General features: G+C 65.6%; 51 protein-coding genes, 1 tRNA gene and 3 pseudogenes (1 of these 55 running past the window's edge). 18 read left to right on the forward strand and 37 right to left on the reverse strand.

Annotated elements, in window-relative coordinates; translation table 11 throughout:
* Positions 1-78: 78 nt before the first annotated feature.
* Positions 79-729, forward strand: a pseudogene (locus AWC07_RS17825) (MFS transporter); the annotation flags it as partial.
* Here the strand turns inward: AWC07_RS17825 and AWC07_RS17830 are convergent.
* Complete coding sequence (locus AWC07_RS17830) at positions 698-1,933, reverse strand: acyl-CoA dehydrogenase family protein (RefSeq protein ID WP_036416562.1); 1,236 nt, start codon at positions 1,931-1,933, stop codon at positions 698-700. The pseudogene AWC07_RS17825 and the gene AWC07_RS17830 overlap by 32 nt on opposite strands.
* The gene (locus AWC07_RS17835; protein ID WP_036416576.1) at positions 1,930-3,072 is read right to left on the reverse strand and encodes an acyl-CoA dehydrogenase family protein; all 1,143 of its coding nucleotides are present in this window, start codon (positions 3,070-3,072) and stop codon (positions 1,930-1,932) included. The genes AWC07_RS17830 and AWC07_RS17835 overlap by 4 nt, the downstream gene beginning before the upstream one ends.
* Before the next feature lie 195 nt (positions 3,073-3,267).
* On the opposite strand from AWC07_RS17835, the gene AWC07_RS17840 reads away from it, so the two are divergent.
* Positions 3,268-4,008: a hypothetical protein gene (locus tag AWC07_RS17840; protein WP_036416564.1), complete on the forward strand. Its 741-nt coding sequence runs from the start codon at positions 3,268-3,270 to the stop codon at positions 4,006-4,008.
* A gap of 17 nt (positions 4,009-4,025) precedes the next feature.
* Positions 4,026-4,649: a hypothetical protein gene (locus AWC07_RS17845; RefSeq protein ID WP_425271259.1), complete on the forward strand. Its 624-nt coding sequence runs from the start codon at positions 4,026-4,028 to the stop codon at positions 4,647-4,649.
* Positions 4,650-4,685: 36 nt separating this feature from the next.
* Here AWC07_RS17845 and AWC07_RS17850 read toward each other — a convergent pair.
* The 3 genes and pseudogenes from AWC07_RS17850 to AWC07_RS28875 all read right to left on the reverse strand — a co-directional run.
* Positions 4,686-4,862, reverse strand: a pseudogene (locus AWC07_RS17850) (alpha/beta hydrolase); the annotation flags it as partial.
* Positions 4,859-5,050 (reverse strand): hypothetical protein, encoded by a 192-nt coding sequence (locus tag AWC07_RS28870; RefSeq protein WP_036416571.1) that lies wholly within the window; start codon positions 5,048-5,050, stop codon positions 4,859-4,861. The pseudogene AWC07_RS17850 and the gene AWC07_RS28870, both read right to left, overlap by 4 nt.
* Before the next feature lie 8 nt (positions 5,051-5,058).
* The gene (locus tag AWC07_RS28875) at positions 5,059-5,223 is read right to left on the reverse strand and encodes a hypothetical protein (RefSeq protein ID WP_244187629.1); all 165 of its coding nucleotides are present in this window, start codon (positions 5,221-5,223) and stop codon (positions 5,059-5,061) included.
* 282 nt (positions 5,224-5,505) lie between these two features.
* Between AWC07_RS28875 and AWC07_RS17865 the strand changes: the two genes are divergently transcribed.
* The gene (locus tag AWC07_RS17865) at positions 5,506-6,708 is read left to right on the forward strand and encodes a cytochrome P450 (protein WP_085105174.1); all 1,203 of its coding nucleotides are present in this window, start codon (positions 5,506-5,508) and stop codon (positions 6,706-6,708) included.
* Between the two features lie 125 nt (positions 6,709-6,833).
* On the opposite strand, the gene AWC07_RS17870 is transcribed toward AWC07_RS17865, so the two are convergent.
* The 3 genes from AWC07_RS17870 to AWC07_RS17880 all read right to left on the reverse strand — a co-directional run bounded on the left by AWC07_RS17870 (position 6,834) and on the right by AWC07_RS17880 (position 8,963).
* A complete protein-coding gene (locus tag AWC07_RS17870) occupies positions 6,834-7,616 on the reverse strand; it encodes an SDR family NAD(P)-dependent oxidoreductase (protein ID WP_036418045.1) in 783 nt (260 codons plus the stop codon).
* The gene (locus AWC07_RS17875; RefSeq protein ID WP_036418047.1) at positions 7,613-8,053 is read right to left on the reverse strand and encodes a VOC family protein; all 441 of its coding nucleotides are present in this window, start codon (positions 8,051-8,053) and stop codon (positions 7,613-7,615) included. Before AWC07_RS17875 ends, AWC07_RS17870 begins: the two co-directional genes overlap by 4 nt.
* Positions 8,054-8,135: 82 nt before the next feature.
* A complete protein-coding gene (locus AWC07_RS17880) occupies positions 8,136-8,963 on the reverse strand; it encodes an SDR family NAD(P)-dependent oxidoreductase (RefSeq protein ID WP_036418048.1) in 828 nt (275 codons plus the stop codon).
* 111 nt (positions 8,964-9,074) lie between these two features.
* Between AWC07_RS17880 and AWC07_RS17885 the strand changes: the two genes are divergently transcribed.
* Entirely contained in the window at positions 9,075-10,331 is a 1,257-nt protein-coding gene (locus tag AWC07_RS17885; protein WP_036418049.1) for a serine hydrolase domain-containing protein, read from the forward strand.
* A gap of 540 nt (positions 10,332-10,871) precedes the next feature.
* On the opposite strand, the gene AWC07_RS17890 is transcribed toward AWC07_RS17885, so the two are convergent.
* Both AWC07_RS17890 and AWC07_RS17895 read right to left on the reverse strand, forming a co-directional pair.
* Positions 10,872-12,107 (reverse strand): cytochrome P450, encoded by a 1,236-nt coding sequence (locus AWC07_RS17890; RefSeq protein WP_036418751.1) that lies wholly within the window; start codon positions 12,105-12,107, stop codon positions 10,872-10,874.
* Entirely contained in the window at positions 12,104-13,126 is a 1,023-nt protein-coding gene (locus AWC07_RS17895) for an LLM class F420-dependent oxidoreductase (protein ID WP_036418749.1), read from the reverse strand. The genes AWC07_RS17890 and AWC07_RS17895 overlap by 4 nt, the downstream gene beginning before the upstream one ends.
* Positions 13,127-13,170: 44 nt before the next feature.
* Here AWC07_RS17895 and AWC07_RS17900 point away from each other — a divergent pair, with 44 nt between their 5' ends.
* Positions 13,171-14,667, forward strand: a complete 1,497-nt coding sequence (locus tag AWC07_RS17900) for an acyl-CoA carboxylase subunit beta (RefSeq protein ID WP_036418746.1) — start codon at positions 13,171-13,173, stop codon at positions 14,665-14,667.
* A 75-nt stretch (positions 14,668-14,742) separates the two neighbouring features.
* Here AWC07_RS17900 and AWC07_RS17905 read toward each other — a convergent pair whose 3' ends face one another.
* From AWC07_RS17905 to AWC07_RS17935, 7 genes are read right to left on the reverse strand one after another with little or no spacing between them, the layout of a single operon-like run.
* On the reverse strand, positions 14,743-15,948 hold the full coding sequence (locus AWC07_RS17905; RefSeq protein ID WP_036418744.1) for an acyl-CoA dehydrogenase family protein: 1,206 nt from the start codon (positions 15,946-15,948) through the stop codon (positions 14,743-14,745).
* Positions 15,949-15,964: 16 nt separating this feature from the next.
* A complete protein-coding gene (locus tag AWC07_RS17910; protein ID WP_036418742.1) occupies positions 15,965-17,029 on the reverse strand; it encodes an acyl-CoA dehydrogenase family protein in 1,065 nt (354 codons plus the stop codon).
* A 2-nt stretch (positions 17,030-17,031) separates the two neighbouring features.
* Positions 17,032-17,862: an amidohydrolase family protein gene (locus tag AWC07_RS17915; protein WP_036418739.1), complete on the reverse strand. Its 831-nt coding sequence runs from the start codon at positions 17,860-17,862 to the stop codon at positions 17,032-17,034.
* Complete coding sequence (locus tag AWC07_RS17920; protein ID WP_085105175.1) at positions 17,859-19,478, reverse strand: acyl-CoA synthetase; 1,620 nt, start codon at positions 19,476-19,478, stop codon at positions 17,859-17,861. Before AWC07_RS17920 ends, AWC07_RS17915 begins: the two co-directional genes overlap by 4 nt.
* A gap of 7 nt (positions 19,479-19,485) precedes the next feature.
* Positions 19,486-20,703: an amidohydrolase family protein gene (locus AWC07_RS17925; protein WP_036416667.1), complete on the reverse strand. Its 1,218-nt coding sequence runs from the start codon at positions 20,701-20,703 to the stop codon at positions 19,486-19,488.
* 8 nt (positions 20,704-20,711) lie between these two features.
* On the reverse strand, positions 20,712-21,539 hold the full coding sequence (locus AWC07_RS17930; protein ID WP_036416632.1) for an enoyl-CoA hydratase: 828 nt from the start codon (positions 21,537-21,539) through the stop codon (positions 20,712-20,714).
* Between the two features lie 33 nt (positions 21,540-21,572).
* Entirely contained in the window at positions 21,573-22,580 is a 1,008-nt protein-coding gene (locus tag AWC07_RS17935; protein WP_036416635.1) for a dihydrodipicolinate synthase family protein, read from the reverse strand.
* Between the two features lie 171 nt (positions 22,581-22,751).
* Between AWC07_RS17935 and AWC07_RS17940 the strand changes: the two genes are divergently transcribed.
* Complete coding sequence (locus AWC07_RS17940; RefSeq protein ID WP_036416637.1) at positions 22,752-23,549, forward strand: TetR/AcrR family transcriptional regulator; 798 nt, start codon at positions 22,752-22,754, stop codon at positions 23,547-23,549.
* On the opposite strand, the gene AWC07_RS17945 is transcribed toward AWC07_RS17940, so the two are convergent.
* The 6 genes from AWC07_RS17945 to fabG all read right to left on the reverse strand — a co-directional run bounded on the left by AWC07_RS17945 (position 23,546) and on the right by fabG (position 29,090).
* Positions 23,546-23,905: an Rv1352/Rv1906c domain-containing protein gene (locus tag AWC07_RS17945; protein WP_084293648.1), complete on the reverse strand. Its 360-nt coding sequence runs from the start codon at positions 23,903-23,905 to the stop codon at positions 23,546-23,548. The two genes, AWC07_RS17940 and AWC07_RS17945, sit on opposite strands and share 4 nt — an antisense overlap.
* Positions 23,906-24,026: 121 nt before the next feature.
* Complete coding sequence (locus AWC07_RS17950) at positions 24,027-24,734, reverse strand: GntR family transcriptional regulator (protein WP_036416641.1); 708 nt, start codon at positions 24,732-24,734, stop codon at positions 24,027-24,029.
* A 4-nt stretch (positions 24,735-24,738) separates the two neighbouring features.
* Positions 24,739-25,932, reverse strand: a complete 1,194-nt coding sequence (locus AWC07_RS17955; protein ID WP_036416644.1) for an acyl-CoA dehydrogenase family protein — start codon at positions 25,930-25,932, stop codon at positions 24,739-24,741.
* On the reverse strand, positions 25,925-27,136 hold the full coding sequence (locus AWC07_RS17960) for a CoA transferase (protein WP_036416647.1): 1,212 nt from the start codon (positions 27,134-27,136) through the stop codon (positions 25,925-25,927). Before AWC07_RS17960 ends, AWC07_RS17955 begins: the two co-directional genes overlap by 8 nt.
* A gap of 2 nt (positions 27,137-27,138) precedes the next feature.
* Positions 27,139-28,350: an acetyl-CoA C-acetyltransferase gene (locus AWC07_RS17965; protein WP_036416649.1), complete on the reverse strand. Its 1,212-nt coding sequence runs from the start codon at positions 28,348-28,350 to the stop codon at positions 27,139-27,141.
* Positions 28,347-29,090: a 3-oxoacyl-ACP reductase FabG gene (fabG, locus tag AWC07_RS17970; RefSeq protein WP_139829762.1), complete on the reverse strand. Its 744-nt coding sequence runs from the start codon at positions 29,088-29,090 to the stop codon at positions 28,347-28,349. The genes AWC07_RS17965 and fabG overlap by 4 nt, the downstream gene beginning before the upstream one ends.
* A gap of 79 nt (positions 29,091-29,169) precedes the next feature.
* Between fabG and AWC07_RS28885 the strand changes: the two genes are divergently transcribed.
* Together AWC07_RS28885 and AWC07_RS28890 are read left to right on the forward strand one after the other, a co-directional pair.
* Entirely contained in the window at positions 29,170-29,550 is a 381-nt protein-coding gene (locus AWC07_RS28885; protein ID WP_244187623.1) for an acyl-CoA dehydrogenase family protein, read from the forward strand.
* A gap of 35 nt (positions 29,551-29,585) precedes the next feature.
* Positions 29,586-30,044 (forward strand): annotated as a pseudogene (locus AWC07_RS28890) (acyl-CoA dehydrogenase family protein).
* Between the two features lie 150 nt (positions 30,045-30,194).
* Here AWC07_RS28890 and AWC07_RS17980 read toward each other — a convergent pair.
* Positions 30,195-30,278 (reverse strand) — tRNA-Leu (locus tag AWC07_RS17980).
* A 203-nt stretch (positions 30,279-30,481) separates the two neighbouring features.
* Between AWC07_RS17980 and AWC07_RS17985 the strand changes: the two genes are divergently transcribed.
* A complete protein-coding gene (locus tag AWC07_RS17985) occupies positions 30,482-30,859 on the forward strand; it encodes a hypothetical protein (protein ID WP_036416653.1) in 378 nt (125 codons plus the stop codon).
* The gene (locus tag AWC07_RS17990; protein WP_036416656.1) at positions 30,856-31,209 is read left to right on the forward strand and encodes a DUF3817 domain-containing protein; all 354 of its coding nucleotides are present in this window, start codon (positions 30,856-30,858) and stop codon (positions 31,207-31,209) included. The genes AWC07_RS17985 and AWC07_RS17990 overlap by 4 nt, the downstream gene beginning before the upstream one ends.
* On the opposite strand, the gene rdgB is transcribed toward AWC07_RS17990, so the two are convergent.
* The 12 genes from rdgB to clpS form a co-directional block, all read right to left on the reverse strand.
* Entirely contained in the window at positions 31,210-31,812 is a 603-nt protein-coding gene (rdgB, locus tag AWC07_RS17995) for an RdgB/HAM1 family non-canonical purine NTP pyrophosphatase (RefSeq protein ID WP_139829763.1), read from the reverse strand.
* Between the two features lie 33 nt (positions 31,813-31,845).
* On the reverse strand, positions 31,846-32,445 hold the full coding sequence (locus AWC07_RS18000) for a DUF4395 domain-containing protein (RefSeq protein ID WP_244187624.1): 600 nt from the start codon (positions 32,443-32,445) through the stop codon (positions 31,846-31,848).
* 268 nt (positions 32,446-32,713) lie between these two features.
* Positions 32,714-33,493 (reverse strand): ribonuclease PH, encoded by a 780-nt coding sequence (gene rph / locus AWC07_RS18005; protein ID WP_036416660.1) that lies wholly within the window; start codon positions 33,491-33,493, stop codon positions 32,714-32,716.
* Positions 33,494-34,096: 603 nt separating this feature from the next.
* Positions 34,097-34,870: a cyclic nucleotide-degrading phosphodiesterase gene (locus AWC07_RS18010; RefSeq protein ID WP_036416662.1), complete on the reverse strand. Its 774-nt coding sequence runs from the start codon at positions 34,868-34,870 to the stop codon at positions 34,097-34,099.
* Between the two features lie 70 nt (positions 34,871-34,940).
* Entirely contained in the window at positions 34,941-35,756 is an 816-nt protein-coding gene (murI, locus tag AWC07_RS18015) for a glutamate racemase (protein WP_036413147.1), read from the reverse strand.
* Positions 35,753-36,421: a rhomboid family intramembrane serine protease gene (locus AWC07_RS18020; protein WP_036413149.1), complete on the reverse strand. Its 669-nt coding sequence runs from the start codon at positions 36,419-36,421 to the stop codon at positions 35,753-35,755. Before AWC07_RS18020 ends, murI begins: the two co-directional genes overlap by 4 nt.
* 102 nt (positions 36,422-36,523) lie before the next feature.
* The gene (locus AWC07_RS18030; RefSeq protein WP_085105180.1) at positions 36,524-37,495 is read right to left on the reverse strand and encodes a PLP-dependent cysteine synthase family protein; all 972 of its coding nucleotides are present in this window, start codon (positions 37,493-37,495) and stop codon (positions 36,524-36,526) included.
* 9 nt (positions 37,496-37,504) lie between these two features.
* On the reverse strand, positions 37,505-37,777 hold the full coding sequence (locus AWC07_RS18035) for a MoaD/ThiS family protein (protein WP_036419927.1): 273 nt from the start codon (positions 37,775-37,777) through the stop codon (positions 37,505-37,507).
* Positions 37,778-37,861: 84 nt separating this feature from the next.
* On the reverse strand, positions 37,862-38,296 hold the full coding sequence (locus tag AWC07_RS18040) for a M67 family metallopeptidase (RefSeq protein ID WP_279628892.1): 435 nt from the start codon (positions 38,294-38,296) through the stop codon (positions 37,862-37,864).
* Positions 38,277-39,317, reverse strand: a complete 1,041-nt coding sequence (locus AWC07_RS18045) for a P1 family peptidase (RefSeq protein ID WP_036416810.1) — start codon at positions 39,315-39,317, stop codon at positions 38,277-38,279. The genes AWC07_RS18040 and AWC07_RS18045 overlap by 20 nt, the downstream gene beginning before the upstream one ends.
* A gap of 16 nt (positions 39,318-39,333) precedes the next feature.
* Entirely contained in the window at positions 39,334-39,921 is a 588-nt protein-coding gene (aosR, locus tag AWC07_RS18050) for an oxidative stress transcriptional regulator AosR (protein WP_036416808.1), read from the reverse strand.
* 24 nt (positions 39,922-39,945) lie between these two features.
* Complete coding sequence (clpS, locus tag AWC07_RS18055; protein ID WP_036400296.1) at positions 39,946-40,251, reverse strand: ATP-dependent Clp protease adapter ClpS; 306 nt, start codon at positions 40,249-40,251, stop codon at positions 39,946-39,948.
* Between the two features lie 66 nt (positions 40,252-40,317).
* Here clpS and AWC07_RS18060 point away from each other — a divergent pair, with 66 nt between their 5' ends.
* The 6 genes from AWC07_RS18060 (at position 40,318) to AWC07_RS18085 (ending at position 53,273) form a co-directional block, all read left to right on the forward strand.
* The gene (locus AWC07_RS18060; RefSeq protein ID WP_036416806.1) at positions 40,318-41,625 is read left to right on the forward strand and encodes a nicotinate phosphoribosyltransferase; all 1,308 of its coding nucleotides are present in this window, start codon (positions 40,318-40,320) and stop codon (positions 41,623-41,625) included.
* A gap of 34 nt (positions 41,626-41,659) precedes the next feature.
* Positions 41,660-43,648, forward strand: coding sequence for an ATP-dependent DNA helicase (locus AWC07_RS18065; RefSeq protein WP_139829765.1), 1,989 nt, complete (start codon positions 41,660-41,662; stop codon positions 43,646-43,648).
* A 271-nt stretch (positions 43,649-43,919) separates the two neighbouring features.
* A complete protein-coding gene (locus AWC07_RS18070) occupies positions 43,920-47,192 on the forward strand; it encodes an MFS transporter (RefSeq protein ID WP_085105177.1) in 3,273 nt (1,090 codons plus the stop codon).
* Positions 47,193-47,339: 147 nt separating this feature from the next.
* Positions 47,340-48,221: a DegV family protein gene (locus AWC07_RS18075; RefSeq protein WP_036409873.1), complete on the forward strand. Its 882-nt coding sequence runs from the start codon at positions 47,340-47,342 to the stop codon at positions 48,219-48,221.
* 106 nt (positions 48,222-48,327) lie between these two features.
* A complete protein-coding gene (locus tag AWC07_RS18080; protein WP_036409874.1) occupies positions 48,328-52,764 on the forward strand; it encodes a protein kinase domain-containing protein in 4,437 nt (1,478 codons plus the stop codon).
* A 167-nt stretch (positions 52,765-52,931) separates the two neighbouring features.
* Entirely contained in the window at positions 52,932-53,273 is a 342-nt protein-coding gene (locus AWC07_RS18085; RefSeq protein ID WP_051507796.1) for a PE family protein, read from the forward strand.
* A gap of 192 nt (positions 53,274-53,465) precedes the next feature.
* On the opposite strand, the gene glgP is transcribed toward AWC07_RS18085, so the two are convergent.
* Positions 53,466-56,066: an alpha-glucan family phosphorylase gene (gene glgP, locus AWC07_RS18090; RefSeq protein WP_036409875.1), complete on the reverse strand. Its 2,601-nt coding sequence runs from the start codon at positions 56,064-56,066 to the stop codon at positions 53,466-53,468.
* 190 nt (positions 56,067-56,256) lie between these two features.
* Here glgP and AWC07_RS18095 point away from each other — a divergent pair, with 190 nt between their 5' ends.
* Positions 56,257-57,671: the 5' portion of an alpha-1,4-glucan--maltose-1-phosphate maltosyltransferase gene (locus AWC07_RS18095; RefSeq protein WP_036409877.1), read on the forward strand. Its footprint extends 673 nt past the window's final position; the window shows 1,415 of its 2,088 coding nt (coding positions 1-1,415); its start codon is at positions 56,257-56,259; its stop codon lies beyond the right edge, outside the window.

Below are 57,671 nucleotides of genomic sequence, written 5' to 3' on the forward strand. Positions count from 1 at the left end.
ACATCATGCTCGCTGAGCCAAACAGGTGGTCCCTAGCTGGTGGCAAACCAGTGGTCCCTTCCCGGTGGCAAATGACAGTCGATCATCTCGGACTGGCGGGCGGTTGCGGGCAATAGGTCGTTCTTACGGTTCGCCGCCACGATGACCGGCTCCTATCTGCTGTCCTCCCAGATTTATCTCATGCTTCCCGCGCAGGCCTCAGTGGTGGCGCCACACTCCCAAGCACAATTGGTGGCAGCACTTTTCGGCACGTCAGGCCTGGTTGCGGTGGTCGGCCAGCTGCGCATCACCCGATGGTTCTCGGCACGATGGCGGCCGGGGCGCAGTGTGTACATCGGGGTGGCACTGATGGCAGCATCGTTTGCGCCGCTCGCCGCCATCCCCAACTCGCAGCGGTTAGGCACTCCGGCGGCCGTCGCGGCGTTACTCGCTGCGGCGGCCCTGCTGGCCGTCGCCTCCGCAGCAGTGTTTCCCTTCGAGATGCACATCGTGGTGTCGCTGTCCAGCGAGCGATTGGTGGCGACCCACTATGGCTTCTACAACACCATCATCGGAGTCGGGATCCTGGCCGGCAATTTCGCGATCGGGGCGCTGCTGGGCACCGAACACCGTCTCGACACCGACGAACTCGTATGGGCCGCACTGATTCTCGTCGGACTAATCGCCGCGACGGGGCTATACCGGCACGACGCGAAGATCAACGTGCCTGGCCGTGCCGTACCTGTCTGAACGGCACCCCGCGGTCGGCGGCGTATTCCCGCGGGAAGTTCAGCACCCGCTCACCGATGACGTTGCGCGCCATCTCGGTTGTTCCGCCGCCGATGGCGACCGACTGCCGCGCAAGGTAGCGCAGTCCGGCCTGCAGGCCCTCGCCGGGTTGCCCCACCACACCGGCGGCTCCGGCGATCGCCAGCGCGGTGTCCATCTCACACATCACCGTCTCGGCGTGGAAGAGCCTGATCAGCGTTCCACCGGCAGGCGGCAGCGTGCCATCGCTGACGCTTCGGTATACGTGCTCGATCAGCTGCTCGGCGACCGCGCGGTGCACCAACGCCCGGCCGGCCGTCTCCCGTACCCAATCACTGTCGGCCCGGCCGGCCTGCCGAGCGAGTTCGGCGTAGTCGACCGGGGTCGTGTGACCGCCCTCGCTGCCACCGCCGCTGGCGAACTCCGAGCCCATCCCGACCGCCCGGCGCTCGTGATAGAGCTGTCGTGATGCCACGGCCCAGCCGTTGTTCACCTCGCCGACCACCGCATCCTCACCGATGTCCACCCCGTCGAGAAATTCCTCGCAGAACTCCGACGAGCCGTTCACCTGGGTGATCCGGCGCAACGTGATTCCGGGGTGATCGATGGGCACCAGGAACATCGTCAGCCCCTCGTGTTTGGGCACCTCCCAGTCGGTGCGGGCCAGACACAGTCCGTAGTCGGCGGCGAACGCGCTGGTGCTCCAGGTCTTGGCGCCGTCGATCACCCATCGGTCACCGTGTCGCTCGGCGCGGGTCAGGACGCCCGCCAGATCCGATCCGCCGCTGGGCTCCGAGAGCAGTTGCACCAGCACCTCGTCGCCGCGCAACGCCGCCCCGATGTGAGTCTTCTTCTGCTCCTCACTGCCGGTATCGAGCAGCGTGGCACAGCAGATGGTGAACGTAGGGGTGTTGAGGATCAACGGCATCTCGTAGCACCGGGATTCCTCGTCGAACGCCCGTTGGTATTCGTACGGTAGACCCTGGCCACCGTACTCGCGGGGGAAGCAGATCCCGGCGAATCCTCCTTTGTAGAGCCGCTTTTGCAGTTCTCGGGCCCGCTGCCAGGAGCGTTCGTCGTCGCGCGGCGCCGCAGGCGGTGACATCGGGTCGACGGGTGGCATGTTGTCGGCCAGCCATGCTCGGGCCCGGGCGGCGAATTCAGCAACGGACTGGGTCGGCGTCATCGAGTCGCCTTCGCTTCGGCTTCCATCGCGTACACCCGGCGATTGTGTTCCTCCGGCGTGCCGAACATGGCGCGGTACAACGTCACTCGCCTCAGGTACAGGTGCAGATCATGCTCCCAGGTGATGCCGATGCCGCCGTGCATCTGCACGCAACCCTGAACGATCTGTCCCGCCATCTCGCCGACATAGGACTTCGCGACACTGGCCGCCCGGCCCGCCGACGGCGAGCGCGCGCCAACCGCTTTCACCGCGGCGGCCGTGGTGGCGCGGCAGGCCTCCAGCCACAGCTTCATGTCGGCGAACTTGTGTTTGAGCGCTTGGTAGGACGCCAGCGGACGTCCGAACGTGTGGCGATCCAGCGCCCACTGCACAGTGAAGTCGAAGACCGTTTGCAGGATGCCGACCACCTCGGCGCACTGCAGTACTTGAGCGATCTGACTTTGCCGATCGATCAGCCCGGCTGTCTCGGCGGCGGTGCCGACCGTCGCCGACTCGGCCACCACGACGCCGTCGAAATCCACCCTCGCGTACTGCTTGACCAGGTCCAGCGACTGCTGCGGCGCAATCCGCACTCCGGGAGCATCCGCCGGCACCAGGAACTGGCGGACCTCATCACCGCACCGCGCGACCACCAGCAGCAGCGTGCTCTGGGCACCGGCTTCCACCTGGTCTTTGGCGCCCTCGATGCGGTATCCGGAGTCGACGGGTGTGGCCGTGACCGCCGGATCCAGCGGTGACCAGCCCCGGCCCGGTTCCGAGACCGCCCATGAGGCCACCGCTTCGCCAGACATCACCGACGCGATCACCTCGGCGTGCGCGTGCCGGTCGGCGCAGTCGACCAACCCCGCCAGCACGGTGCTGACCGGATACAACGGGCCGGGCGCCACCGTCTTGCCCAGCTGCTCGGCGACCATGGCCAGATCCTCGACACCATTGCCCGAGACGCTGCCGCCGCCCAATTCCTCGGGAACGAGCAGCGCCGTCCAGCCCAGCTCAGCGGCCCGCTGCCACCACTGCGGGTGAAACGACACACCCGCGGCATGCAACTCCCGGACATGGCGCAACGAGGCTTCTTTTTGTAGAAATGCGTGGGTAGTGGAGGTAAAGAGTATGTTTTCGGGAGAGTCGACAGCGGTCATCATGCCGCCCGTACTCTCCTGGGCCGTCCTTCGCCGCCGCAAAGGACGTCGGTGGGAAAGCTCGGGTGGCTGATCATCCGCCTAATCGGTCCTCGCTGGAGCGGAGTTCGGTGGCGACTCTGATGTTAGCAATGGGCGATACCGTAAGAGATACCGGAGTTCAGTCGATAATGATGGCCACGGGCTGTAACCGCAATGGCTGACGCAACCGAACCGCACTCGGGCTCGGCGAATTCGCAACCCGAGGTGAGGGCGTGGGCCGCACAAGCCGATGCCCCCGAAGAAGACGATGCCGAGTACAGCGACGCCGAGTACGAGTACGTCGACTATGACGAGTTTGTCGCAGCCGGCGGCGATGAGACAGACGACGAGACAGGCGACGAGACAGACGAGGTCGCAGACCAGGACGTCGAGGCGGCCGCTCCACGAAGCCGGTCCTGGCGGTGGTTGCGCGTCGCGCTGGCCGGACTCGCCAAGGCCGCCGCGGTGGTCATCATCTGCGCCTTCGCCGCGCTCAGCGGAATCATGGTGTGGCAGCACCACCAGACCACGCAGCGCCACGAACGCTCCGAGGCGTTCGCCAACGGGGCCAAAAAGGGCATCGTCAATATGATTTCCCTGGATTTCCGGAAAGCCAAGGAAGACGTCCAGCGGGTGATCGACAGTTCCACGGGCGAGTTCAAGGACGAATTCCAGCAGCGGGCAGCCGATTTCACCAAGGTTGTCGAGCAGTCCAAAGTCGTGACGGAAGGAACGGTCACCGCCACAGCCGTCGAATCCATGGATGGGAACACCGCTTTAGTGCTCGTCTCGGCGACATCGCGGGTCACCAACGGCGGAAACGGCAAAGAGGAACCACGTGAGTGGAGGCTGAAGGTGACCGTGACCGAGGAGGACGGGCAGTACAAGATGTCGAAGGTTGAGTTTGTACCGTGACCGATCATGTGCGTGACATCGGCGGCGCCGAGAGCGAATTCGACGATTCGGCGACCTCCGTGATTCCGGCGAGTGACGAGTGGGACGACGAAGCACCGGATGACGACTCCCCCGCACCGGCGCGTGGCTGGGCGCAGGACTTATGGCGCAGAAAGATCAATCTGAAACCGGTCCCGGTGATTCTGATCGTGCTCATTCTGGTCTCCGGCGGCGTCACCGCCTGGCTGTACGCCAAGCTGTACCGGCCCGATCAACAGATCGGCCCCGGCGTCGCGCGAGCTGCGGTCAGCGCGGCCTCCGACGGCACTGTCGCACTGCTGTCGTATTCGTCCGACACGCTCGACAAGGACATCGCCGCCGCCAGGACACACCTCGGCGGGGATTTCCTGGACTACTACAACCAATTCACGCAGCAGTTCGTGGTTATGGGGGCCAAGCAGAAAGCGCTGAAGACCACCGCCAAGGTGATGCGCGCTGCGGTGTCGGAGCTGCATCCCGGTTCGGCCGTCGTGCTGGTTTTCATCGACCAGAGCACCACCACCAAGGACAACCCCGAACCGACGATCAAGCCCAGCAGCGTGCTGGTGAGCGTGACCCAGGTCGGCGGCAAGTGGCTGATCACCAAGTTCAACCCCGTCTAGGTCGCGTCTAGGTCACGTCTAGATGCTCACCCCGCCGAGGCCCGCGGCCTCGGCCGCCGCGGCTCGCTCGGCGGCGACCCGGTCGGCTTGCTGCCGCTCGGCGCTCAACGTCTCGGCGCTGAATTCGACGACCCCCAGCGCCGCGGCGGTGTCTCGCAGTGCCGGGTCGATACGGCTAAGGCCTTGTGGCCGTGCGAGATTCGTTTGAGTCATGATGACTCGACTCCTGGCTCAGCGTCGACGACACCGTCGCGGAGTGGTTCTCCGGGCAGTGCCTTGACGGTCGCGGGCAGCCCGTAGAGTGCGGTCGCGTTGCCGCGCATGATCCGCTCCCGCTGGTCGGGGAGGAACCGGTTGATCGCATACGCCGGGGAGTCGTAGCTCCAGTGCGGGTAGTCCATAGAGAACATCAGATTGTCGGCCCCAGGTCCATCATGTCCAGATACTGGCGAAACTCTACGGTGTCGGCGTCTTCGAGCGGCTGGGTGGTGAGCCGGACGTGTTCGCGCACATACTCCGACGGGCGCCGGCGCACATGCGGAAGGTCGCCGTGGCGGGGCCACATCCGCTCCATCCGCTCGACCTCGCGGGCGCCTGCTCCGGTGTCTGGGCGCTGACGCCCTCGTGCGGACAGTAATTGACGATGGCATACAGCGCACCGCCGACGTCGTAGACGCCCACCCCGAACTTCCGGCGTACTCATGGTGCCCGGCGGCAGTTCGTCGACGGCGCACACGAGTCGCCGTTGCAGCACTGGTGTACCCCGCCTTCTGCCTGGTACGGCACCCGCCACCACCGCCTGGCTTCATTGCTATCTATACTATAATAGCGATATTCCGTACCAGGAGGGTCGCTGATGACGCTGCCTACACTCGACACCACCGGCCAAACCAGCCCCTACCCGTTCTTCGAATACATGAGGCGCACCGACCCGGTGTGGCATGGCGCCCTGATGGACCACGAGCAGATGCCCGAAGAACTGCGGCCCAACGACGAATGGGTGTTGTTCGGCTACGACGGCGTGTTTCAAGCCTTTCGCAACGACCGCATCTTCACGTCGGCCAACTACGACAAGACCATCGGATTAGTCATGGGCCACACCATCTTGGCGATGGGCGGCAAAGAGCACCACGACCACCGTAGCCTGGTGGCCAAGGCCTTTCGGGCCACCGCACTGGAACGCTGGGAACCGTCGGTGATCGGGCCGGTCTGCGACCAGCTGATCGACGAAATCAAGCACGACGGTCATGCCGATCTGGTGAAGGCGCTGACGTTCGAGTTTCCGACCCGGATCATCGCGACACTGCTGGGGCTGCCCCGGGAGGACCTCGACCTGTTCCGGCGGCTGTCACTTGACCTGATCTCGATCCCCACCGACATCATGGCCGGGTTGACCGCGGCGGCCGAGCTGCACGCGTATTTTCTCGACCAGGTCGAGCAGCGGCGGCGCAAACTCACCAATGACATCATCGGCGACCTGGTCACCGCCGAGATTGACGGCGAAAAGCTCACCGACGAGGCCATTATCGCGTTCTTGCGCCTGCTGCTGCCGGCCGGGCTGGAGACCACGTACCGGTCCTCGGGAAACCTGTTGTACCTGCTGCTGACTCATCCCGAGCAGTTGGCGATGGTCCGCCAAGACCGCTCGTTGATACCCACCGCCATCGAAGAGGGCCTACGCGTGGAAACCCCGTTGACCATGGTCATGCGGACCACCACCGAAGATGTCGACATCGGCGGCAAGACCATTCCGGCCGATGCGCAGATCGACCTGTGTATGGGTTCGGCTAACCGCGACGAAACCCGCTGGACCGACCCCGACACATTCGACATCCGGCGTCCACGGCATGCACACATCGCCTTCGCGGGCGGCATCCACATGTGCCTGGGCATGCATCTGGCCCGGCTGGAGACGCGGGTGATGCTCAACAGCCTGTTCGACCGGATCACGGACCTGACTTTCGTCCCCGACGACGGCACCGGTGAGGAATCCAGGATCGTCGGGCTGACGTTCCGGTCGCCTAACAAGCTTCCGGTCACGTTCACCCCGGCCGCGTGAGGAGCCGGGCCGCGATCCCGCATGACGTCGGGGGGCCTTGGGCTGCCCACCATGTTCGCGACCATCGGCGGTCAGGCATCGTACAATGGTGAAATCATCTGCAGCATCATAGATTTCGGTGTCCGCTACGCTTTCTTGGCGTTCTCCCGCTGGTCTCTGAGTTCTCTCAGCCGCTTGAGACGCATCAGCCGCTCGACTTGGCCATAGGCGTCGATCGGGCTGTGCAGGGCCAGGCCGCCGTCGGCGTGTACCACCTGCCCGGTCACCCACGGTAATTCGAGGACGCCGACGATGGCCGCGGCCACGTCGCTGACCTCGCCCAGGCGGCCCAGGGCCGTCCGCCTGGACAAGCCGTCCACCCAGCCGGGCCAGGCTTCCGGGTTGGGCAGCATCGGGGTTCGTGTGACTCCCGGTCCGACGGCGTTGACCCGGATGTCGTGGGTGCCCCACTCCACCGCGGCGACCTTCACCAGCATGTCCACCCCGGCCTTGGACACGCAGTAGGCGCCCATATCGCGGCCGGCGACGGTCCCGCTGATGCTGGAGACCGCGACGATCGAACCTCCCACTTCGGCGTCGATCATGGCTTGGGCAGCCGCACGGATGGTCAGCCAGGTGCCGGTGAGGTTGACCCCCAAGATGCGTTCCCATTCCGCGGGTGTCTGTTTCAGCAACAGACCGGAGGACCCGACGCCGGCGGAGGTGACCACCCGGGTGGGCACTCCGTGCTCGCGCACGGTTTGTGCCATCGCGGCCGCCACCGCGTCGGAATCGCTGACATCGCAGATGATGTCGGCATCGGATAAGTCCCACACGACGACGTCGTGGCCCGCGTCGCGCAGCCGGGTGGCGACTTCTCGTCCGATCCCGGAGACACCGCCGGTCACCAGGGCGGTCGTAGCGCTCATGCTGCGGGTCCGATCAGCTCGACCAGAACGCCGTCCGGTGCAGTGACGACCGCCATCGGGACGGTAGTGCCGGCCGGAGCCGGCATGCTGATCTGCCGTACCCCGTCGGCGAAACCCAAAGCCGCCAGCGCGGACAACGTCGCCTCGACGTCGCGCTGCAACGACAGCAGGAAGAAGCCTTGCCGCGGCGTGCGAGGCGCGGGTAGGGCCTCATCGGCACCGAACAGCTCCACCAGTTCGACGATCCCGCAATCGGGTATCTGCGGATCACCCAGAAAGATCGAGCGCAGTCGATCGGTCTTGGCGCCGAACAATTCCGGCCAGTTACCGGTGAAAGTATGGTCGAACAATTCGGTCAGCCCGAGACCGTCCCGCCAGAATCGCAGCGAACTTTCGACATTGGCGGTGCAGATCGCGGCGTGATGAACACCCAGCACGAAATTCGATGTTAGCTGGCCGTATTTCAGGTCGTTGAGGCGGGACAGCGCCCGGAGCTCATTCGCAACGCCGGAGCCGCGGCTAAGCGAGCTTGCCCATCGTGCTTTCCCAGAGCTCGCCGGCCAGGCGCGGGTCGTACGCCGCGCGGTTGGCTTTGGCGATCTTGTGCCGGGAGTAGTACTCGCCTGACGTCCAATCGACGCCGGGCCGGCTGGACGCCAGCCAGACCAGTTGTTCGGCTCCCTGTTCCGGGGTGGCCGTGAATCGGGCCGATATCGGCACGTGGTGCTTCATGAAGGTCAGGACCCGCGATCCGGACGCATCGCCGAAGTTGGAGTTCACATATCCGGGATGAAACGTTGCGACCGACAGTCCGCTGCCATGGTAGCGGCGATGTAATTCCTTGGTGAACAACACGATTGCCAATTTGGTCAGCGCGTAGGCAATGCTGGGCCGATGTCGAGCCGTGTTCTCGAGGCTGCTAATGGTCACTCGGGGCAGCATTTTCTGCGACGAGCTGGTCGTATTGATGACCGTCGCGCGAGAATCGAGCAGCACCGTCAGCAGCTGGGTGGTGAGCAGAAACGGCGCCAAATAGTTGACCTGGTAGGTCTTCTCGTAGCCGTCCGCCGTCAACTGAGTCGTTCGGCTCATGCCGCCGGCATTGTTGGCCAAGACGTCGATGCGTGAGTACTCCGAGCGAATCTTGTCCGCCAGGGCCCGCACCTGGGACAGGTCGGCGAAGTCGGCCACGAAGTAATCCGCACCCAGCTCCGTGGCCACTGCGGTGGTCTTGACTTCCGAGCGCCCGACCACGACGACGTGTTCGCCAATGCGACTGAGCCGCCGCGCCGCCGCCGCCCCGATGCCGTCGCTGGCGCCGGTGATGACAATCGTCTTAGGCGTCATATTGTTGCGTCCTCGTGCGTGCTCCAACGAGAGTGTAGCGATACCGCGCCGAATGTCATTGACTTATTGCCGACCGGAACATCTGTGGAGTACGGATCACGAAAGGCAACAATGGGTGCCGTTTCTCGCCGCGAGTTCGGGCGGCTGGCCACGCACGTCGGTGTTGCCGGTGCGCTTGTCGCCTGCGGCGCGACCCCCACCCCGCGCCGCGCCGATCCGACGACCACCGCCAAACCGGAGACCCGCGGCAGGCCGGTCCGGCTCACCCAGTCCGATGTCGATCGGATCATCGGCGATCACGCCCAGAGGCTGCTCGACCGCCTGCGAGCCAGAGCCCCGGGACGCGACTACGGCGTCGCGGTGGCTTTCGCGTATCCCAACGGCGAATTCAAGCCGTTCTACATGTACGGAACGGTGGCCGAGAAGAACCCGCCCACCGAACGAACGATCTTCTCGATCGGATCGGTGACCAAGACCTTCACCGCCGCGCTGTTCGCCACCGGGGTAGCGATGCGGCCGGACTGCTTCGACTGGGATACCGGGCTGAAGCGCTACCTCAGCACCTATCTCGCCGACACCGGAGATCTGAGTAAGACCATGCAGCAGGTCACCCCGAGGATGCTCGCCCAGCACACGTCGGGTCTGGCGCACGATTCCACTGGCCCGGCCGACGGTGACGGCCTGTTCCTCACCAGCCCGTCCGCTCCGCCGCCGAGTTTGCTCAACGTGTGGCGGACCCACCGCGGCCCGCAACCGGGAAGCTGCTGGCAATACTCCAACCTCGGATTCATCACGTTGGGCTTCGCCGCCGTGTCGGCCTACCGGTGCTCGGGCATGGGTGCGTCGTACGCTGGCGTGCTGCGCGATCAGGTCACCGGGCCACTAGCCATGCCCGACACCGGCACGACGGTGCCTGACGGCGCACCGCTGGCGCGTGCCTACCCCAACGGCCGGGAGGTATCGCCGGCTGCCCCTTCGGATCTGAAGTCCTCGGCCGCCGACCTGCACACCTGGCTGCTGGCCCAGCTGGGCGCCGTCAGCGGACCGGAGCGCCTGATGCAGGCGCTCGCCACCACGGTCCGGCCCGCACCGCTGTCGGTCGAGACGTGCGGCAAGCACACCCTGGGACCCGCGCAGATGGCCCTGGCTTGGCAGGTCGAAACCGGTCCGCCCCAGATCATCTGGAAAGACGGCCTGACCTCTGCGGGCGGCTGCTCCTGCTGGATCGGGATCACGCCCGCCGGCCCCGGCCAGGAGCCGCTTGGCATTGCCATCCTGGTCAATGGCTACTGGAACAAGGACAAGCCGGCCGTCTTGGCCGACAATCACGGCCCGGCGATCATCAAGGAGATCTCGGCGGCCAGCTAGCGAATCTCGGTCCCTAGTACTGGCACCGACACCCGTTCAGCGACACCCGCAGGGGCGAAACGAGTTTGTCGCTTCTAGCGGTCGTGGGGCTGCACCCCGGTGTGGGGAGATCGAAATCGCGTGCTGGCGCGGTTGGGTCGGCGGCTGATGGCGCCCAGTGTGCGCTGAGGGCTTCGACTGTGCCGTCAGGGCGGGCCGATCGTGGATATTCCCGCCCTGCATACACTCTCAAAGCCGACACTGCACACTCGATACGGCGGTATGTCAGCCGACTCGGTGAGCACGTGAAACATCCCCCGAACGCCTTCCATCACCAGCGGTTTGAGCGAAGGTGCGGTATCGGCGTGCCGAAAACAGAGCCAAGGTGTGCCGGAAACAGAGCCAGGCATCCAAGGCTGCGCAAAAGCACATCGTTAAACCCCCGCATTCGTGATTCACCATGAATTTCCGAGTAAGGCGGGCACCTTGAACTGCCCGGGAACACCTCGGCCCCCGGGTTGCCCGGGTGACTCACGTGACCAGTCGCCGTCCTATCGCGCGTCAGGACACCGAGTATCGGATCGGTAGGTGTTTGAGACCGCCGACGAATGTGGTGGCGACGAGCTGCGGATCACCGCAGAGCTCAATGGATTTCAGCCTGGGAAGCAACTCGGAGAAGAAACTGCTGACCTCCATCCGGGCCAGTGCGGCACCCATGCAGAAGTGCACGCCGTAGCCGAAGGCCAAATGCTTGTTCGGCTCGCGTCCCACGTCGAAGCGGAACGGCTCCACGAAGACGTCCTCGTCCCGATTGGCCGAGGCATACGACAGCAGCACGGATTCGCCTGCCGCGATAGGTGTTCCGCGGACGACGGCGTCGGCGGCGGCGGTGCGCATGAAGTGCTTGACCGGGGTGACCCAGCGGATCATTTCTTCGGTGGCCAGCGGCATGAGACCGATATCGTCGCGCAGCCGCTGCAGTTGGTCCGGATTGTCGATGAGTGCCCGCAGGCCGCCGGAGATGGTTGCGCTGGTGGTGTCGTGCCCGGCGGTGGCAACGATCAGGTAGTAGGACACCGTTTCGATGTCCGACAGCGGCTCACCGTCGATGCGGGCGTTGGCGATCGCCGATGCGAGATCGTCGGTCGGATGCTCGCGGCGCGCCGCGGTCACCGCGTTGAAGTAAGCGAACATGTCCAGCAGCACGGGCAGCTGGTCCTCGCTGGACGTGCCGCGCTGGTATTCGCTGTCGTCGCTGCCGAACAACTCCTGGGTCAGCGTGAGCATCCGGCCGAAGTCGGCCTCCGGCAGCCCAAGCAGCGACATGATCACGTAAAGCGGGTAATTGACCGCGACCTGCTGCACAAAATCGCATTCGGGCCCCGCCGCCGCCATCCTGTCGACGTAGGTCTTGGCCAGTTCGTCGATGCGAACCTTCATCGCCCGCATGGCTTTTGGGCGGAACCAGTCCGCGCCGATCGCGCGGACAACCCGGTGCTGCGGGTCGTCGAGGTGGATGAGCGTGCGGACACCCGCGGCTGCCTGTAGCTCGTCGCCCGCTATCGTCGCCAAGACGGGCCGCGGCCAGTTGGCGAACAGCATGTTGTCGCGCTCGACGTCCATGATGTCGGCATGTTTGGTGATCGCCCAGAACGGCCGGTAGTCGGGCACCTCCACCCACGACACCGGAGCACTGGCACGCAAGTGAGTCAGCGCCGTATGCAACCGCGGTTCATCGGTATATGCCAGCGGGTCTGCCAGTAGCTTGGCGGCCTCGTCCACGGTCCGCACCGTCATTGCCGAAAGTCCTTCAGCGCGGCTCGAATACAGTCCTGCGAGGCGGCGAAGAAGATCGGCAGCACCCGGTCGACCACGCCGTCGCAGCGGTCGCAAAGCGCGGCGGCGATGCCGCCGACCGGTCCGACGACCGCGAAAGCACGCAGCATTTCGTCGTCGATCAGAGATCCCATGGTGTCCCACTCACCGTGCAGGGAAAGGCGGTGCAGATCGGCATGCAGGTCTCCCCAGCCGTGCACGTCGAGAACCTTGCGGTAGGCCGGTGTGGAACCGTAGAAGGCGATCCGCTTGCGCACGGCCGCGACGGCCGTCTCCAGGTCCGCGTCGTTCTCGCCCGTCGCGATCATCACTTCGGCAGACACCTCGAAGTCTCCGCGGTCCCGGCCGGAACGCTGCAACCCACGGAGCAGCCCCGGCATGGTCACCTCATCGAGGTAGCGCCGGGAGACCATCGGGTGTCCGAGGTGGCCGTCGGCGACCTCGCCGCACATCTCGGTCATCGCGTCGCCCACGGCGGCAAGAAAGATTTTCGGTGCCGGATACGGCTGGGGCTCGGGCGTGAACATCGGGGTCATGATCTTGTGGGTGTAGAACTCGCCCTGGAAACGGAGCTTGCCGCCATCACGCCAGGCGGACCAGATCGCGTGCAGCGCGGCAACGAATTCCCGCATCCGGCGCGCCGGGTGACTCCAGGGCATGCTGAATCGCTTCTCGATGTGGGCCTGTATTTGGGTGCCCAGCCCGAGGATGAACCGTCCCTGGGAATAGCTCTGCAGATCCCAGCCCAGGTTGGCGACGGTCATCGGATTACGTGCGAAGGCCACCGCGATGTTGGTGCCGAGTTCGATCCGCGATGTGTGTTCGGCGGCCAGCAGCAGCGGCAGAAACGGATCGTGGCTGGTCTCGGCTGTCCAGCCGCCGTCATATCCGTTTCGCTCCAACGCATCGGCTGCCTCGACGACCCGGGCGAGCTGGTTGGGAATGCCCCCGTCAACCTTGAGGCGGGGCGCGCTACCCATGCGAGCGACTTTACAGTAAGCAATCCAGTATGTAGGACAGACGCATGACCAAAGCCGAGGATTGGCAGCAGACACTCGAGGACCTCGACAGTCGCCGCCGGCAGGCACGGGCGATGGGTGGGCCGGAGCGACTCGACAAGCATCGCGGTTTAGGCAAACTCGACGCGCGCGCCCGCGTCGAACGCCTGCTCGACCCGGGCACGTTCCGTGAGCTCGGCACCATCGTCGGCGGCGAGGTCGCGGCCGACGCGATCGTCACCGGCTGGGGGCGGATCAACGGAGTCCCGGTGATGGTGGGCGCCGAGGACTTCACGACGCTGGCCGGAACCATCGCGCCGGGCAGCAATTCCAAGCGCTACCGTATCGCCGAGTTGGCGTTGCGCGACAAGATAGCGCTGGTGATGCTGCTCGAAGGCGCCGGGTTTCGCCCCACCGGTACCCATTACGGACGCAGCCCGACCGACCTGCTCGCCCAGGCGCGGTGCTCGGGCCGGGTTCCGACGGTGGCCGCGGTGCTGGGCGCCTCGGCCGGACACGGCGCCCTGGTGGCCCCCATCTGTGATTTCACCGTCATGAGCCGCCACGGCGCGATCTTCACCGCCGGCCCGCCGGTGGTCAAAGAGTCTACGGGCGAAGACATTTCGAAAGATGCATTGGGCGGTCCGGACGTCGCGTTAGCCAGCGGCGTCATCCACAATGTCGCCGACGACGATGCGGCCGCGCTGGATACCATTCGCCGCTACCTGCCCTATTTCCCGTCAAGCGCGTGGTCGTATCCGCCGTCGCTACCGGCCTCTTCGGAATCCGGGCCGCGGTCCACGCCGGAGTTGCTGGAGATCGTCTCGCGGGACAACCGCCGCGTCTACGACATGCGCTCGGTGCTCGACGTCGTCTTCGACTCGCCCGACTGGCTGGAAGTACAACCACATTTCGGCCGGGCGATCATCTGCGCCCTCGCCCACCTCGGGGGGCATCCGGTCGCGGTCGTCGCCAACCAGCCGCGGGTACTGGCCGGCTCCATCGACGCCGACGCCGCCGACAAGGCCGCACACTTCATCATGGTGGCCGACTCCTTCCACCTGCCAATCGTTTTCCTGGCCGACAACCCGGGCATGCTGCCCGGCAGCCGGTCTGAACTTGCCGGCGTATTGCGCAGCGGGGCAAGGATGTTCGCCGCGCAGACCGCGGCCACCACGCTGAAGCTGCACGTGACATTGCGTAAGGCCTACGGCTTCGGCTCCATGGTGATGGGACTGATCAGCTTCGACGGCCAGGTGGCGACGTTCGCCTATCCGGGCGCGACCATGGGCGCCATGGGTGCTGGGGCGCTCAGCCGCGCCTCACACGCCGACCGGGAGTTGTCGGCCAAGCTCCGAAACGCGGAGCTGCAGGCGTCGTTTCGGTCGGCCGAGCATATGGGCTTCGACGAACTCATCGACCCCCGCGAGACCCGGGACGCGTTGCTGGCCGCGCTGCAGCGCGGCCTCCAGGCCCGGCAGGCCGCCGCGGAACCGGTGACGCGCACGCTCATCATGCCGTGACCGTGTGTTGCCGAACGTCCGTCGCGCCGACCGTGAACCTACTGTGACGACACGCCGATGCCCACCGCAGCCTGTTCACGCTCGGCGCGAGGAAACCTTGTTAGCGGGCGACGCGTGGATCTGCTTGCCCAGGCCGAGAACGTGCTCGGCGATCATGTTGCGGAACACTTCCAATGTGCCGCCGTAGATTCCGACCAACGGCGCGAAGCGGTAGACGTATTCGGCGCCTCCGTCATCGGCCGCGCCGTCGGCCCCGAAAGGCAACGCAGCGGGGGTCCCCAGAATGTCCATCAAGTCCGGAGAGATGTCACGCATGGTTTGCGCGATGGCCACTCGCCCGAAGATGCCCGGCGCCGATAGCGCTGCCTCCACCCGCGCGATACCGCGGCCCAATCGATATGCCACCGACCCATCGTCGAGCAGCCGGTGCCCGCCGGGACCGGGCTTGGTCACCGCCGCCGCGACCCGGTCGACCGCTTCGGCCATGACGCCGGCCTGGTGCATCATGATCGAGGTGTCCTGCAACCCGTCGGGTGCCGGCGCGACCGCGCCGTGCTCGACGTTGAGCGGCTCCCGCAGGACCGTCCAGCCCCCGTTCACCTCACCCAGCCGATACTTGTCATCGACGCGCACGTCACTGTAGTAGACGATGTTCGTCCGGTCCCCGTCCACCGTGCGGATGCCTTGAATCTCGATGCCCGGTGAGTCCAGCGGCACCAGAAACATGGTCAGGCTCTTGTGCTTTCGGGCGTGCGGGTCGGTGTTGGTGATCAGAAAGACGTATTGGCAGTTGTGCGCGCCGGTGGTGAACATCTTCGAACCGTTGATCACCCAGCCGTCGCCGTCGCGCACCGCGCGGGTCTTGCAGGTGGCGACGTCGGATCCGCCTTCGGGCTCGGTGTAGCCCAGGCACAGCCGGAGATGGCCGCTGAAAACACCGGGCAATACCTCCTCGACGAGCTCGGGCGAGCCGAACTTCGTCACCGAACGAGCCACCATGGCGGTCGTTCCCCACGTCACCCACGGCACCCGTGCCCGCCGCTTCTCCAGCTCCCAGATGCGCCGACGCACTCTGCTGAATCCGCCTTCGGATTCCGTCTTCCACTCCGCTGCCAAATACCCTGCGGCGCCGAACTTCAGGTGCAGACCCTCATGGAAGTTGTCGCCCGTCTCACGGTCGTGACGGCGGACCTCGTCGGTCACGTGCTCGGCCAGGAAGCGGCGGGCCTCGTCGCGGAATGCCTGGTCCTCTTCGGAAAGTTCAACCAGGGAAAAGTCCATCGTTGGGCTCCTGTTCCTAGACGCACGCGGCCCGGGACGCGGTTTCGCGGGCGGCCACGATCTCGGCAATTCCCCGGGCGCAGACGCCCGGATCACCGCCGGCCAGCGGCCATCCGCGGGCCCGCACCAGATAGGCGGTGGCGGCGGCCTCGGCCGAAACCCCGAGGCCTCCCTGGATGTGGACGGCCATGGTGGCGGCTTGGGCGGCTTCTTCGGCCATGAACAGAAACGCTGCCGGTGCCAGTTCCGGTCGTTCGCCGGGTTCGTTGTCCAAGAACCAGGCGGCACGCCGAACCAGGTTGCGTCCGCTGTGCACGGTGATGGCCATGTTGGCCAGCGGGTGCGAAATGCCTTGCAGCGTAGCGATGGGAACGCCCAATGTGTAACGGGTCTTGGCGAACTCGGCCGCGATCGTCATTGTCTCCTCGACCAGGCCAACCAACGCCGCGGCCATCAGCAGTCGCCATTCATCCAGGGCCCGTTGATAATTCGCCAGCGCCTCGGGACCGTGAGCCACCACCATCCGGGCGTCAGCGGATGCCGGATCAACCCAGGCCATCGGCAGCCGGCCGATGTTGTCCACTCTTGCCGGCTGCGTGCCGAACGTCAGGCTCAGGATGTGGTCGCCGTCGACGACGACGACGCGGCCGACAATCGACCCGGCGGGAATCAGCCGCCGGCCCGGCCCACCGTCGATCTGCGGGTCGAGCGCCGCGAGCTGTTCTCCGTTGGCCAGGGCAGCGGTTTCGGCATCCAGCATCCCGAGGCGCGCCAACAGCCGCGTCGCGCAGACATGGTCGATCCACGGGACCGGCGCCAGCGAGCGGCCGATCTCCTCGGCCACCAGGGTGAGGTCGACCAGCGTCGCGCCATCGCCGCCGGCGGACGCGGGCAGCGCCATCGTCGTGGCGCCCATCCCGCACAACCGCTCCCACAGGCTCTTGTCGAAACCGGATGGCTCTGCGGCACGGACCGTTTCGATCGAGCAGTGGGTCTTGAAGAACCTGTTGTACGCCGACTGCAACGCGATATGGTCCTCGGACAAGCTGTAGTCCAGCCTGCGCAATTCGAAACGGTCCATCGTCAGCGCTCCTCACCGAAGAAGAACTCTTGGGCGTTGTTGTAGAGGTAGTTCTGCAGGACGTCGGACGGCAGGTCCAGGGTCCGCGCCTCGGGTATGACCCTGCGCATCGGCAATACCGGCCAGTCCGAGGCGAAGATCACCTTGTTCTGGCCCCGGGTCCGCAGGTAATGCAGCAGAGCTTCCGGCAACCGCTTGGGCGACCATGCCGAGGTCATCAGCCGCAGGTTGGCGTACTTGAGCAGCAGCCGGATCGCCACGTCCCACCATGGATCGGCGCCGTGGATCATGCACAGCCGCAGCTCCGGAAACCGCACGCACACTCGGTCGAGATGCATCGGATGCTGTACTTCTCCGGGGATCGGCGGTCCGGGTATGCCGGTGTTGACGCACAGCGGAAGGTCGAGTTCGGCGCACTTGGCGTAGAGCGGATAGTAGACGGCGTCGCTGGGCGGGTATTGCCCGTCTCCCCAAAAGCTGGGCCCGACAACGGCATACGCGACGGGCAGGTCGCGGACTATGGCGCTCAGTTCGCGCAACGGCTTGACCGGACGCAGCAGGTTGACTCCACCCATGGCCAGCGCGAACCGATCAGGCTTGGCTTCGGCGAACGCGCGCGCGGTGGCGGACGGGTTGGCCAGCGAATCCATCAGGATCGCTTTGTGCACCCCCTGCTCGTCCATCTCGGCGAGCAGCGCGGAGAGGTCGACCGGTTCGAACATCGACTCAGGGCCCTTGAAGTAGTCGTCGCGAACCTTGAGCATCCAGGTCGGCTGGGATCCGGCCTCGCCGAAGTGGACGTTCACCAGGCAGTCGATCACTTTGTGCGTCATGGTGCCGGAACCCGCCGCGTCACTTGCTCTCTGGCCCACCGATAATTCGGCTTGCCGTTGCCCAGACGCTGGATGTGCTCGACGAAGAGGAACGCCTTGGGAGCCTTGAAATGCGCGAGCTGCGAGGTGCAGAAGGCATACAGCTCCGGTTCAACCACGCAGGCATCCGGACGCAACGCGACGAGCGCGACCACTTCCTGTCCCCAGCGCTCGCTGGGCCGTCCTAGCACCACGGCATCGGCAACGCCGGGATGTGTGCGCAGTACGTCTTCGACCTCTTCGACGAACACTTTCTCGCCGCCGGTGTTCACCACCAGGGAATCGCGGCCGAATAACCGGATGGTTCCGTCGTTCTCGAGGCAGGCCCGGTCACCCGGTATCACCACCCGCCGGCCGTCGATCTCGGGGAAGGTGCGTTGGGTGGCTTCGGCGTCGTTGAAGTATCCCAGTGGAATCCGGCCTATTCTGGCCGCCCAGCCGATCTCGGACTCGCCGGGCCGCAGGAATCGGCTGCGGTCCGCGGAGACGACGGTAGCGCCGACTCTGGGTTCGAAGGTTTCGCTGGCGGTTCCGTCGCGGCTGTACCCGAATGCCATGTTGCCAGTCTCCGACGAGCCGTAGCCCTCGATGATGGTGGCCTGCGGCAGCAACTCCATCAGTGCCCGTTTGTATTTCGCGTTGGTGGCCGCCCCGCCCGTGCCGATCGAGTGCACCGACGACAGGTCGTAGGTACGGTTCCGCAGCTCGGCGACCAGCGGCCCGGCGTATGCGTCGCCGACCATGGTGATCATGCCCACCCGTTCGCGCTGGGCGGTCGCCCAGACCGACCGCGCGTCGAGCTTGTCGCGGTCGTCGTACATGACGACGGTGCGGCCGTGCAGAAGAGCCGCGAACGCCGTCCACATGCCGGCCGCATGCATGAGAGGTGAAACGGCGAACCACGGCGGACCGCCCGCGCGCACCAGCTGATGGATCTCTTCGACGCTTGCGTGGTCGGCGCCGACCATCGACGTCACGTAGATATCGCTTTGGCGCCACAGCACTCCCTTGGGGCGTCCGGTCGTTCCACCGGTGCACATCATGATCAGATCGTCCGGCGAACCCACGACAGTGCGGTCATCGCCACAGGCAGCCAGCGCGTCGTCGAGCGAAACCGCGCCCGGCAGTTCGGCAGCGCCGCTCGCGTCGTCGACGGATATCAGTAGCTCGGCCCCGTCGGGCGGCAACACTTCGGCGAACCGGGCACCGAGCGAGCGATGGTAGATGACGCCCCGCGGCTTGACATAGTCGAGCAGCTCAGCGATCTCACACGGCGAATAGTGGTGGTTCACGTTGACCGGCACGACGCGCGCCTTGAGGCAGCCGATCACCATGTCGGGATACAGGTCGTTGTGCATGATCAGGGCAACCCGGTCCTGACCGCATTCCCACCGCTGCAGCGACTCACGCGGTCGGCGGGCTCCGAAGCCGTTGCCGTGCAGGTAGTTTGCCAACCGGTTGGTTCGTGCGGCCGACTCGGCGAACGTGCTGCGGCGCGGACCGCACACCGTCATCTGGCGATCCGGGATGACCTGCGCGATGGCGTCCAGCACGGCGCCGATAGTCCACTGGGGCACGACTTTCCTAGCCCTTTCCGAGGCCACCGAGGCATACCGTGATGCCGAGGAAGGCCAAGGCGTTGTCGCGCATGATCTTTCGGGTGTCGACTTCGCTGAACGCGGCGAGTTCCCCGGTGAACGACAGGGGTGACTCCAGACCTTCGCCGTGGGGCCAGTCCGATCCGAACAGAATGCGATCGACGCCGATCTTGCCGGCCAGCAACTCGAGATCTTCCTCGTAGTACGGTGACACCCACACGTGCTCGCGCAACGTATCGACGGGATCGTTAGGAAACGAGCGCGGATGCTGGTTAGCCAGCTTCTTGAGCCGCTTGGCGAGCCGATGCACCCATTCCGAGCCGTTCTCGATGCTGGCGACCCGGAGTGCGGGATGACGATCGAAAACACCGTGCACGATCAGCGAAGCCATGGTGTCATGGATGGCACGGTCGTCGACGAGTATCTTGTCCAGCGGGTCGGGCGGGGCCGAGAACGGCTCAAAGGTTTCCTTTCCGCCCCACATCGCAGCGATTTTCAGGTAGCCGCTGTCGCCCAGGTGGAAGGCCACCGGCACGCCGGCTTCGGCTAGCCGCGCCCAGGCCGGGTCGTGCGAGCGGTGGCCCAGCGAGCGGTTCTTCGGAATACCAGGAACCGGCGCCGGACGCACATGCACCAGTCGTGCACCGCGTGCGAGCACGAAATCGATTTCTCTGACCGCTTCTTCGGGGTCGGCCAACGAGATCATCGGCGCGGCAAGGACGCGATGGTCCGGGCGGTCGAAACCCCAATCCTCGTCGAGCCACAGGTTGAAGGCATGCAGGGATGCCATCGTCGCCTCGATGTCACCCCTGAGTGCTTCCTCGACTCCGCAGCCGAAGGTCGGGAACACCAGAATCGTTTCGATGCCTTGGCTTTCGAGCACGGCAACGCGTGCGTCCCGGTGCTGGTACTCCGGCCGCAATTCCAGCTTCTCGACCTTCATCAGCGACGCCGGGTCGACGCCCTCGGGAATCTCGCCGCGGAACAGCACGTCCAGGCAGCCCGGCACGATGATCGGATCGAAGGTCGGATTGGGGATGAATCGGTTGACGCGGTCGCCGATGATCGCCTGGGTGTGGCGGCCGTCGCTGAACATCTGCACACCACGCCGGCGAAACCGCTTGTCCAGATGGCGGGTGAACGCATCCAGTGGTTCGTAGTAGTGGTTGTCGACGTCGATCGGCTGGTAATTCAAGTGCCCCATGATCGTCCTCATTCCGATGTGAGCGACGGAAACCGTGGTTGCCGCTTCTGCAGGAAACTCACGATTCCTTCGACAACGTCTGGCCTCGGCATCGCCTCGCGCAGCAGAACTTCGGCGCGGGCAGTGGCTTCGATGACATCGCCAGTGGCGTCACCGTAGACCTGACGCTTGATCACCGCCATCGACGCCGGCGAGCAGTTGCGGGCGATGTCCTCCGCATACTCGAGAGTGCGCTTCATCAAATCCTCGGGCGCGACGACTTCCTTGACCAGACCCAACTCTGCGGCCTCTTCGGCCAAAAACGTCCGGCCGCTCAGCAACAGGTCCAGTGCGACCGCCCAGCTTGTCAAGCGCGGAAGTATCCAGGAGATGCCGAACTCGGCGATCAGCCCGCGCCGGGCGAACACGGCGGCGAACTTCGCCCCGGCGGCGGCAAATCGAACGTCGCACATCAGCGCCTGCGTCAGACCGATGCCCGCGCAGGAACCGTTGATCGCGGCGATCACCGGCTTGCGCAGCGTCGTCAGGAAATGGGGCGGGCGGTCGCCGACCAACTCGGCCAGATCGGTCTGACGTGCCGCCGCCATCGTGGCCCCGTATCCCGCCGCCAAATCCGGCGAACCCAAATAGGCACCGGCACAGAAGCCCCGGCCGCGGCCGGTCAGCACGATCACCCGGATCTCTGGATCCTGTTCGGCGCGGTCGAGCACCGCATAGAACCCCGCGGCGATGTCGGGGCCCCAGGCGTTGAGGCGATCGGGGCGGTTGAAGGTGAGGATCGCTACCCCACCTGGGGTTGCGTCGTAGAGCACCGCGTCGTCGCCATCGTTGCTCATCGGTGTCCCCTCGACCCCACCGCGGCGCGGCGGTCAGCCATCGATGAGCCCCAGCCGACGATAGGCAGCCGTGATCTGGGTCTTGGCCTCGGGCGGCAACTCGGCCTGGGGCGGCCGGGAATGCGGATAGGACCCGATCGGCAGACCCAGCACCGACGCCGAGTATTTGAACGCACCGCCCCAGTGGGTGAAGTAGTCGGGTCTACCCGGATAGCAGGTCCACCACGAACCGAGGTCCACGTCGAACTGGTCCAGACCCGAATCACGTCCATAGTCCATCGCCTCGATGAGCTTGTCCCCCAACACCAAATCCCAGTATTCGGACAGCAGCCGCCGCTGCGGCGTCTCCATCAGATACCCGGCCGTGCCCAGCTGTGCCGGACAGACGATTCCGGCGCGCAGCCATCCGGCGCGGTAGATCGTCTTGTCGCATTCCCAGAGCACCAGTCCGGGGGCGAGTTCGTGGAGCAGCCGACTGGCCTGGGGGCGGAAGGCGCCCTCCTTGGTCGCACACACCGCGGGCACTTCGTGGTAGATGTGCGCACTCTCGGCCGGCGTCAACACATAACCTGAGGACGGCGAATTGAACATGCCCAGCGCGATGTCAGTATGTGCGGCAACGTATTTGAAGAATCTCAACACGCCTTCACCGCCGTGGGTTTCCATCATCGGCGTCTGGATATAGGCGATGTCGGCGCCCGCCTCCTGGGCGTGCAGCGTCAAGTCCAGGCAGTCCTTGGCCGTCATCGCCGATGTGCAGGCCTGGATGATGACGTCAGGATTGCAGCGACGCCCTTCTTCGATCGCGACCTCGAGCAGGCGCTTCCGCTCGTCGATGGTCAGTGACCAGAATTCTCCGATTCCGCTGGTGCACCACAGCATCGGATGTCCGAGATCACCGACGCAGTAGCGCACCAGAGTCCGATAGGCATCCCAGTCGATGTCGTCGCCGTCGTTCCCGCAGAACGGCGTATACAGCGAGTCACCGATACCCCGTAACGCGTACCGTGCCCAGGCACGCGCCTCACCGGCCGTTGCCACGCTGCCTCAGCCCGGTCATACTCGCCCCGCCCAGCCGCTTATACCAAAAAGCCTACGATAGGTATTACAGTAGCAGACGTAAAGGCGCCCGAAGCAGTGCCGGTCAGGCTGAGCGGCGGCACGACCAGGACCGCGTACCCAACACAGATCTTCGATGGAGGTAACCGCGTAGTGGCAAAGCAGGCAACCGCCGACAAGCGTCAGCGGCGCGAACGCGGGTCCATCAATCCAGACGACATCATTACCGGCGCATTCGAACTGGCAGAACAGGTGTCCATCGACAACCTGAGCATGCCGCTGCTCGGCAAACATCTTGGAGTAGGCGTCACCAGCATCTACTGGTACTTCCGCAAGAAGGACGATCTGCTCAACGCGATGACCGATCGCGCCTTGAGCAAGTACGTCTTTGCCACCCCGTACGTGGAGGCCGACGACTGGCGGGAGACCTTACGCAATCATGCCCGGCTGATGCGGAAGACCTTCATGGGCAACCCGATACTGTGCGATCTGATCCTGATCCGGTCGGCGCTCAGTCCCAGGGCCGCCCGGCTTGGCGCCCAGGAGATGGAGCGGGCCATCGCGAATCTGGTGCAGGCAGGTCTGTCTCCCGAGGACGCCTTCGACACTTACGCCGCGGTCTCGCTTCACGTCCGCGGGTCGGTGGTGCTGCATCGGCTCAACGAGAAGCACCAGTCCGCCGACAGCGGGCCGCGCGCGCTGGAAGACGCTATGGAGATCGACCCGCAAACCACACCCTTGATTGCCCGAGTCACCGGGAAGGGACACCGCATCGCGACCCCTGACGAGGCCAACTTCGAATACGGCCTCAACTGCATCCTCGACCACGCTAGCCGGTTGATCGAGGAACGGGCGATAGCAGCCAAATCGGCTTCACCGCAACGCAAAACGGCCAAGTCGTCCGCGCCGAGAAGACGGGCCAAGGCCGGCCCATCCACGGATCGAGGCTAGGAGACCCGCATCCAAAGTTTGCAGTTTCTCGTCTCGAAAGCCGCGACCGTCGCCGGGATCGTCACATACATCGGACCCATCGAGGTATTCGAGTTCACAATGTCCTCAGCGCTGGCCGCAGGCGTGCCGTGCATCAACCACGAGCAGGTTGAGAGCTCGGATACCCGGCCGAACACCAGGATAAGCGGATTCGATGGTCCCTCAGTGCGGTAAGTACCTGGTGCAATGTCAATCCCCACCAGAAAAACTCCATCGCCGGGGATTACGTCGCCCGGTTCGGCACGGGCCGGTGACGCGAGCGACATCACGGCCACGCAGGCAACCACTGCGGCGGAGGCTCGAGGTGCATGGGGCATTTCGTCCTCGTTCAATCAGGGTTCAATCAGGGCTCGATCCGGGCTCCATCTGGGCTTCATCCGGGCCGGCCTAGCGGCAGCCTATACCCAGCCAACACCGGGTTGCGCCGAATCACGCGACTTAACCCTCGCCCCGCCGCGACGCGCCGAGCCCTCCACTTTCTGCCACCACCCCACGCGCAATCAGATGGTCAATCAACGGGATTGCGCTGGCGGCAAGATGGTCGGCCATGGCAGCGCGGGCCAGCTGGTCGTCGTGCTTCGCCAGTGCGGACAGTATCCGGCGATGATGCTTGATTGCCCGGGCCGGCCAATGCTCGATGCCGGGAAACACCGATTCGGGTGCGTAACGGGTGATCTGAGACATCAAGTGCGCCAGCTTCGGCGAGTCGGCCGCAATATTGATGGCCCGGTGAAACTCATGGTTGAGCTGGACCGTCCGCTCGTCGTCGTGGGCGGCGTAAGCCTCCTCGAGCTGCGCCTGGATCTGCCTGAGGTCACGCAACTGCTGGTCGCTGATGCTGATCGCGGCCCGCGCCGCCAGCTCGCCGCCCACGTGCGCCTGCACGTTGGCGACGTCGGCGAGGTCGCGTTTGGTCACCGGCAACACCACAAACCCTCGTCGCGGCTGCTGGGCGACCAATCCTTCGGCGCGTAACGCGAACAACGCCTCACGCACCGGTGTCACGCTGATTCCCAATTCCGCGGCTAGCTGATCGAGGCGGATGTAGTTGCCCGCGGCGTAGCTGCCCTCGTAAATCCTCTTGCGGACAAAATTCGCCACGTCGTCGGAAAGCTGGGGCCGCGCAGCGAAATCCGGGACAGTCATCGCTTCACATCCGATACTCGTCGAGCAGCCGCTTGCTGATGATGGACTTCTGTATTTCGCTGGTTCCCTCGCCGATCAGCAGGAACGGCGCATCGCGCATCAGCCGCTCGATCTCGTAGGCCGTTGAGTATCCGTAACCGCCGTGGATGCGGAAGCTTTGCTGGGTGACCTCCGAACAGTATTCGCTGGCCAGGTATTTCGCCATTCCGGCGGCGACGTCGTTGCGCTCGCCCGAGTCTTTCAGCCGCGCCGCGTTGACCATCATCAGGTGTGCCGCTTCGACCTTGGTCGCCATCTCGGCCAACTGGAAAGCGATTGCCTGGTGCTCGGCGATCGGCTTGCCGAAGGTATGGCGTTGCTGGGCGTACCGCACCGCGAGTTCGAAGGCTCGAATGGCGACACCGCAGGCTCGCGCCGCAACGTTCACCCGGCCGACTTCGATGCCGTCCATCATCTGGACGAAGCCCTGCCCGGGGACGCCGCCGAGGATGTCGTCGGCGGGTGCCCGATAACCGTCGAAGATGAGTTCGGTGGTATCGATGCCCTTGTAGCCCAGTTTGTCGATCTTTCCGGGGATCACCAAGCCCGGAGCCACTTCGCCGAAACCCGTGGGCTTTTCGACGAGGAACGCGGTCAGGTTGCGGTGCGGCTTGGCTGCGCCTTCGTCGGTGCGCACCAGCACCGCCACTAGCGTCGAACTGGCGCCGTTGGTCAGCCACATCTTCTGGCCATCGATGGCGTAGTCGCCACCGGGATCGCGGCGGGCCCGGGTGCGGATCGCGGCGACGTCGGAGCCCAGTTCCGGCTCGGACATCGAGAACGCGCCGCGGCACTCGCCGGTGGCCATCCGCGGCAGGAAGCGCTGCCGCTGCTCGTCGGTGCCGTGCTGACGCAGCATGTAGGCGACGATGAAGTGGGTGTTGAGCACACCGGACACACTCATCCAGCCGCGCGCCAGCTCTTCGACACACAAGGCGTAAGTCAGCAGCGACTCTCCCAGTCCGCCGTATTCTTCGGAGATCATCAGGCCGAACAAACCCATGGCACGCATCTGGTCGACGATGGCCTGCGGGTAGGTGTCGGCACGCTCTAACTCCGGCGCGTTGGGAATGATGTCTTTGTCGACGAATTGCCGCACGGTGGTGATGATTTCGGTTTGCAGCTCGGTCAGCCCGAGGGTCTGGGCAAGTTTAGTCATGCGCTGGTGTTCCTATCGTCTTGGCGCTCGATAATCGCGCGATATCGGCGGCCGTCAGTCCGAGGCACTCGGTGAACACCTGCGCGGTGTCCTGCCCGAGTGCCGGAGCGGGTGTGCTGGCCGGGTGGGCGCCATCGAACGCCGTCGGCATGCCGGGGGCCAGATAATCGCCCACTTCGGGCTGGTGCAGTAGGGAAAACAGCGGGTTGGCAGTCACTTTCGGGCACGCAGCTACCTGCGCGAAGCTGCGGTAGCGTTCGAAGAGCACGGTGGTACCCGACAGCGCGGCAATGATCTCGTCGGCGGTGTGGTCGCCGAACCAGGTCGCGAAAAGGCCCGTGAGGACATCGCGGTAGCGGTACCGGTCGCCTTCGGCGGCGAAGTCCACGCCCAGCGCCTCGGCCAGTGCCGACACCGCCGCCCCGGTACCGGTTACATCGACCAGATCGCGAAAGTGGCGTCCCGTCAACAGGACCACCATGAACCCGACCCCGTCGCAGCTGGTGAAGTCCTGGCCGTATTGGCCATAGACGGCATTGCCCAGGCGCTGCCGTTGCGTCCCATTGACCTGCGGCTCGGTCAACAGCCCCAGGTTTCCAGCCGTCGCCAGCGCAACGTCTTCCAGCGCCAGACTGACCCGAGCCCCCATCCCGGTCTGGTCGCGGCGGCGCACCGCAGCGACGACGGCGAGCGCGGCATACAGACCGCAACAGACGTCCCAGGCCGGCAGCACGTGGTTGACCGGGCCGGCATGGCCGACCGGACCGGTGACCAGCGGGAAACCGATGGCCGCGTTGACGGTGTAGTCGACCGCAGTTGAGCCGTCGCCCCGCCCGAGTAGCTGGAGGTGGACAACGTCGGAACGCCGGGCTGCCAGCAGCTCGTGGCTGAGCCAGGGAAAGCCGGCATTGGTCACGACGATGCCGTCGCCCTCGACGACCAACCGCTGTACCAGCTGCTGTCCTTCCGCCGAGCGCAGATCCACGGTCACCGAACGCTTTCCCTTGTTCAGTCCGGTCCAGTAGATCGACGTTCCGGTCGCCGCGAGCGGCCAGCGCTGCACGTCAGCAGCGCCACCGATCGGATCGACTCGGATCACCTGTGCACCAAGCTGACTGAGCGTCATGCCGCACAGCGGTGCGGCCACGAAGCTGGAAACCTCGACGATGCTGATACCGCTCAACGGCAACGCGGGACCGGGCATGTCTATGTGACCCGTTCGAAGACGGCGGCCAGCCCCTGACCCCCGCCGATGCACATGGTCTGCAGGCCGTAGCGCGCCTGGCGGCGGTCCAGTTCACGCGCCAGGGTCGCCAGCATCCTGCCGCCGGTCGCGCCGACGGGATGACCCAACGAAATGCCGGAGCCATGCACGTTGGTTCGTTCCCGGTCGGCGGCACCGAAGTTCCACTCCCGCATCACCGCAAGCGCCTGTGCGGCAAAAGCTTCGTTGAGTTCGATGAGGTCGATGTCGGCCAGCCGCAGGCCCGCCTTGGCGAGTGCGGCCTCGGTCGCGGGCACCGGACCGATGCCCATGATGTCGGGCGCCACCCCCGCCAGCCCCCAGGACACCAACCGGACCAACGGCCGCAAGCCGCACTCGGCGGCCTTGGCCGGCGTGGTCACCACGCACATCGATGCCGCATCATTTTGGCCGCTGGCGTTGCCGGCTGTTACCGTAGCCGCCGGATCCTGTTTCAGCAGAACAGGTTTGAGCTTACTCAACGATTCCAGCGTGGTGTCGGCGCGAGGATGCTCGTCGGTGCCGATCAGCTCCTCGCCGTGGCGGGTACTTATCGAAACTGGAATGATTTCCTCGGCGAAGGCGCCGTCTTTTTGGGCGGCCACCGCGCGCTGATGCGACGTCACCGCGAGCTCGTCTTGCTCCAGCCGCGAAATGCCGTACCGGCGGCGCAAATTCTCGGCGGTCTCTAGCATTCCGCCCGGCACCGGATAATTCCGGCCCCCGGCCGTGGTGCGGCCACGGGCCAGGGCATCGTGCACCCGGATGCCCCCGCGGGCGCCACCCCAGCGCATATCGGTGGAATAAAACGCGACATTGCTCATGCTTTCGCAGCCGCCGGCGATGACGAGGTCGTTGTCGCCATTGCTCACCTGCAGGCAGGCGTGGATCACGGCCTGCAGGCCCGAACCGCAGCGGCGGTCAACCTGCATACCGGGAACCGTGACCGGCAGCCCGGCATCCAGTGCGACCACCCGGCCGATGGCCGGTGCGTCACTGCTGGGATAGCAGTGCCCCAGGATCACGTCCTGCACCGCATCGAGCGGCAGACCGGTGCGCTCCAGCAGCCCGCTGAGTGCCGCGACGCCGAGGTCAACGGCACTGAGCGACTTGAACATTCCGCCGTAGCGGCCGATCGGCGTTCGGACCGGCTCACAGATGACAGCGTGCTTCATATGAACCGCCCGCCGGTGACATCCAGCACGGTGCCGGTCATGTACGAGGACAGATCAGAGGCCAAAAACAAGGCGACGCTGGCGACTTCGCTGGGCTCGCCGGCCCGGCCCATCGGAACCTCGGCCAACTTCTGGTCCCAAATGCGCTGCGGCATGGCTTCCGTCATCGCCGAGCGAATCAACCCGGGGGCGATCGCGTTCACTCGAACACCCACGTGGGCAAGCTCTTTGGCGGCGGCCTTGGTCATCCCGACGATCCCGGCTTTAGCCGCGGAGTAATTGGTTTGGCCCACCATCCCGACCTTGCCCGACACCGAGGACATGTTCACGATTGCGCCCCGCCTGTTTTCGCGCATGATGGCCGCCGCCAACCGGGTGCCGTTCCAGGTGCCCTTTAGGTGCACGTTGATGACCTGATCGAACTGCTCCTCGGTCATGTTGCGCATGGTCGCGTCTCGGGTGATGCCGGCGTTGTTCACCATGACGTCAAGACCGCCGAAAAGCTCGACGGCCGTGCGGATGAGCGTTTGGACGTCGTCGGCTTTGGTCACGTCGCACCGCACGGCCGCGGCGACGCCGTCGCCGCCCAGCTTCTGGGCCGCGGCTTCGGTCGCTTCGAGATTCACATCGCCGAGCACGACGCGCGCGCCCTCGGCAACAAATCGCTCGGCAATGGCCAAGCCCAGTCCTTGGGCGCCGCCGGTGACCACTGCGGTCTGACCGTTCAGCAATGACATCAATTATTCCTCACTGTCCTGCCCGTAGCCGGGCACTCACCGTATCAAATATTATATTTCATATATGACGAGGACGATGCCCGTGACAGTCAACGACGAGGACTTTCAGCAGATCCTGGCCCAGACCCGTCACTTCATCCGCACCACCGTGATCCCACGTGAGCAGGAGATCTTGGACAACGATCGGGTGCCGGACGACCTGCGCGAGCATGCCAAGAGGATGAGACTGTTCGGCTACGCCATTCCACAAGAGTGGGGCGGGCTTGGCCTCGACCTGCCGCAGGACGTCGAACTGGCCATGGAATTGGGCTACACCTCACTGGCGTTGCGGTCGATGTTCGGCACCAACAACGGCATCGCCGGGCAGGTACTGGTCGGCTTCGGCACCGGCGAGCAGAAAGCCCGCTGGCCTGGACATCCGACGTCAACTTCAACGACGTCCGGGTCGACGCCGGCGCGCTGATCGGTGGCAGTGAGGACATCGGCTATCGAGCTGCCATGACGTCGTTGGCACGCGGCCGGGTGCATATCGCCGCGATCGCGGTCGGCACGGCTCAGCGGGCGCTCGACGAATCCGTGGCCTATGCCACCACGGCGACGCAGGGTGGCCACCCTGATCGGGAACTTCCAGTTGGTGCAGGCGATGCTGGCCGATCAGCAGACCGGCGTGCTGGCCGGACGCGCGCTGGTCCGTGATGCCGCGCGGCTGTGGGTGTCAGGCTGTGGGTGTCAGGCGACCGCCGTATCGCGCCGTCGGCGGCGAAGCTCTTCTGCACCGAAATGGCCGGCAAGGTAGCCGATCTCGCGGTGCAGATTCATGGTGGCAGTGGCTACATGCGTGGCGTCCCGGTGGAACGCATCTACCGCGATGTTCGGCTGCTGCGACTGTACGAGGGCACCAGCGAGATTCAGCGGCTGATCGTCGGGTCGAACCTGGTACGAGCGGCGCAGCGCTAACCACTTCGAATGAGGCTCGTGCTTAGCCGCGTCACATCACGGGATAGTGCGGAATCGCCTGTCTCCCGGATGCACCTCACCCCGGGACGGGCGATCCAGCCGACTGGTCAACTGTAAGCCGTACGGCGTCAACCAACATCAACGCAAGGGTGCGGGCGGAGGGACTCGAACCCTCACGCTCTCTCGAGCAATGGCACCTAAAACCATCGCGTATGCCAATTCCGCCACGCCCGCAGCGTTGCCGATCGTACCGCCCGGCGCGCCAGGCGAGTCCGTCAGTGGTCCTTCACACCTTGGATTCATCACGACTTCTCTGGCCTGCCGACGGGTGCATACAGCTAGCTGCTCGGCCGGCCCCTGGGTAACGGTCACGGCCGCGCGTCTCGGCGAGTTCGCCGGACCCAAGTCATGACGCATCGTCGCGGTACCGTCTAAGTGTGTCGACTACGCATCGTCGCAGGCCCGCGCTGATCGCCCTGGCAATCTTCGCCGCCTGCGGCTGCCTGGCCTTGGGCTGGTGGCAGTGGACCAGATTCCAGTCGGTGTCCGGCACCTTCCAGAATTTGGGATATGCCTTGCAGTGGCCGATGTTCGCCTGGTTCTGCATCTACGCGTACCGCAAGTTCGTTCGCTATGAAGAGGTACCGCCGGAGCCGCGAAACTCCATGACCGAGATACCAGCCGGACTGTTGCCCGAACCGCCCAAGCCCGCGCCACAGCCGACCGATCCGGCACTACAGGAATACAACGCATACTTGGCCGAACTCGCGAAGCACGATGCCGAGAGGCAGAACAGGAACAGGAACACCGCATGACGACGCCCGAGACACCCGAAACGCAGCAGAGCACTATCTTTCCCGCGGAGAAGATCCGCACCGCACTGCTCGGCTATCGCGTGATGGCGTGGACGACGGGTATCTGGCTCATCGCCCTGTGTTACGAACTGGTCTCCCACCTGGTCTTCCACCACGAGATCCGCTGGATCGAGATCGTGCACGGTTGGGTTTACTTCGTCTACGTGTTGGCCGCTTTCAATCTCGCCGTCAAGGTTCGCTGGCCGATCGGCAAGACAGTCGGTGTCCTGCTCGCCGGCACCATCCCGCTACTGGGCATCATCGTCGAACATTTCCAGACCAGGGACGTCAAGGCGCGCTACAACCTCTAGCTAGGCGAGGGCTACCAACTCCGGCAACAGCAGCCTCAGCGCGCGGCCGCGATGCGACATCGCATCCTTCTCCTCAGGGCTCAGCTGCGCCGCGGTCCGCTCATAGCCGTCGGGAATGAAGACGGGGTCGTAGCCGAACCCGCCGTCACCGCGTGGCTCCCGCGCAATCGTGCCGGTCCACTGGCCGCGCAACACGACTTCGCCGGACGCCGAGACCAATGCGCAAGCGGAGACGAATGCCGCACCGCGCCGCTCGTCGGGTACATCGCGTAACTGGGCCAGCAGCAGGGCGGTGTTGGCGGCGTCGTCGCCGTGGGTACCGGACCACCGGGCCGACAGCACCCCGGGCATGCCGTTGAGCGCCGCCACCTCCAAACCGGAGTCGTCGGCGACACTGGCCAGGCCAGTCGCAGCGAACGCGGCACGCGCCTTGGCCAGCGCGTTGTCCTCGAATGTCGCGCCGGTTTCGAGTGTCTCGTGGAATGACGCGACGTCATTGAGCGACACCAATGTCACCCCCGACAATCCGCCACCGTCGAGCACCCTGCGCAGTTCGGCCAGCTTCTTGGGGTTGCGACTGGCAACCAGCAGCTTGGTCACCAATCAATCCGAAACATGGTCGTGACGGCCCCGGGCCTACGCGCGACTTTCCAGATTGATTGCTGGACTTTCCTGGTTTATTGCTGGTCGTGGTGCTATTCCCCTGACATAAGGGATTTCGCAGTCTTCACAACCCCAGATCAATTTGTGCATATAACAGCCCACACAAAATCCCAGCGTGGCCTCCAACCACGTCAGGACAAAACAGACCGCAACAACAGCCGCCATCGCTACGGGCGACGCGCCGAACAGCCGCATGGCAAGACATGTCGCCGCTAAACTGGCACCGAGTAACCAAGCAAACCGCTTCGGCCGCGTTGGTTTCCACACCGGACGAATGCCCATTGTCAATGCGGTGCCCAGAATGCCGGTAGGGCTGAATGGAGTTAATCCGGTAGCCGCCGCAGCCAACATATCAAAAAGCACGAGCGGACCAACAATGATCACCGGATCGGTTTCCGGACGCATCAGCAATAATGCGATCGTGATTGCGGAGATAATATTCAGCAAACCCGCTCTTGCGCGGGTTGCGGTTTCGTTGATGCGCGGCTCCGCATGTGCATGCGTCATCTGTCCCATTGCCCACCATGGATGGTTGAGAAAGGCATGTTCAAGTGGGAGTTGCCGACTGGCCATCAATTAATCCTAAAACAATTAGTTTTGACAAAACTCAATTGGACGTCGAGAAGCTTACCATAACGGTATTGTGCGCGCCTCTAGCCAGCCGCATTGAGCACATTGAGTCGATGACAATGGCAAACGCTACGGCCAACCAAGCCGCGCGGCGCCGCACTGCCGGTGATCGGCAGCAAAGACATAGGATCCATGAACGACGCGCTGTTTGTTAAGTTGGCCAACACCCCGGCCATTGAGGCTTGAGTGTTCGATTGGTGGATTACCGGGGTCAGCTTCCGAATGCTCTCGGCGGTGGCGGTCCTTCGGGCAGGACACCTGGATACGGCAGCGCCAACGCCTCCCGCTGAGCGGCGAACAATTTGTCGCAAGCGCCCAGCGCCATGTCGAGCAGCTTGTCCAGCGTCGACCGCGGGAACGTCGCGCCCTCGCCGGTGCCCTGGATCTCCACCAGAGTCCCCGTGTCGGTGGCGACAACGTTCATATCGACCTCGGCTCGAGAATCTTCCTCGTACGGCAGGTCCACCCGGATCCGGCCGTCGACCACCCCCACACTGATCGCGGCGATCGCACACGACAACGGCCGGGGATCGGAAAGCTTGCCGGCCGCCGCCAGGTAAGTCACTGCGTCCGCCAGCGCCACATAAGCACCAGTTATGGCCGCGGTGCGGGTACCGCCGTCGGCCTGCAACACATCGCAGTCGACCGCAATGGTGTTCTCCCCCAAGGCCGCCAGGTCGATGCACGCGCGCAGCGACCGACCGACCAGTCGACTGATTTCCTGGGTGCGGCCACCGACTCGCCCCTTGACCGATTCGCGGTCCGAGCGAGTATGCGTAGCCGACGGCAGCATTGCGTACTCGGCGGTGAGCCATCCCACACCAGATCCCTTGCGCCAGCGCGGAACCCCCTCGGTGACACTGGCGGTACACAGGACCTTGGTGCGACCGAATTCAATCAGCACCGAGCCTGCAGGGTTTTCGGTGAACCCGCGGCTGATGACCACCGGACGAAGCTCGTCATCAAGGCGGCCGTCTTCTCGTTTGGACACGACGCCAACCCTAGCCCGCCGACCTGGTGCGTCCGAGTGCGCCTAGACCGAAGTTACCTAGAAGGCGTTGAGGAGGCGGGCAATCAAGCCCTGCCCTCCGAGTGTGCGTCCAGGGCTTCGAGTATGCGCTCAGGTCGGCCCCGACGCCGTGTCGGCCGCCCTGTGTACACGCTGGAAACCATGGACGCACACTCGTGCGGACCGGCTGTATCCGGATCGCTCAGTCGCGGGTATTCAGCTGCACCGCCTCGCGAATGAGCGCTATGAATGCCTCTTCGTCAAATGGCATCGCCCTCGCCAATGTCGATTACACGCCGGGTGCTGCCGTGGTGGCTGGCATCGAACAAACCTGCCATGTCGGCCAGCGACGCGCCCTTGGCGAAGGTCGCCTTCACCTGAGACGTGTAGGTCTCACTGGTGCAGATGATGGCATCGCGCGACCAGACGGGAACGCCGCGCCAATTCCCTTCCCCGGTGACGTCCGCTGCGCATACTCGCGGTCCATCCTGTCGCGAGCGCGCCGCAGCAGCTTGAGGTCTCGTAAGCGCTGACCCTCGGCCGGTGTGCTCATCGGCGCCGAACCACCGCCTTCGCCAGCGAGCTTCAGGCCCGCCGGACTTCGAAAGTCTCGTCGCACACCACGGCGTGTACGGGTCCGTCGAATTCGGCCTTGGCCTCACTGATGACGTCCTCGCGCGATGTCCATGGCGGAATGTGGGTCAGCAGGAGCTCGCGGACGCCGGCCCGCCTCGCGGCCCTTCCGGCTTCGGTGCCGGACAGATGCAAGTCCGGCGGACGGTCCGGGGAGTGTGTCCAGGAGGCCTCGCACAGAAAGACGTCCACGCCGCGAGCCAACTCGACGAGCTGGTCACAGATGCCGGTGTCGCCGCTGTAGGCCAACGACGCGCCAGTGGAATCGGTAAAGCGCAGGCCGTAGGACTCGGTCGGGTGAGCCACGACCCGGGGCACCACGGTGACCGTGCCGAACGTCACCGGCTCGCCGTCCACCCAGTGGCGGACGTCGAAGATGTCCGAGCAATCGTCGATCTCGCCGCCGTAGGGCGACGACGCTGCCCCCAGGCGCGACCAGGTGTCGCTCGGGCCGTACAACAATGCCTTGCCCGCGGGAGGCGATGGATGGTAGCGGCGCCAAACGAACAAGCCCGGCATATCCAGGCAGTGGTCCGCGTGCAGATGCGACAACAGCACATGCACCGACCCGGGATCCAGGTGTCGTTGCAGTGCGCCGAGCACACCGCCACCGAAGTCGATGACCATCGGCGGTGTGTCCGGAGCCCGAAGCAGATAACCCGACGCGGCTGAATCCGGACCGACGACGCTGCCGGAGCATCCGAGCACGGTTATTCGCACGGACACTACTGTGCCATGCCCATTACCGCGATGAGAAAAACATTGCCGCAATAGGTCAGCAGAATCTCGCGTGACGCTATTTGACAGGCGGATGACGAACGGCTTCCACACCGGTAATCGCCGGCCCGAGGAATCGCGCCGCCAGCCTGGTGAACGCTTCCGGGTCGCCGGTGGCTTCGAACATGCGGGTAGCCGGCGGCGCATCGTGCGGGCGCAGCAGGTCGCTCTGGGTCAGCACCCGCAGAACTTCTTTAGCGGTCTCCTCGGCGCTCGAGACCAGCGTGACGTGGTCTCCCATGGCCAGTTGAATCAGTCCGGACAGCAGCGGGTAGTGCGTACAACCGAGCACCAGGGTGTCCACCCCGGCACGCTGCAGCGGCTCCAGGTAACCCTCCGCCAGCCCCAGCACCTGACGGCCGCTCGTGACGCCACGCTCGACGAAATCCACGAACCGCGGGCAGGCTACCGCGGTGATCTCGGTGTCGCGCGCGGCGGCGAACGCGTCTTGGTAGGCGTGGGAGGTGATGGTCGCGCGAGTGCCGATCACCCCGATGCGACCGTTGTGGGTGGCCGCAACCGCGCGGCGTACGGCCGGCAGGATCACCTCGACGACGGGCACGTCATATCGCTCCCGCGCATCCCGCAGGCAGGCCGCGGACGCCGAGTTGCAGGCGATCACCAATACCTTGACACCTCGGTCGACCAAGTCGTCGCCGATGGCCAACGCGTGTGCGCGGATCTCCGGGATGGTCAGCGGACCGTAGGGGCCGTTGCCGGTGTCACCGACGTAGATGATGTCTTCGTCGGGCAGTTGGTCGATGATGGCCCGCGCGACGGTCAATCCGCCGACGCCGGAGTCGAAGATTCCGACGGGCGCCAACGGCGAGCTCATGTCTTGGGACGCAACTGCCGGTTGCCGGCCTTCTTCAGTGCGCGCGCTTTACGCTCCGGTGCCGACAAGAGATATGCCGCCACCACGCCGGCGAGCGCACCGCACAGATGGCCCTGCCATGACACCCCGCCGCACATACCCAGCCTCGGCAGGGCGCCCAGCAGGACGCCGCCGTAGAAGAACAAGACCACCAAACCGATGACGATGTCCCAGACCTTGCGGACGAAAATCCCGAACACCAGCAGGAAAGCGAGCCAGCCGAAGATCAGCCCGGACGCTCCGATGTGGTCGGTCGGACCGCAGCTGCTGCCCAGATTTCCGATGAGCCAGGTGCCGAAGCCGCCCAGGATCCACACGATCACCGTCGCCCAGACGAACCGCGACAATCCGGCCAGCGTCATCAGGAATCCCAACACGAGTAAGGGGATGGTGTTGGCCATCAGGTGTGCCCAGTTGGCATGCAGCAGCGGCGCGAAAACGATGCCCCACAATCCGTCGCTTTTCAGCGGCCGGATGCCGTTGACGTCCAGCGAATGCCGCGATAACTGGTCGATCAGTTCAACGAGATACAGCAGCGCGACAAAGGTGAGGATGGTTGCCGCGCCCACGATCCAGCGCGACCGCTTTTCCGGCTGCTTCGCGGGTGTGCGCAGGTGCCCGGTCATTGGCGCCGCTCCTCCTCATCGTTTCACTCTGCATCGTCGCCGGCGCCGGTCATTGGCGCCGCTCCTCCTCATCGTTTCACTCTGCATCGTCGCCGGCGCGGGTCATGCCCACAGCTGCCCTTCCAGAGCGTTCTCGGCATCAGCAAGGCTACCGGCGTAGGCGCCGGTGGACAGATACTTCCACCCTGCGTCGGCCACCACCAGGGCAATGTCGGCGCGGTTACCCGACTGGAAGACATCGGCCGCGATTCCGAGTGCGGCGTGCAGCACCGCGCCCGTCGAGATGCCCGCGAAGATGCCCTCGGCTGCCGCCAGCTCACGGGTGCGGCGCACCGCGTCGCGCGCGCCGACCGAATATCGCGCCGTCAGCACTTCAGGGTCATACAGTTCGGGGACAAAGCCCTCGTCGATGTTGCGCAGCGCGTACACCCCCTCGCCGTAGCGGGGCTCGGCCGCCACGATCTGGATGCCGGGAACCCGCTCGCGCAGAAACCGGCCGGTACCCATCAGCGTGCCGGCGGTGCCGAGGCCGGCGACGAAATGGGTGATCTCGGGCAGGTCGGCCAGCAACTCGGGACCGGTGCCGCGGTAATGCGCGTCCGTGTTGGCCGGATTGCCGTACTGGTACAGCATCACCCACGACGAGTTGGCAGCGGCAAGCTCCTTGGCGGTGGCCACCGCTGTGTTGGATCCGCCCTCGGCCGGCGAAAAAATGATTCTCGCGCCATACAGCTCCAGCAGCTGACGCCGTTCCATCGAGGTGTTCTCGGGCATCACGCAAATCAGCTGGTAGCCCTTCAACCGGGCCGCCATCGCCAGCGAGATACCGGTGTTGCCGCTGGTGGGCTCGATGATGATGGCGCCCGGCGACAACCGCCCGTCTTGTTCGGCCTGTTCGATCATTCGCAGCGCTGGCCGGTCTTTGATCGATCCGGTCGGATTGCGGTCTTCGAGCTTGGCCCACAGCCGCACGTGGGTTGTGTCGGCCTCGTCTGCCCATCGCGGTGACAGCTGCCGCAGACCCACCAGCGGGGTGTTGCCCAGGGCCTGTAGCAGCGAGTCGTATCGCGTCATGCGCTCCACTTACCCGCCCGCCACGGCGGGCAGGATGGTGACCGAGTCGCCGTCGGACAGCACTGTGTCCAGACCACCGGAGAACCGCACATCCTCGTCGTTGACGTAGACGTTCACAAAGCGGTGCAGCTTGCCGTTATCGATCAGCCGCTCGGAGATGCCCGAGTAGTTGGCTTCGAGGTCGTTGATGACCGCGCCGAGCGTGTCGCCGTTCGCGGAGACGCGCTTCTGGCCATCGGTGTGGGGTCGTAGGACGGTCGGGATGGACACGGTGACGCTCATACATGCATTCCTTGGACTTTCTGGGGACTTTCTGGGGACTTTCTGGGGACTTTCTGGGGACTTTCCGGGGACTTTCACAAATGTTCAGTACTGCTCGACGACATGGACGGGCTCTTCGGTGACGGCGCCCCCGACGATCCGATAGCTGCGTAGCTCAACACCCTCGGCATCACGGGTGGAAACCAGCACGTAATGTGCTTCCGGTTCGGCGGCCAGGCTGATGTCGGTACGGCTCGGGTAGGCCTCGGTCGCCGTGTGCGAGTGATAGATGACGACCGGCACTTCGTTGGCGCTTTCCATGGATCGCCAGACCTGGAGTTGCTCGCCGGAATCGAAACGGTAGAACGTCGGCGATCGCTCGGCATTGGTCATCGGGATATGCCGCTGGGGGCGGTCGGAACCCTCCGGCCCCGCCAGCACACCACAGGCTTCGTCAGGGTGATCGCGTCGTGCATGGGCAAGCATCGCATCGACCAGGTCGGCACGAATCACCAGCACCTCAGCCGTTCCCTTCCGCACGTGTTCCGAATGCTCCGGGCAACATGCCGCGGTAGCTCGGTATTCCAGCCACCGACGCGGCGGCGATGACACCAGCCAATACCGCTCGGGCCAGGCAATCGCAGGCGGCCGCTCCCACCTCGCTGACCAGCCCCGTCTCCGGCGAGAGAGCGGCGGGTATGCCGGGGTCCGGCGGCACCTCGACCGCACCGGTGGCCAGCGCGAAGACGGTATCGCCATCCAGCGGCGTGTGAGCCGGCCGGATCGAGCGGGCCAGCCCGTCGTGAGCGGCGATCGCGACGCGCCGGCACGCCGCCGGACTCAGCGCCGCATCCGTCGCGACCACCGCAATGGTGGTGTTCATAGGGCTCGACTCCGTCGGCAGCTGCGCCAACGCCACGACCTGCTCTGCGGGCGGTTTGGACAGCTCGAACTCGTCGATCAGCTCCGCCATCCACGGCAGGCCGGTCGCCGGATCGACGACGTTGCCCACCGAGTTCACCACGACGACCGCGCCGACGGTCACGCCGGACGGCAGCGTGGCAGACGCTGTGCCGACGCCGCCCTTGAGGACGCCGGTGCGCGCGCCCACGCCGGCGCCGACGGTGCCGACGGCAACATCGGTCGTAGCGGCTTCGCAGGCCAGGTAACCGAATTCGGCCGTGGGCCGGCACTCCCAGCCGCCAACCGGCAGATCGAAAATCACCGCGGCCGGAACGATGGGCACCACACCCGGGCCCAGCAACACACCACGCTGATGCTCCTCCAGCCAGCGCATGACGCCGTCGGCAGCGGCCAGACCATAGGCACTGCCGCCGGCGAGCAGCACCGCGTCTACGAAGCGCACGCTGTTGACCGGATCCAGCAGATCGGTCTCGCGGGTTCCCGGCGCACCGCCGCGGCAATCGACCGCACCGACCGTTCCGGGTGGCGGCACCACAACGGTGACGCCGCAAGCCCAGCCGGCGCCGAGCGACGCGTCGGGGTCAAGCCGCTGGTAGTGGCCGACACGAATGCCGTCGACGTCGGTGATGGCGTTCATCCGGCTGCCATCGCGATCATCCGGCGGGCTTACCCATCAGCACCAGGACGAGGTACTCCTGCAGAACCGTCAGCCATTGATAGACGTCATAGTGCGCGGCCATGGGATGGTCAGCCGGCAGCCGCTCGGGCCCCTTCGGACCGACGTTGAGCAGCACTCCAAGAGTCAGCCGCAAATCGTTGACGGCAGCAACCCAGGCGTTGGCATCGGACTCGGTCAGCTCGAACCGACCGCCATTTTCCGGGACCGTCTGCAGCAACTGCTGTGCCGCACCGCGTTTGGCGTCGATGATGGCCGGCTCATGCAAACTGCGAAGGGCGGCGTTAAGCGTCTCGGAGGCATCCAGGGTCATCGGGTCGCCCGGATCCAGCTTGTAGAAATCCGGCAGCAGCCGACGCAGCGTCGGGTCACCCGGACGGTCGGAGTGGCCGGTCTTTATGCCGGTAATTTCTTCGAGTTCGTCCTTCGGAGTGGACGATTCGCGTTCATCGAACAGACCGACCATCGCGCCGACCAGATTTTTGAGCAGGGCTGCCTCGTGCGGAGCCAAGGCTGACCGAAAACGGGGGCCGTTGCGGGTTTCGACGCGCTTCCATTTGCGCACGCTGGATCCGGATACCCTCGAAGCTCACCGGTCCTGCTGCATCGTCGCCCACAATCCGGCGGCGTGCAGTTTGGACACGTCGACCTCCATGGCTTCCCGGCTGCCGGCCGAGACCACTGCCTTTCCCTCGTTGTGCACCTGCAGCATCAGCGTGGTGGCATGCGGCTCGCTGTAGCCGAACAACTTTTGGAACACATACGTCACGTAGCTCATCAAGTTGACCGGGTCGTCCCAGACGATGGTCACCCACGGACTGGCCGTTACATCGACCGGCGCGGACTCGCGTTGCCCGGTCGATCCGGGCTTGGCGGGCGCTGATGCAGCAACCATAGCCATAGGATAGCGAGCCACTGCGGTGGATACCGAGCCCCCGACGCCAACCGATACGGTTGCGGGGTGAATGACTGGGTCCCCGCCGGGCTCCTGACCGACAAGTACGAGCTGACCATGCTGGCGGCCGCGCTGCGTGACGGCACAGCCAATCGCCGGACCACGTGGGAGGTGTTCGCCCGCCGGCTTCCCGCCGGCCGCCGCTACGGGGTGGTGGCCGGAACGGGCCGGCTGCTGGAGCTGTTGCCGCAGTTCAGATTCGACGACGACGCGTGCGAGTTGCTGGCCCACTTCCTCGACTCCGAGACCCTGGGTTACCTACGGGATTTTCGTTTCTCCGGCGATATCGACGGCTACCCGGAAGGCGAACTGTACTTCCCCGGTTCCCCGGTGCTTTCGGTACACGGCAGTTTCGCCGAATGCGTGCTGCTGGAAACGCTGGTGCTGTCGATCTTCAATCACGACACGGCGATCGCGTCTGCGGCGGCACGGATGGTCAGCGCCGCCGAGGGCCGCCCACTGGTCGAAATGGGCTCACGGCGGACGCATGAGCGCGCCGCGGTTGCCGCGGCTCGGGCAGCCTATGTCGCGGGCTTCGCGGGCTCGTCCAATCTGGAGGCTCAGCGACGATACGGGATACCTACCCAGGGTACCGCGGCCCACGCCTTCACGATGCTGTACGCGCACCGGGACAGCCCCTCGGCTGTGTCAGAGTTAGCCGCATTCCGCGCCCAGGTCGAGGCGCTGGGTCCGGACACGACGCTGCTCGTCGACACCTATGACGTGACCACCGGCATCGCCAACGCTGTCGCTGCCGCCGGTAACGGGCTCGGCGCGGTCCGCATCGACTCAGGCGAGTTGGGCGTGCTGGCCCGCCAAGCCCGCGAGCAGCTCGACCAACTCGGCGCCAACCAGACCCGCATCATGGTGTCCGGCGATCTCGACGAGTTCGCCATCGCGGCGCTGCGCGCGGAGCCGGTTGATAGTTACGGCGTCGGGACGTCGCTGGTCACCGGCTCGGGTGCGCCGACCGCGAACATGGTGTACAAACTGGTCGAGGTCGACGGCATTCCCGTGCAAAAACGCAGCAGCCACAAGGAATCCCGCGGCGGCCACAAAGAAGCGCTGCGGCTGTCGAAGCCGACGGGCACCATCACCGAGGAAATCGTGCATCCGGCGGGGCGCCCGCCGACCACCACCGAGCCGCACCGAGCTTTGACCACGCCGCTGGTCCGCGGCGGGGACGTGGTAGCTGACAACGACCTGACGGCAGCCCGAAAGCTGGTGGCGTCCGGGCTGCTAAGCCTGCCGTGGGAGGGTCTGAAGTTGTCACCCGGCGAACCGGCCATTCCAACGCAGACGATCGCGCCCTGAGATTCGATTGGACAAGGGAGTAACCACGCCTGAGGTGTCTGTTCCCGAGTTGCTGGCCGTCGCCGTGGCAGCCCTGGGCGGCAGCGAACGCCGCGGCCAGCTGGAGATGGCCAACGCCGTGGCGCAGGCTTTCGCAACCGGCCAGCACCTCGTCGTCCAGGCCGGCACCGGCACCGGTAAGTCCCTGGCGTACCTGATTCCGGCGATTGTCCGTGCGGTCGGCGACGACGAGCCCGTCGTGGTATCTACCGCAACGATCGCCCTGCAGCGGCAACTCGTCGATCGCGACCTACCCCGGCTCGCCGATGCGCTCGCCGCTTCCCTGCCCCGCCGGCCGCAGTTCGCTTTGCTCAAAGGGCGGGGAAACTACCTGTGCCTCAACAAGGTTCACAACGGCAGCGCCGCCACCGACCCGGCCGGCGAGCCGCAGGAGGAACTCTTCAACCCCGTGGCCGTGACCGCGCTGGGCCGCGACGTGCAACGGCTCACCGAATGGGCGGCCACAACCGACACCGGAGACCGCGACGACCTCAAACCCGGTGTGGCCGATCGGTCATGGTCGCAGGTCAGCGTCTCCGCGCGGGAATGCGTCGGCGTGGCCCGGTGCCCGTATGGCTCCGAGTGCTTCTCCGAACGAGCACGCGCCCGGGCGGGTACGGCCGATATCGTCGTCACCAATCATGCGTTGCTGGCCGTGGACGCCGTTGCCGAATCCTCGGTGCTGCCCGAACACCGGCTCCTGGTGGTCGACGAGGCGCACGAGCTGGCCGACCGGGTGACTTCGGTGGCCACCGCGGAGCTGACGTCGGCAACCCTCGGTGTGACCGCGCGGCGGATCGCCCGGTTGGTCGGCCCGGAGGTGCTCGAGCGGTTGGAAGCGGCGTCGGCGACCTTCACCTCGGCGATACATGACGCGTCACCCGGCCGCATCGATTACCTCGACGACGAGTTGGCGACGTACCTGACGGCGCTACGGGACGCGGCCGGCGCGGCCCGCTCAGCGATCGACAGCACCAGCGACGCGAGGGCGGCGTCGGCGCGCGCCGAAGCCGCGGCGGCCCTGGCCGAGATCTCCGATACCGCGTCGCGAATACTGACGTCCTTCACGCCGGCGATCCCCGAGCGCACCGACGTGGTCTGGCTCGACCATGAGGAGAACCGCGGTTCGCCCCGCAGCGTGCTGCGGGTTGCTCCGCTGTCAGTCGCCAACCTGCTGGCCACTGCCGTGTTCGCCCGTTCGACCACGGTGCTGACCTCGGCGACGCTGGCAATCGGCGGGACCTTCGACGCGATGGCGGCGGCCTGGGGCCTGACTTCAGACAGGCCCTCAGACACTCCCTGGCGGGGCCTGGACGTGGGATCGCCGTTCCAGCATGCCAAGTCGGGAATTCTCTACGTGGCGGCCCATCTCCCGCCGCCCGGTCGTGACGGGACCGGGTCGGCGGAGCAGCTGACCGAAATCGCCGAACTCGTCACCGCGGCCGGCGGGCGGACCCTTGGCCTGTTCTCCTCGATGCGCGCGGCGCGCACCGCCGCCGACGCCATGCGCGAACGGCTTTCCACGCCGGTGTTGTGTCAGGGCGACGACAGCACCTCCGCGCTCGTCGAGCAGTTCACCGCCGACGCCGCCACCTCCCTGTTCGGCACCCTGTCGTTATGGCAGGGCGTCGACGTACCCGGACCATCGCTGTCGTTGGTGCTGATCGACCGCATCCCGTTTCCCCGCCCGGACGACCCGCTGCTGAGCGCCCGACAGCGCGCGGTGGCGGCTCGCGGCGGCAACGGTTTCCTGACCGTCGCCGCGAATCATGCGGCGCTGCTGCTGGCGCAGGGCGCGGGCCGACTGTTGCGCCGAGTCAGCGACCGTGGGGTGGTGGCGGTGCTGGATTCGCGGATGGTGACCGCCCGCTACGGAAGCTACCTGCGAGCTTCGTTGCCGCCGTTCTGGCAGACGACCGACGCCGCCCAGGTCCGCGACGCACTGACGCGCCTACGCACCGTCCCGGACGACCGTTCGGCGTGACAAATCACGGACTTACCACCGATGCACCGATGTGGCCTAAACATACCGACGATGTGTGAGCTTGATCGAGAGGCGGTGCCCCATATCGCCCGACTGCCGCAGTCACCTGGTACAAACCACGCGAAACCCACTCCAACTCCACATGACACAGCTCTAAAATCAACCGCGGGCACAGCCGCCTTCTTTCAGTCATCGAGTCTGGCAATGGCAATGGCCCGACGGCCGTTCAGCAAACCAGGTCGGCAGCTGCAGCACTGAATGGAGGGGCGTCATGGCGTCCAAGGGTGTGGCTAAGTCCGGAACTCAACCGAGCCGCACCGCCCTAGGCGTGGAGGACACAAGCACCCAGACCGCCACCCCGCTGGACGCCGGTACGATCCGGATAGGCAGACCACGCCATCGGCGCCGGTCCGTCGCCCCGCTCACCCGGCGCCGCAAGCCCTCGTCAATGGCGGTGTTACTGGTAGCGGCGTTCGGTGCGTTCCTCGCGTTTCTCGACTCCACGATCGTCAACGTCGCCTTTCCGGCTATGCAGCGGTACTTCCACAGCCAAGACATCAGCAGCCTGTCCTGGGTGCTCAATGCCTACAACATTGTTCTAGCCGCATTCCTGGTAACCGGCGGCAGGCTCGCGGACCTGCTCGGCCGCAGGCGGATGTTCATCTACGGCGTGGTGTTGTTCACGGCCGCATCCGTGTTGTGCGCGGCCGCCGCCACCGTCGGGCAATTGGTTACGTTCCGTGTGTTGCAAGGCGTGGGCGCAGCGATATTGATACCGGCATCACTTGCGCTCGTCGTCGAGGGCTTCGAGGCCGCACGCCGCGCACACGGGATCGGCCTGTGGGGTGCGGCGGCGGCACTCGCATCGGGCCTCGGCCCCCCCATCGGCGGTGCCATCGTGGAGATCTCGAGCTGGCGGTGGGTGTTTCTAGTGAACCTTCCGCTCGGCATTGTGGCGGTGGTGGTGGCGCGGCGGGGGCTCGTCGAAAGCCGAGCTCCAGGGCGCCGGCATATACCTGATTTGCGAGGGGCGGCGCTGCTCGCCATCTCGCTCGGGTTCGTCACCCTTGGATTGGTCAAAGGTACGGATTGGGGTTGGCTCAGCACGGCGAGCGTCGGGTCGATGCTGGCCGGGGCGGTCGCGATGGTCGGATTTGTGCTGAGCTCGCGCCGCCACCCCGCCCCGCTGATCGACCCGGCGTTCTTGCGCGTGCGGTCCTTTGTGACCGGCAACGTACTGACCGCCATCGCGAGCGCAGGGTTCTACGGCTACCTGCTCACGCATGTGCTGTACCTGAACTATGTATGGGGCTACACGTTGCTGCGGGCGGGTATGGCGATCGCCCCGGCTGCGCTCGTTGCGGCAGTCGTCGCGGCGGTACTTGGCCGCGTCGCCGACCGGCACGGTTACCGCGTGATTGTCGTCGTCGGCTCACTGATCTGGGCTGCCAGCCTGCTCTGGTACGCCGAGCGCGTCGGGTCCGCGCCGGATTTCCTCGGTGAGTGGCTACCCGGCCAGATGATGCAGGGCATCGGAGTCGGCGCAACATTGCCGGTGCTCGGCAGTGCCGCTCTCGCTGGGCTGGGCACGAGCGCCAGCTACGCCACCGCCTCGGCAGTGGTCAGCAGTGTCCGCCAACTCGGCTCCGTGATCGGCGTCGCGCTGCTCGTGGTGGTGATCGGCACGCCGGCGCGGGGCGCGCTCGAAGCGGCGCTGCGGCGAGGATGGGTACTAGCCGCGATCTGCTTTGTGCTGGTCGCGATGGGAGGGCTGGTTCTGGGCCGCGCCCGCCACTCCGCGACCGACGCGGATGAGCCTGCGCCTGGACCGGAAATCGACCCGCTGACGCTGAGACCGGCGGCCCAGCCGGCATCCGCATCCGACCAGCCGCAGGCGACCGCCGCCCGCGAGCCCGATCTGCTCGCATCGCTGCCGCTGTTTGCCGGGCTGGATGCGGCCGCCTTGGCGGAACTGCGGGACCGTGCCCAACTGGTTGAGCTCGAGGCGGGCGCGTACCTATTTCATGCGGGTGATCCCTCCGACTGCCTGTATGTGGTACGTAACGGCCGGCTACAGGTCGTCAACAAGGACGTCGTAGTCACCGAGCTGGGCCGCGGGGAGGTCGTCGGTGAGCTTGGCTTGCTCATCCAGGCGCCCCGTTCCGCATCAATTAGAGCCGTGCGCGACTCGACGCTGGTGCGACTTACCAAGGCCGACTTCGACAAGATCGCCGACGCGAGCATGCTCGAGGCCTTGGTCCGGGTCTTGGCCACCCGGCTGCATCAGACACCACCACCGGCGGTCCCGCGGCTGCCGACCCCGGAGGCGGTCGTCGCCGTTGTCGGGGTCGATGCTGACGCGCCCGCGTCGATGGTGGCCACTGAGCTGGTCACTGGGCTGTCGAGGAGGCTACGGGCGGTCAACCCCGGCCGTGTCGACCGCGACGGACTGGAAAATGCCGAGCTTGTCGCGGACAAGGTGGTGCTCGCGGCGGCGTTCGACGACGCTGACTGGCGAGACTTCTGCTTGCGGGTCGCCGACCGCATCGTGCTGATCGCGGGCAATCCCACGCCACCGCAACCACTTCCGGCACGCGCCGCGGGCGCCGACCTCGTGTTCGCCGGACCGTGCGCCCAGCGCGCACACCGCCGCGCATGGGAGGAATTGATCACGCCGCGATCGGTGCATTCAGTCCGCCCCGGACACGCGGCCGCTGACCTGCGCCCACTCGCCGCGCGCATCGCGGGCTGCTCGGTCGGGCTGGTCCTTGGTGGTGGGGGCGCACGGGCATTCGCTCACCTTGGTGTGCTGGCGGAGTTGGAGGCCGCCGGGCTGACGGTCGACCGGTTCGCCGGGACCAGTATGGGTTCGATGATCGCGGCACTCGGAGCAACGGGTATGGACGCAGTCGCGATAGACGCCTACGTCTACGAGTACTTCCTTCGCAACAATCTGATTTCCGATTACACCGTGCCGAGCAAGGGACTCATCCGTGGACGGCGCACCATGGCCGCTCTTCAGAGCGGCTTCGGAGAGCTGCTGGTGGAGGAACTGCCGAAGCAATTCCGCTGCGTCAGTGTCGACCTGCTGGCCCGGCGTGCCGTGGTGCATCGGCGCGGCCGGTTGGCCGACGTCATCGGATGTTCTATGCGCCTGCCCGGCTTGTACGCGCCGCAGGTCTACGACGGTACGCTGCACGTCGACGGTGCTGTGCTGGACAACCTGCCCGTGGCCACGTTGGCGGGCCCAGAGGGCCCGGTGATCGCGGTCCAGATCGGCACGGGTAATGGGCCACATTCCGCCGCAGATACTCCCCGGGTGCCGAGTATCGTCGACACGCTTATCCGCACCATGACGATCGGCAGCGGGATGGCGTCGACGGCGGAGCTGGCACGGGCCGACCTCGCGATCCGACCTGACGCGAGCAAGGTCGGATTCCTGGAGTTCCACCAGATCGACCAGGCCCGCGAGGCAGGCCGGATTGCAACCCGCGAACTTCTGCCCCAGATCATGGCGTTGGCGCACGGCCGAGCGCAGCAATGATCCGCTCTGGCCGCAGCGGCGTTCCCGAAATCGAACTCACGCTGCAAACGGTGGCCGAGGCCATCGGGCTCCCTGGCCGCCAACGATATTCACGGCACCCCGGACACGGGATGCTCACGAATATTACGATCGAACGGGAGAATCCGCATGGCTGACGTCGCAGTGGTTACCAACAGCAATACCGGCCTGCCACGCACGCTCATCGAGGATCTCGACATCACGGTGGTGTCGATGTACTACGACCTGGGCACCGGTCGGCTGCGCGAATCAGAGTTCGACGGTGATGCCGACAGGTTCTACACCGAGCTCGAGGCATCGAAGTACGTTGCCACCACGTCGCCGGCAACCGTAGACGATTACATCGCGGTGTTCGAACGGCTGCTGCAGACGCACAACACCGTCGTCTCGGTCCTGCTCACCTCCGCGTATTCCCCGACCTGCGCAAATGCTCGGCAGGCCGCGGCGCAGCTGGAATCTGAGGGCCGCGGCGGTGAGCGCGTGGTGGTGATCGACTCGGCCGGCACCGGCGGGCGTATGGGAGTTCAAGCACTGGCTGCCGCACGTGCCGCAGCCGCGGGGCAAGACCGCTCACGCGTGATCGAGCGGGTACGCCGGGCGCGTCAAGAGGTCCGGGTGTGGGTCCTCGTCGAGACTCTCGAGTATCTAAGGCGCGGCGGCAAGATCGGCCTTGCCGCGGCGTGGCTCGGCTCGTCACTCGACCTCAAGTCGATCATCACGATCGAATCGGAAACCAAGGCTGTCGAGCGTGTCCGCACGCGCAAGCGCGGTACCGAGCGGCTGGTCGAATTGATGCGACAGCGCCGTCCGGCCGGCGCCGATCGATGGTTCGTACAACACACGAATGCGCATGACGACGCGCAGCAGCTGGCAGACCGTCTCGCCGGGCTGTTCGGTACCGAGCCGCTGTTCGTCTCCGAGCACGGACCGGTGGTCGCAATCAACTTCGGTCCTCAATCGTTGTGGGTCGGCGGTCTTCCCGGCACCGCACTGGACGGCGGGCGTGGCTGACGTCACGATCATTCCCGACAACGGCCCCGGTGACCGGGACCCATCTTCGTCGTGGGGTGCTGTTGGCCCCGCAGCCTCGTCGGCACGGCGCGGTGGTAACTGACCGATGAGTACGGTCGCGAGTGTCGAATGCACCAAGTGTGGGGCCGCCAACCGGCCTCAGGCCAAGTTTTGCGGCGCCTGCGGCGCGTCGCTCGTCGTCGAGGTCGCCTGCCCAGGGTGCGGCGCGCCCAACCCGGGCTCGCGCAGTTTCTGTGACGAATGCGGCAGCAAGCTAGGCGTGGGGTCCGTGCCGGCGCAACCCACCAGCGCCCCGGCCCCACCAACACTGTCGGACGGGCGCTACATACTCGGTCGCCTGCTCGGCGAAGGCGCCGGCAAACGGGTGTACCTCGCCACCGACACCCGCCTGCAACGCGAGGTGGCCGCCGCGCTGTTCAAGGCCGACGGCACGGACGAGACCGCCATGCGCCGCGCGCGCCGGGAGGCCGAGGCGATGGCCAAGCTTGGCGAGCACCCAAACGTCGTCAACGTGTATGACTTCGGCGAAGAGGCGGGCCAGCTATACCTGATCAGCCAATACATGGCCGGAGGTGACCTGCAAGACCTGCTCTCAGACGCGGCTGATCACCGGATCGCCATCGAGCAGGTGGTTCGAATCGGGGCGGACATCGCCAGCGGGCTCGCGCACGCGCACAGCCAAGGTGTGGTGCACCGTGACGTCAAGCCCCAGAACGTGTGGCTGGCGCCCGACGGTACCGCTAAGCTCGGCGATTTCGGGCTTGCGGTAGCCGAGGGCAGCTCGCGGCTGACGCGCGAGGGGACGATTATCGGAACAGTCGCCTATATGTCGCCCGAACAGGGCCTCGGTCGCGGCTCCGACGCGCGTTCGGACATCTACTCGCTGGGCGCCCTACTGTACGAATTGCTCTGTGGCATAACGCCGTTCGTGGGCGAGTCGCCCGCCGCCGTCGTCTCCCAGCATGTCTCGACCGCACCAATCGCTCCGAGCGGACATCGCACCGGTGTTCCAGCTGCCCTTGACCAGTTACTGCTGAAGATGCTGGCGAAGCCGCCGGAAGCCCGTCCCCAGGAAGCGGCCGAGGTTCGCGACACACTCGACCTGATCGCCGCGACGGTCGCTGGTGCTGATAGCGCGCCTCGTGACGTGGCCGCGCTCGACCGAATCACCGACAGCACGTTCGTCGGGCGAGAGCGGGAGACCCAGCAACTACGCGCCGCGATCGATGACGCGATCAGCCGCCGCGGACGCTCGGTTCTGGTGAGTGGCGAGTCCGGAATCGGTAAGACGCGCCTTGTCTCGGAGGTCGCAGCCTACGCTGCGCTACGCGGCGCACAGGTTTTGTGGGGCCGCTGCTATGCGGGCGCCGGTGCTCCCGCCTATTGGCCGTGGGTGCAGGTGATCCGCGACTACGCACACGAGCGCGACGCGAAGACAATGGCTTCTGAATTGGGCTCAGGCGCGTTCGAGATCGCCCAGATCGTTTCTGAGGTGCGCGAGCAGCTGCCCGAGATACCCGAATCACCCCCGCTCGACGCCGAGCAGGCGCGGTTCCGGCTGTTCGATTCGATCTCAAGATTCTTGATCAGCGCGTCTGACCGCCAGCCGCTGGCGATATTCCTCGAAGACCTGCATCAAGCCGACCGCCCCTCGCTCATGCTCCTGCAGTTCATCGCGCGCGAGCTAGCCCGCTCACGTGTGTTCCTGCTGGGCACCTACCGTGACGACGAGCTCGCCGACGACCACTACTTGAACGTTGTGCTCACCGCGCTGAGCAAGGAGCGGGGCTACGCGCACATCAGGTTGCGGGGACTTTCCGATCACAACGTCAAAGCCATGCTGGAAGCGGTGCTGCAGCAACCGCTGACGCGGCGACGCGAGCTCAAGCTCGCAGAAACCGTTTGCCGAGAATCGGAGGGCAACCCTTACTTCGCCGAGGAGATCGCTCGCCACCTGATCGACTCCCAAGTGCTCGTCTGGCGCAAAGATCGGTGGGTTGTCGACTTCCGTGAAGGCCAGGAACTCGGCATCCCCCGGGGTGTCCGAGAGGTCGTATCCCATCGTTTTGAGGCGCTGCCGGACGAGACGCTCAAGCTGCTGTCGACCGCCGCCGTGATTGGCCGTGAGTTCGATCTGCAGATCCTGACGCGGATCAGTGGGCTTGAGGCAAACGCCGTGCTGGCACAGCTGCAGCCGGCGCTCGACGAAACGATCGTACGGCCGTGCGTCGGCGAGCCCGGCGGGTATGTCTTCGCCCACGGCGCGACTCGCGACGCACTGTATGACGACCTTCCCGCGCTGCACCGCTGCCAACTGCACATCGCCGTCGGCGAAGCCCTCGAGCAGGTCTATGAAGAGCGGATCGAGTCGCATCTGTCACAGATCGCATACCACTTCGCCAAGGCAGCTCCGCGGGGAGACATCGCGAAGGCGGCCGACTACGCGTGGTGGGCGGCCGAACGGGCGGTGACGACGTATGCCTACGAAGACGCGGTTAGCCTCTTCGATACGTCGCTGCGGCTGTTCGACTCGCTTTCGGAAGTGGAGCCGCGGCGCCGGTGCGATCTGCTGTTGGCGCTCGGGGATGCCAGCTGGCGGGCCGGCGAGGCCGAGCGTGCCCGCGCGACGTTCGGCGAGGCGGCGGAGACGGCACGTGATCTGGCGCTGAATGACCACTACGCTCGTGCCGCACTGGGATACGGGGGTAGTGCAACCCGCATCTCGATCACCGATCAGGCTGATGAACGGTTGGCGGCGATGTTGACTGAGGCACTCGACATGCTGCCGGTGCGGGACACCGCGCTGCGAGTGAGAGTCCTCGCTCGGCTGGCCCTCGAGCTTCGCTGCAAGCAGGCTATGGACGAAGCCGGGCGGTTGAGCGCGCAAGCCGTCGAGATGGCAGAGCGGGTCGGCGACCCGAAGATCATGCTGCGGGCCATGCACAGCCGCCAGTGGTCGACGATGGGCCCTGACACCCTCGACGAGGCAGTCGCGTCCGGCAAGGAGATGGTGCGGCTCGCCCGGATCGTTGGTGACCGCGATATGGAATTCGAGGGTCACCACCTGCGGCTGATCGCGCATGCGCAGCTCGGCGACTTTCACACAGTCGATGAGGAGATCGCGGTCTGCGACCGGATGGCGAGTGAACTGCACCAGCCGCAATACCTATGGCAGGCGGCCGTGTTCCGCACCATGCGAGCGCTGATGCAGGGTCGCTGTGAGGAGGCCGGGCGTCTCGCGCTGGAGGCCCTGTCGATTGGCCAGCGTGCCCGGCCCGAGGCGGCGAGAGCTGTGTTTGGCGCGCAGTCGTTTCTGACCAAATTGGCGGATGGCACCCTGGGGCAGCTGACCGGCCTCGGCCGTGAGGCCGCCGCTCGCTACGGCCAGGCGTGGCCGTCGGCGTTCGTGTGGCTGCTCACCGAGACCGGCCAGCTCAATGAGGCCCGTGCCAGGTTCGCGGATCTAACGGCCGACAGCTTCCGGGCGCTTCAACAGACCAGCGACTGGTTGACGTCGGTCTGCGCGCTGTCGATTGCGTCGATCGCGATCGGCGACCGCGAGGCTGCAAGTGGACTCTACGAGCTGCTGACGCCCTATGCGGACCTGTGCACGCTATTCCTTGGCGGAGCCGGCTGCCTGGGCTCCAACCACGCGTTCCTCGGTTTCGCAGCTGCCGCAGCCGGCCACGATCGGGACGCGGTGCGCCACTTCGACCTCGCCCTCGCGCGTAACGCCGAAGTCGGCTCCACCTATGTGACCCCGCGGGTCTGCTACGAGTACGCTCGCACGCTGCTCAAACAATCCGACGGCCGGGGTCGCGAGAAGGCGATGGGCCTGATTGACCAGGGGCTTTCGTACGCGCGGCGGTTCGGCATGCGCGTCGAAGTGGAGCGGCTGACGCAGCTGCGCCAGGAGCAGCGGGAACAGAAGTCAACGCTCGGGTGGACGGCGCTCGACGACGTTGCGCAATCCGTCGAACAGAACCGTCCCGACCTTCGCGCAGTGGCAGCGCCCGACGGAACCGTCACGATCATGTTCTCGGACATCGAAAACTCCACAGTGCTCACCGAGCAGCTTGGCGACAGGCAGTGGCTAAAGGTTTTGCACCGCCACAACGCGGTTATCCGTCGTCATCTGAGCGAGCACCGTGGCTTCGAGGTCAAATCGCAGGGCGACGGATTCATGGTCGCATTTGCCAGCGCCAGCAGCGCGATCCGCTGTGCGATCGCGATCCAGCGCGACTTCGCGGCCCTTCGCGATCGTCTTGGCAGCCAGGTGCCATGCGTTCGGATCGGACTGCACGCCGGTGAGGTGATCCGCGAACAGGAGGACTTCTTCGGGCACAATGTCATCCTCGCAGCGCGGATCGCGGCGAAAGCGAACGGCAACGAGATCCTTGTGTCGGCGGTAATGCGCGAGCTGGTCGCCGGAAGTCAGGAGTTTCAGTTCGGCGAAGCTCGTGAGGAGCAACTCAAAGGGCTGCAGGATCACCACCGCATCCACGAGGTGTACTGGCGATAGCTGCTCGCACACTTTTGCACCACCCCACCCGTGTGAATTGGGAGCTCCTGACACTTGGCAGCGGTGCCACTGATCTCGATCATGGACAGTTCCGGCACCTAAGCTAAGAGCCGGCACCCCGGAGGAGCCAACCTGTGGATTTCGAGACTGGTCAGCCAACCCTGCCGCTGGCGTATCGCGAAGGCGGCGACCCCAATCCCGGACCAAAAACGCACTTCGTGACCACCCAGCCAGAGCAACCGGCCGCAGCGGCCGGCGACTTGCAGCGCATCGGCTCGGCGATGAACGCCCATAACGCTATCGCGACGGCCCTGACCACAGGAGTCATCCCGGCCGCTGCCGACGAGGTCTCAGAGCTGATCGCGGCCCAATTCGCCGCACAGGCTGCCATTTACCAGGAGGTCAGCATCCATGCCGCGGCGATACACGAACTGTTGGTGACCACATTGGCCACCAACGCCCGTACCTATGCAGCCACCGAAGCCGCCAACACCTCAGCGATCGGCTGACCAAGACGTCCACGATGGACTAGTGGGCGCTTTAGTCGGCGATCTCCGCACGCGGGTGCACCACGGCCGGCTACTACCGGTTGGTGATCTCGCGGCTGACCGGCGGGCCGTGGCAAGGCGCTACCCTGCGGCGTGCGCGCGAACCAGCGACCCGGGCGGCACATTACAGCAGCTGCACATAAGCGGTTGACACTACGCCAGGGTGACCAGCCCGAGCTCGTCGCCGGCGGCCAGCATCGGATGGCGAGGCAGCACTCGCACGGTGTACCCGACGGCCCCCGCCAGCGGCAGCGGCGTTGTCGTCGAGAAGATGTGGCTCACACCGTCGGTACCGGTATGCGACATTTCGACGGTGGTCGGGTCCAGCAGCACATCGCCGGCGTCGACTCTGCCCAGCACCGCTTGCACGGTAACCTCGTCGGGCTGCAGGCCGGCCAGTTGCACGATTGCGGTCAAAGTCAGCTTCGAACCGAGCAGCGGAGTATCGGGCAGCCCGGCGCTGTCCACGTCGGTGATCTCGATCTGCGGCCACGCTGCTGCGGCCCGCCGCCGGTAGGCGGCCAGCTCGCGGGCGCCGGCGAACTCGGTGCCGTCGCCCGCAACACCGATGGTCTTGCGCCACGATTGCGCCGCCGGAGCGTAGTAGTGCTCGACGTAGTCGCGCACCATGCGAGAAGCCAGCACTTTCGGTCCCAGGGTCTGCAGGGTGTGCCGCACCATCTCCATCCATCGCGGCGGCACGCCGCGTTCGTCACGCTCGTAAAACTTCGGCGCCACCGCCTGTTCCAACAGGTTGTAGAGCCCATTGGACTCCAGGTCATCGCGTCGTTCCGGATCTGCCACGCCGTCGGCAGACGGTATCTCCCAGCCGTTTTCGCCGTCGTACCATTCGTCCCACCAGCCGTCTCGGATGGACAGATTCAGCCCGCCGTTGAGCGCACTCTTCATCCCTGACGTTCCGCACGCTTCCAACGGCCGCAACGGGTTGTTCAGCCACACGTCGCAGCCCCAGTACAGCAACCGGGCCATCGACATGTCGTAGTTGGGCAAGAACGCGATGCGGTGGCGCACCTGCGGCCGGTCGGCGAACCGCACCACCTGCTGGATCAGCGCCTTTCCCCCGTCGTCCGCCGGATGCGACTTGCCTGCCACGATCAGCTGTATCGGCCGTTCGGGGTCCAGCAGCAGCTTCTCGAGTCGATCCGGATCACGCAGCATCAGAGTCAGCCGCTTATACGTCGGAACCCGGCGGGCAAACCCGATGGTCAACACGTTCGGATCGAAGGCCGTTGCGATCCAGCCCAATTCGGCTTCGGAGGCACCGCGTTCCAACCACGATTGCCGCAGCCGCGCCCGCACGTCCTCCACCAGCAACGAGCGCAGCTGTGACCGGATCCACCACAGGTGGCCGGCATCCACCTGCTGTAGCCGCAGCCAGACAGCGGGCTCGGCGAACGAGTCCGAACCGGCCAGTTCGCGGCCCAGTTGCAGCCATTGCGGCGCGGCCCAGCTGCGGGCGTGCACCCCGTTGGTGATCGCCCCGATCGGTACTTCGTCGGGGTCGAATCCGGGCCACAGCTCGTTGAACATGGCCTGGCTGACGCTGCCATGCAGCAGCGAGACACCGTTGGCCCGTTGCGCCAGCCGCAGACCCATGTGGGCCATGTTGAACTTGGTGGGATCGTCCTCGGCGCCCAGCGCGAGGATGCGATCGGTCGGCACGCCCGGCAGCAGCGTCGGCTCGTCATCGCCGAAGTAACGCTGCACCATGTCCACCGGGAACCGGTCGATACCGGCGGGCACCGGAGTGTGCGTGGTGAACACCGTGCTGGACCGCACCACCGTCAGCGCGGTATCGAAATCCAATCCCGAGTGAGTGATGAGTTCCCGGATGCGTTCGGCTCCCAGGAATCCAGCGTGGCCCTCGTTCATGTGGAATACCTCGGGGGCCGGCAATCCCTGAATGGCGGTGAACGCGCGAATCGCCCTTATCCCGCCGATACCGGCCAAGATCTCCTGCTTGATCCGGTGTTCTTGATCACCCCCGTAGAGGCGGTCAGTCACGCTGCGCAGCTCGTGCTCGTTTTCCGGAATGTCGGAATCGAGCAGCAGCAGCGGCACCCGGCCCACCTGTGCAACCCAGACCCGCGCCCGCAGCTGCTCGGAATCCGGCAGCGCCAGCTCGACCAGCACCGGAACACCGTTGGTGTCGGTGAGCAGGCGCAACGGCAGCCCGTACGGGTCCAGCGAGGGATAGGTCTCCTGCTGCCAGCCGTCGGCGGTCAGCGACTGCCGAAAATATCCGGAGCGGTAGTACAGACCGACCGCGATCAGCGGCAACCCCAGATCGGACGCGGCCTTGAGATGGTCGCCGGCCAGAATCCCAAGGCCGCCGGAGTAATTGGGCAGCACCTCGGCGATGCCGAACTCCATCGAGAAGTACGCGATGCTGGTGGGCAGGCTCGGCCCGGATGCGCCGGGGACACCCGCCTGCTCGTGCTGCTGATACCACAGTGGGCGGCTCAGGTAGTCGGCCAGATCGGCCGCCTGCTCGTCGAGCCGGCGCAGGAATTCTTCGTCGAGCGCCAACTCGTCCAGGCGTGCCGGTTTGACCGCACCCAGCACCGCCACCGGGTCGTGGCCGCAGCTTGCCCACAGTGCCGGGTCGATGCTTGCGAACAGGTCCTGGGTGGCCTTTTCCCACGACCACCGCAGGTTGGTCGACAGCTGGTCGAGCGCGGCAAGACGGTCAGGCAGATGAGCACGGACGGTAAACCGGCGGAGGGCTTTCACGCGTCTTTACCTTACTGAGGATTCCGGTCCGAGCGGACTACTCGGCTACAGGTTGGGCCCCGCCGGTGTGGCCGGACATTAGGGTGGGTATGGGGCGCTAAGACGAGCAGACAACGACACACGAAGGACACCCCGGGCGACACCGCTGTTGCTCGTCCCCGGGGTAACGAGCCCAGGAACGGAGTGATTGGTGCCCGGTCGTGTCGAGATCGATAACGTCCAGCCCGTCGTCTCATGTGGCGCCTACCCCGCCAAAGCGGTGGTAGGCGAGGTGGTGCCGGTCAGCGCCTCGGTATGGCGCGAGGGCCACGAAGCAGTGGCCGCGACCCTGGTCGTGCGCTACCTCGGCTCGCGTTATCCCCTGGTCAGCGACGTACGTAGGGTCTCCGCGGTGCGGGCGCTGGAATCCGAGGCGACGGCCAGGCCGGCCGACCAGCAGCGCGTCAAACCACTGTTGTTCCCGATGACGATGGGCCAGGAGCCCTACGTCTTCCACGGCCAGTTCACCCCCGACAGCGCCGGCCTGTGGACCTTCCGGGTCGACGGTTGGGGTGACCCGGTACACACTTGGCGTCATGGCCTGGTCGCCAAACTCGACGCCGGCCAAGGCGAAAAAGAATTGTCCAACGATTTGCTGATCGGCGCCGCGCTACTCGAGCGCGCCGCCACGGGGGTGCCGCGCGCGCAACGCTGGCCGCTGATGGAGGCCGCCGCGGCATTGCGGAATCCCGGTGACCCGGTGACCCGCTCCGCGCTGGCCCTGTCCCCCGAAATCGAGGATCTGCTCAAGGCTTATCCGCTGCGGGATCTGGTTACCCGCGGCGAACAGTTCGGGATCTGGGTCGACCGCCCGGTGGCCCGCTTCGGGGCGTGGTACGAGATGTTCCCGCGCTCCACCGGAGGCCGCGACGACGACGGCAAACCGCTACACGGTACCTTCGCCACCGCCGCGGCCGAACTGCCGCGCATCGCGCGGATGGGGTTCGACGTGGTGTACCTGCCGCCGATCCATCCGATCGGCAAGGTGCACCGCAAGGGCCGCAACAACAACCCCACCGCCGCGCCCGGTGACGTGGGATCTCCGTGGGCGATCGGCAGCGACGAGGGTGGCCACGACGCCATCCACCCGAGCCTGGGCACCATCGACGATTTCGACGACTTCGTTGCGGCGGCGCGCGACCTGGGGATGGAGGTGGCGCTAGACCTGGCGCTGCAATGCGCACCCGATCATCCGTGGGCCCGCGAACACCGGCGGTGGTTCACCGAATTACCGGACGGCACCATCGCCTACGCGGAGAATCCGCCGAAGAAATATCAGGACATCTATCCAGTCAACTTCGACAACGACCCAGCGGGACTCTACGACGAAGTGCTGCGCGTGGTGCGACATTGGATCGACCACGGCGTCAAGTTCTTTCGGGTCGACAACCCGCACACCAAGCCGCCCGACTTCTGGTTTTGGCTGATCGGTCAGGTCAAGACCATCCACCCCGACGTGTTGTTCTTGTCCGAGGCATTCACTCCGCCGGCCCGCCAGTACGGGCTGGCCAAACTGGGCTTCACGCAGTCCTACAGTTACTTCACCTGGCGCACGTCCAAGGGGGA

The organism is Mycobacterium gastri (genome assembly GCF_002102175.1).
GTDB classification, from domain to species: domain Bacteria; phylum Actinomycetota; class Actinomycetes; order Mycobacteriales; family Mycobacteriaceae; genus Mycobacterium; species Mycobacterium gastri.

Coding starts and splice junctions, on each gene's coding strand:
- AWC07_RS17830 (WP_036416562.1), bottom strand. CDS start 1,933: ATGACGCCGACCCAGTCCGTTGCTGAATTCGCCGCCCGGGCCCGAGCA.
- AWC07_RS17835 (WP_036416576.1), bottom strand. CDS start 3,072: ATGACCGCTGTCGACTCTCCCGAAAACATACTCTTTACCTCCACTACC.
- AWC07_RS17840 (WP_036416564.1), top strand. CDS start 3,268: ATGGCTGACGCAACCGAACCGCACTCGGGCTCGGCGAATTCGCAACCC.
- AWC07_RS28870 (WP_036416571.1), bottom strand. CDS start 5,050: ATGGACTACCCGCACTGGAGCTACGACTCCCCGGCGTATGCGATCAAC.
- AWC07_RS28875 (WP_244187629.1), bottom strand. CDS start 5,223: ATGGAGCGGATGTGGCCCCGCCACGGCGACCTTCCGCATGTGCGCCGG.
- AWC07_RS17865 (WP_085105174.1), top strand. CDS start 5,506: ATGACGCTGCCTACACTCGACACCACCGGCCAAACCAGCCCCTACCCG.
- AWC07_RS17870 (WP_036418045.1), bottom strand. CDS start 7,616: ATGAGCGCTACGACCGCCCTGGTGACCGGCGGTGTCTCCGGGATCGGA.
- AWC07_RS17880 (WP_036418048.1), bottom strand. CDS start 8,963: ATGACGCCTAAGACGATTGTCATCACCGGCGCCAGCGACGGCATCGGG.
- AWC07_RS17885 (WP_036418049.1), top strand. CDS start 9,075: ATGGGTGCCGTTTCTCGCCGCGAGTTCGGGCGGCTGGCCACGCACGTC.
- AWC07_RS17890 (WP_036418751.1), bottom strand. CDS start 12,107: ATGACGGTGCGGACCGTGGACGAGGCCGCCAAGCTACTGGCAGACCCG.
- AWC07_RS17895 (WP_036418749.1), bottom strand. CDS start 13,126: ATGGGTAGCGCGCCCCGCCTCAAGGTTGACGGGGGCATTCCCAACCAG.
- AWC07_RS17900 (WP_036418746.1), top strand. CDS start 13,171: ATGACCAAAGCCGAGGATTGGCAGCAGACACTCGAGGACCTCGACAGT.
- AWC07_RS17905 (WP_036418744.1), bottom strand. CDS start 15,948: ATGGACTTTTCCCTGGTTGAACTTTCCGAAGAGGACCAGGCATTCCGC.
- AWC07_RS17910 (WP_036418742.1), bottom strand. CDS start 17,029: ATGGACCGTTTCGAATTGCGCAGGCTGGACTACAGCTTGTCCGAGGAC.
- AWC07_RS17915 (WP_036418739.1), bottom strand. CDS start 17,862: ATGACGCACAAAGTGATCGACTGCCTGGTGAACGTCCACTTCGGCGAG.
- AWC07_RS17925 (WP_036416667.1), bottom strand. CDS start 20,703: ATGGGGCACTTGAATTACCAGCCGATCGACGTCGACAACCACTACTAC.
- AWC07_RS17930 (WP_036416632.1), bottom strand. CDS start 21,539: ATGAGCAACGATGGCGACGACGCGGTGCTCTACGACGCAACCCCAGGT.
- AWC07_RS17945 (WP_084293648.1), bottom strand. CDS start 23,905: ATGCCCCATGCACCTCGAGCCTCCGCCGCAGTGGTTGCCTGCGTGGCC.
- AWC07_RS17950 (WP_036416641.1), bottom strand. CDS start 24,734: ATGACTGTCCCGGATTTCGCTGCGCGGCCCCAGCTTTCCGACGACGTG.
- AWC07_RS17955 (WP_036416644.1), bottom strand. CDS start 25,932: ATGACTAAACTTGCCCAGACCCTCGGGCTGACCGAGCTGCAAACCGAA.
- AWC07_RS17960 (WP_036416647.1), bottom strand. CDS start 27,136: ATGCCCGGTCCCGCGTTGCCGTTGAGCGGTATCAGCATCGTCGAGGTT.
- AWC07_RS17965 (WP_036416649.1), bottom strand. CDS start 28,350: ATGAAGCACGCTGTCATCTGTGAGCCGGTCCGAACGCCGATCGGCCGC.
- AWC07_RS17990 (WP_036416656.1), top strand. CDS start 30,856: ATGACGACGCCCGAGACACCCGAAACGCAGCAGAGCACTATCTTTCCC.
- AWC07_RS18000 (WP_244187624.1), bottom strand. CDS start 32,445: ATGGCCAGTCGGCAACTCCCACTTGAACATGCCTTTCTCAACCATCCA.
- murI (WP_036413147.1), bottom strand. CDS start 35,756: ATGAGCTCGCCGTTGGCGCCCGTCGGAATCTTCGACTCCGGCGTCGGC.
- AWC07_RS18020 (WP_036413149.1), bottom strand. CDS start 36,421: ATGACCGGGCACCTGCGCACACCCGCGAAGCAGCCGGAAAAGCGGTCG.
- AWC07_RS18030 (WP_085105180.1), bottom strand. CDS start 37,495: ATGACGCGATACGACTCGCTGCTACAGGCCCTGGGCAACACCCCGCTG.
- AWC07_RS18035 (WP_036419927.1), bottom strand. CDS start 37,777: ATGAGCGTCACCGTGTCCATCCCGACCGTCCTACGACCCCACACCGAT.
- AWC07_RS18045 (WP_036416810.1), bottom strand. CDS start 39,317: ATGAACGCCATCACCGACGTCGACGGCATTCGTGTCGGCCACTACCAG.
- clpS (WP_036400296.1), bottom strand. CDS start 40,251: ATGGTTGCTGCATCAGCGCCCGCCAAGCCCGGATCGACCGGGCAACGC.
- AWC07_RS18070 (WP_085105177.1), top strand. CDS start 43,920: ATGGCGTCCAAGGGTGTGGCTAAGTCCGGAACTCAACCGAGCCGCACC.
- AWC07_RS18075 (WP_036409873.1), top strand. CDS start 47,340: ATGGCTGACGTCGCAGTGGTTACCAACAGCAATACCGGCCTGCCACGC.
- AWC07_RS18080 (WP_036409874.1), top strand. CDS start 48,328: ATGAGTACGGTCGCGAGTGTCGAATGCACCAAGTGTGGGGCCGCCAAC.